55 protein-coding genes, 1 pseudogene and 1 riboswitch (2 of these 57 running past the window's edge) are annotated in these 55,595 nt (G+C 72.8%); of the genes and pseudogenes, 25 read left to right on the top strand and 31 right to left on the bottom strand.

Going from position 1 to position 55,595, the window contains the following annotated elements; genetic code table 11:
* The 3 genes in view from OHS17_RS01925 to OHS17_RS01915 are tightly spaced (at most 36 nt apart) and all read right to left on the bottom strand, a layout consistent with a single transcriptional unit that may run on beyond the window.
* On the bottom strand, positions 1–741 hold the 5' portion of the coding sequence (locus tag OHS17_RS01925; RefSeq protein WP_330310745.1) for a FecCD family ABC transporter permease. The gene continues 339 nt to the left of window position 1, outside the view; 741 of the gene's 1,080 nt are visible here — the first part of the coding sequence; the start codon lies at positions 739–741; its stop codon lies off the left edge, out of view.
* Positions 738–1,748 (bottom strand): FecCD family ABC transporter permease, encoded by a 1,011-nt coding sequence (locus OHS17_RS01920; protein ID WP_161207372.1) that lies wholly within the window; start codon positions 1,746–1,748, stop codon positions 738–740. The genes OHS17_RS01925 and OHS17_RS01920 overlap by 4 nt, the downstream gene beginning before the upstream one ends.
* Positions 1,749–1,784: 36 nt before the next feature.
* Positions 1,785–2,825, bottom strand: a complete 1,041-nt coding sequence (locus OHS17_RS01915; RefSeq protein WP_330310744.1) for an ABC transporter substrate-binding protein — start codon at positions 2,823–2,825, stop codon at positions 1,785–1,787.
* Positions 2,826–3,011: 186 nt separating this feature from the next.
* On the opposite strand from OHS17_RS01915, the gene OHS17_RS01910 reads away from it, so the two are divergent.
* Complete coding sequence (locus OHS17_RS01910) at positions 3,012–3,803, top strand: hypothetical protein (RefSeq protein WP_330310743.1); 792 nt, start codon at positions 3,012–3,014, stop codon at positions 3,801–3,803.
* 13 nt (positions 3,804–3,816) lie between these two features.
* Here the strand turns inward: OHS17_RS01910 and OHS17_RS01905 are convergent, their stop codons facing one another.
* The 3 genes from OHS17_RS01905 to OHS17_RS01895 all read right to left on the bottom strand — a co-directional run bounded on the left by OHS17_RS01905 (position 3,817) and on the right by OHS17_RS01895 (position 5,146).
* Entirely contained in the window at positions 3,817–4,533 is a 717-nt protein-coding gene (locus tag OHS17_RS01905) for a type 1 glutamine amidotransferase (RefSeq protein ID WP_330310742.1), read from the bottom strand.
* A 24-nt stretch (positions 4,534–4,557) separates the two neighbouring features.
* Positions 4,558–4,827, bottom strand: a complete 270-nt coding sequence (locus tag OHS17_RS01900) for a hypothetical protein (RefSeq protein ID WP_330310741.1) — start codon at positions 4,825–4,827, stop codon at positions 4,558–4,560.
* Positions 4,828–4,936: 109 nt separating this feature from the next.
* A complete protein-coding gene (locus OHS17_RS01895; RefSeq protein ID WP_073865364.1) occupies positions 4,937–5,146 on the bottom strand; it encodes a hypothetical protein in 210 nt (69 codons plus the stop codon).
* Positions 5,147–5,357: 211 nt separating this feature from the next.
* On the opposite strand from OHS17_RS01895, the gene OHS17_RS01890 reads away from it, so the two are divergent.
* The 5 genes from OHS17_RS01890 (at position 5,358) to OHS17_RS01870 (ending at position 12,331) form a co-directional block, all read left to right on the top strand.
* Positions 5,358–7,466, top strand: coding sequence for a cellulose binding domain-containing protein (locus tag OHS17_RS01890; RefSeq protein ID WP_330310740.1), 2,109 nt, complete (start codon positions 5,358–5,360; stop codon positions 7,464–7,466).
* Positions 7,467–7,603: 137 nt separating this feature from the next.
* Complete coding sequence (locus OHS17_RS01885) at positions 7,604–8,854, top strand: NAD(P)/FAD-dependent oxidoreductase (RefSeq protein ID WP_330310739.1); 1,251 nt, start codon at positions 7,604–7,606, stop codon at positions 8,852–8,854.
* Positions 8,851–10,050 carry a lycopene cyclase family protein gene (locus OHS17_RS01880; protein ID WP_330310738.1) on the top strand — a complete coding sequence of 400 codons (1,200 nt, stop codon included), beginning with the start codon at positions 8,851–8,853 and terminating at the stop codon, positions 10,048–10,050. The genes OHS17_RS01885 and OHS17_RS01880 overlap by 4 nt, the downstream gene beginning before the upstream one ends.
* Positions 10,047–10,781, top strand: coding sequence for a class I SAM-dependent methyltransferase (locus tag OHS17_RS01875; protein WP_330310737.1), 735 nt, complete (start codon positions 10,047–10,049; stop codon positions 10,779–10,781). The genes OHS17_RS01880 and OHS17_RS01875 overlap by 4 nt, the downstream gene beginning before the upstream one ends.
* The gene (locus OHS17_RS01870; RefSeq protein WP_330310736.1) at positions 10,778–12,331 is read left to right on the top strand and encodes an FAD-dependent oxidoreductase; all 1,554 of its coding nucleotides are present in this window, start codon (positions 10,778–10,780) and stop codon (positions 12,329–12,331) included. The genes OHS17_RS01875 and OHS17_RS01870 overlap by 4 nt, the downstream gene beginning before the upstream one ends.
* A 6-nt stretch (positions 12,332–12,337) precedes the next feature.
* Here the strand turns inward: OHS17_RS01870 and OHS17_RS01865 are convergent, their stop codons facing one another.
* The 4 genes from OHS17_RS01865 to OHS17_RS01850 all read right to left on the bottom strand — a co-directional run bounded on the left by OHS17_RS01865 (position 12,338) and on the right by OHS17_RS01850 (position 16,333).
* On the bottom strand, positions 12,338–13,345 hold the full coding sequence (locus OHS17_RS01865; RefSeq protein ID WP_330310735.1) for a DUF5914 domain-containing protein: 1,008 nt from the start codon (positions 13,343–13,345) through the stop codon (positions 12,338–12,340).
* Positions 13,342–14,328, bottom strand: coding sequence for a phytoene/squalene synthase family protein (locus tag OHS17_RS01860; RefSeq protein WP_330310734.1), 987 nt, complete (start codon positions 14,326–14,328; stop codon positions 13,342–13,344). Before OHS17_RS01860 ends, OHS17_RS01865 begins: the two co-directional genes overlap by 4 nt.
* Positions 14,315–15,868 (bottom strand): phytoene desaturase family protein, encoded by a 1,554-nt coding sequence (crtI, locus tag OHS17_RS01855; RefSeq protein WP_330310733.1) that lies wholly within the window; start codon positions 15,866–15,868, stop codon positions 14,315–14,317. Before crtI ends, OHS17_RS01860 begins: the two co-directional genes overlap by 14 nt.
* A 141-nt stretch (positions 15,869–16,009) precedes the next feature.
* Complete coding sequence (locus OHS17_RS01850) at positions 16,010–16,333, bottom strand: MarR family winged helix-turn-helix transcriptional regulator (RefSeq protein ID WP_383164278.1); 324 nt, start codon at positions 16,331–16,333, stop codon at positions 16,010–16,012.
* Positions 16,334–16,422: 89 nt separating this feature from the next.
* Here OHS17_RS01850 and OHS17_RS01845 point away from each other — a divergent pair, with 89 nt between their 5' ends.
* Positions 16,423–16,968, top strand: a complete 546-nt coding sequence (locus OHS17_RS01845) for an MBL fold metallo-hydrolase (protein WP_383164275.1) — start codon at positions 16,423–16,425, stop codon at positions 16,966–16,968.
* A 31-nt stretch (positions 16,969–16,999) separates the two neighbouring features.
* On the opposite strand, the gene OHS17_RS01840 is transcribed toward OHS17_RS01845, so the two are convergent.
* From OHS17_RS01840 to OHS17_RS01830, 3 genes are all read right to left on the bottom strand, one after another.
* Entirely contained in the window at positions 17,000–18,016 is a 1,017-nt protein-coding gene (locus OHS17_RS01840; protein WP_330310732.1) for a right-handed parallel beta-helix repeat-containing protein, read from the bottom strand.
* Positions 18,017–18,120: 104 nt separating this feature from the next.
* Positions 18,121–19,233, bottom strand: coding sequence for a PP2C family protein-serine/threonine phosphatase (locus OHS17_RS01835; RefSeq protein WP_330310731.1), 1,113 nt, complete (start codon positions 19,231–19,233; stop codon positions 18,121–18,123).
* Positions 19,234–19,357: 124 nt separating this feature from the next.
* The gene (locus tag OHS17_RS01830) at positions 19,358–19,711 is read right to left on the bottom strand and encodes a hypothetical protein (RefSeq protein ID WP_198957118.1); all 354 of its coding nucleotides are present in this window, start codon (positions 19,709–19,711) and stop codon (positions 19,358–19,360) included.
* A gap of 189 nt (positions 19,712–19,900) precedes the next feature.
* Here OHS17_RS01830 and OHS17_RS01825 point away from each other — a divergent pair, with 189 nt between their 5' ends.
* A complete protein-coding gene (locus OHS17_RS01825) occupies positions 19,901–21,019 on the top strand; it encodes an SMI1/KNR4 family protein (protein WP_330310730.1) in 1,119 nt (372 codons plus the stop codon).
* Here the strand turns inward: OHS17_RS01825 and OHS17_RS01820 are convergent.
* Positions 21,014–21,748, bottom strand: coding sequence for an IclR family transcriptional regulator (locus OHS17_RS01820; protein WP_018103076.1), 735 nt, complete (start codon positions 21,746–21,748; stop codon positions 21,014–21,016). The genes OHS17_RS01825 and OHS17_RS01820 overlap by 6 nt on opposite strands.
* Before the next feature lie 163 nt (positions 21,749–21,911).
* On the opposite strand from OHS17_RS01820, the gene mhpD reads away from it, so the two are divergent.
* The 4 genes from mhpD (at position 21,912) to OHS17_RS01800 (ending at position 25,757) form a co-directional block, all read left to right on the top strand.
* Positions 21,912–22,724, top strand: a complete 813-nt coding sequence (gene mhpD / locus OHS17_RS01815) for a 2-keto-4-pentenoate hydratase (protein WP_164631234.1) — start codon at positions 21,912–21,914, stop codon at positions 22,722–22,724.
* Complete coding sequence (locus tag OHS17_RS01810) at positions 22,721–23,668, top strand: acetaldehyde dehydrogenase (acetylating) (RefSeq protein ID WP_330310729.1); 948 nt, start codon at positions 22,721–22,723, stop codon at positions 23,666–23,668. Before mhpD ends, OHS17_RS01810 begins: the two co-directional genes overlap by 4 nt.
* Complete coding sequence (gene dmpG, locus OHS17_RS01805; protein WP_330310728.1) at positions 23,665–24,681, top strand: 4-hydroxy-2-oxovalerate aldolase; 1,017 nt, start codon at positions 23,665–23,667, stop codon at positions 24,679–24,681. The genes OHS17_RS01810 and dmpG overlap by 4 nt, the downstream gene beginning before the upstream one ends.
* A gap of 95 nt (positions 24,682–24,776) precedes the next feature.
* Positions 24,777–25,757, top strand: coding sequence for a LysR substrate-binding domain-containing protein (locus tag OHS17_RS01800; RefSeq protein ID WP_330310727.1), 981 nt, complete (start codon positions 24,777–24,779; stop codon positions 25,755–25,757).
* A gap of 24 nt (positions 25,758–25,781) precedes the next feature.
* Here the strand turns inward: OHS17_RS01800 and OHS17_RS01795 are convergent, their stop codons facing one another.
* The 5 genes from OHS17_RS01795 to OHS17_RS01775 all read right to left on the bottom strand — a co-directional run bounded on the left by OHS17_RS01795 (position 25,782) and on the right by OHS17_RS01775 (position 30,091).
* Entirely contained in the window at positions 25,782–26,774 is a 993-nt protein-coding gene (locus tag OHS17_RS01795; RefSeq protein ID WP_330310726.1) for an amidohydrolase family protein, read from the bottom strand.
* Between the two features lie 3 nt (positions 26,775–26,777).
* Positions 26,778–27,299 carry a 3-hydroxyanthranilate 3,4-dioxygenase gene (locus OHS17_RS01790; protein ID WP_018103083.1) on the bottom strand — a complete coding sequence of 174 codons (522 nt, stop codon included), beginning with the start codon at positions 27,297–27,299 and terminating at the stop codon, positions 26,778–26,780.
* The gene (locus OHS17_RS01785) at positions 27,296–27,733 is read right to left on the bottom strand and encodes a RidA family protein (RefSeq protein WP_330310725.1); all 438 of its coding nucleotides are present in this window, start codon (positions 27,731–27,733) and stop codon (positions 27,296–27,298) included. The genes OHS17_RS01790 and OHS17_RS01785 overlap by 4 nt, the downstream gene beginning before the upstream one ends.
* On the bottom strand, positions 27,733–28,497 hold the full coding sequence (locus OHS17_RS01780; RefSeq protein WP_330310724.1) for a 2-keto-4-pentenoate hydratase: 765 nt from the start codon (positions 28,495–28,497) through the stop codon (positions 27,733–27,735). The genes OHS17_RS01785 and OHS17_RS01780 overlap by 1 nt, the downstream gene beginning before the upstream one ends.
* Positions 28,498–28,615: 118 nt before the next feature.
* Positions 28,616–30,091, bottom strand: a complete 1,476-nt coding sequence (locus OHS17_RS01775) for a 2-hydroxymuconic semialdehyde dehydrogenase (protein ID WP_330310723.1) — start codon at positions 30,089–30,091, stop codon at positions 28,616–28,618.
* Between the two features lie 253 nt (positions 30,092–30,344).
* Here OHS17_RS01775 and OHS17_RS01770 point away from each other — a divergent pair, with 253 nt between their 5' ends.
* From OHS17_RS01770 to OHS17_RS01760, 3 genes are all read left to right on the top strand, one after another.
* Positions 30,345–31,667, top strand: coding sequence for an MFS transporter (locus tag OHS17_RS01770; protein ID WP_330310722.1), 1,323 nt, complete (start codon positions 30,345–30,347; stop codon positions 31,665–31,667).
* The gene (locus OHS17_RS01765; protein ID WP_330310721.1) at positions 31,664–32,878 is read left to right on the top strand and encodes a carboxylesterase family protein; all 1,215 of its coding nucleotides are present in this window, start codon (positions 31,664–31,666) and stop codon (positions 32,876–32,878) included. Before OHS17_RS01770 ends, OHS17_RS01765 begins: the two co-directional genes overlap by 4 nt.
* Before the next feature lie 379 nt (positions 32,879–33,257).
* Positions 33,258–34,520 (top strand): hypothetical protein, encoded by a 1,263-nt coding sequence (locus tag OHS17_RS01760; protein WP_330310720.1) that lies wholly within the window; start codon positions 33,258–33,260, stop codon positions 34,518–34,520.
* Positions 34,521–34,648: 128 nt separating this feature from the next.
* Here OHS17_RS01760 and OHS17_RS01755 read toward each other — a convergent pair whose 3' ends face one another.
* A complete protein-coding gene (locus tag OHS17_RS01755; RefSeq protein ID WP_330310719.1) occupies positions 34,649–34,960 on the bottom strand; it encodes a DUF6234 family protein in 312 nt (103 codons plus the stop codon).
* A gap of 100 nt (positions 34,961–35,060) precedes the next feature.
* Positions 35,061–36,507, bottom strand: a pseudogene (locus tag OHS17_RS01750) (MFS transporter).
* Positions 36,508–36,565: 58 nt separating this feature from the next.
* Between OHS17_RS01750 and OHS17_RS01745 the strand changes: the two are divergent.
* Complete coding sequence (locus OHS17_RS01745; RefSeq protein WP_330310718.1) at positions 36,566–37,234, top strand: TetR/AcrR family transcriptional regulator; 669 nt, start codon at positions 36,566–36,568, stop codon at positions 37,232–37,234.
* A 15-nt stretch (positions 37,235–37,249) separates the two neighbouring features.
* On the opposite strand, the gene OHS17_RS01740 is transcribed toward OHS17_RS01745, so the two are convergent.
* Positions 37,250–38,419, bottom strand: coding sequence for an aromatic ring-hydroxylating dioxygenase subunit alpha (locus OHS17_RS01740; RefSeq protein ID WP_330310717.1), 1,170 nt, complete (start codon positions 38,417–38,419; stop codon positions 37,250–37,252).
* A 271-nt stretch (positions 38,420–38,690) separates the two neighbouring features.
* On the opposite strand from OHS17_RS01740, the gene OHS17_RS01735 reads away from it, so the two are divergent.
* Positions 38,691–39,224 (top strand): hypothetical protein, encoded by a 534-nt coding sequence (locus OHS17_RS01735; RefSeq protein WP_330310716.1) that lies wholly within the window; start codon positions 38,691–38,693, stop codon positions 39,222–39,224.
* A 7-nt stretch (positions 39,225–39,231) separates the two neighbouring features.
* Here the strand turns inward: OHS17_RS01735 and OHS17_RS01730 are convergent, their stop codons facing one another.
* On the bottom strand, positions 39,232–39,573 hold the full coding sequence (locus OHS17_RS01730; protein WP_330310715.1) for a hypothetical protein: 342 nt from the start codon (positions 39,571–39,573) through the stop codon (positions 39,232–39,234).
* A gap of 109 nt (positions 39,574–39,682) precedes the next feature.
* On the opposite strand from OHS17_RS01730, the gene OHS17_RS01725 reads away from it, so the two are divergent.
* Positions 39,683–40,786 carry an NADAR family protein gene (locus OHS17_RS01725; protein WP_330310714.1) on the top strand — a complete coding sequence of 368 codons (1,104 nt, stop codon included), beginning with the start codon at positions 39,683–39,685 and terminating at the stop codon, positions 40,784–40,786.
* Between the two features lie 23 nt (positions 40,787–40,809).
* Here the strand turns inward: OHS17_RS01725 and OHS17_RS01720 are convergent, their stop codons facing one another.
* The gene (locus OHS17_RS01720) at positions 40,810–41,511 is read right to left on the bottom strand and encodes a bleomycin resistance protein (protein WP_330310713.1); all 702 of its coding nucleotides are present in this window, start codon (positions 41,509–41,511) and stop codon (positions 40,810–40,812) included.
* A 105-nt stretch (positions 41,512–41,616) separates the two neighbouring features.
* Between OHS17_RS01720 and OHS17_RS01715 the strand changes: the two genes are divergently transcribed.
* Both OHS17_RS01715 and OHS17_RS01710 read left to right on the top strand, forming a co-directional pair.
* Positions 41,617–43,197: an amidase family protein gene (locus tag OHS17_RS01715; RefSeq protein ID WP_330310712.1), complete on the top strand. Its 1,581-nt coding sequence runs from the start codon at positions 41,617–41,619 to the stop codon at positions 43,195–43,197.
* A gap of 200 nt (positions 43,198–43,397) precedes the next feature.
* Entirely contained in the window at positions 43,398–43,682 is a 285-nt protein-coding gene (locus tag OHS17_RS01710; protein ID WP_330310711.1) for a hypothetical protein, read from the top strand.
* A 4-nt stretch (positions 43,683–43,686) separates the two neighbouring features.
* Here OHS17_RS01710 and OHS17_RS01705 read toward each other — a convergent pair whose 3' ends face one another.
* On the bottom strand, positions 43,687–44,052 hold the full coding sequence (locus OHS17_RS01705) for a hypothetical protein (RefSeq protein WP_161211554.1): 366 nt from the start codon (positions 44,050–44,052) through the stop codon (positions 43,687–43,689).
* A gap of 169 nt (positions 44,053–44,221) precedes the next feature.
* Between OHS17_RS01705 and OHS17_RS01700 the strand changes: the two genes are divergently transcribed.
* The 3 genes from OHS17_RS01700 to OHS17_RS01690 all read left to right on the top strand — a co-directional run bounded on the left by OHS17_RS01700 (position 44,222) and on the right by OHS17_RS01690 (position 46,775).
* The gene (locus OHS17_RS01700) at positions 44,222–45,058 is read left to right on the top strand and encodes an SDR family oxidoreductase (RefSeq protein ID WP_330310710.1); all 837 of its coding nucleotides are present in this window, start codon (positions 44,222–44,224) and stop codon (positions 45,056–45,058) included.
* Positions 45,059–45,081: 23 nt separating this feature from the next.
* Positions 45,082–46,050, top strand: a complete 969-nt coding sequence (locus tag OHS17_RS01695) for a hypothetical protein (RefSeq protein WP_330315125.1) — start codon at positions 45,082–45,084, stop codon at positions 46,048–46,050.
* 170 nt (positions 46,051–46,220) lie between these two features.
* Complete coding sequence (locus OHS17_RS01690) at positions 46,221–46,775, top strand: hypothetical protein (protein ID WP_330310709.1); 555 nt, start codon at positions 46,221–46,223, stop codon at positions 46,773–46,775.
* Between the two features lie 338 nt (positions 46,776–47,113).
* Here the strand turns inward: OHS17_RS01690 and OHS17_RS01685 are convergent, their stop codons facing one another.
* On the bottom strand, positions 47,114–47,710 hold the full coding sequence (locus OHS17_RS01685; protein ID WP_330310708.1) for a TetR/AcrR family transcriptional regulator: 597 nt from the start codon (positions 47,708–47,710) through the stop codon (positions 47,114–47,116).
* A gap of 63 nt (positions 47,711–47,773) precedes the next feature.
* Between OHS17_RS01685 and OHS17_RS01680 the strand changes: the two genes are divergently transcribed.
* Positions 47,774–48,649, top strand: a complete 876-nt coding sequence (locus OHS17_RS01680) for an NAD(P)H-binding protein (RefSeq protein WP_330310707.1) — start codon at positions 47,774–47,776, stop codon at positions 48,647–48,649.
* On the opposite strand, the gene OHS17_RS01675 is transcribed toward OHS17_RS01680, so the two are convergent.
* Genes OHS17_RS01675 through OHS17_RS01665 form a run of 3 tightly spaced genes read right to left on the bottom strand, consistent with a single transcriptional unit; the run spans position 48,646 to position 50,557 of the window.
* Positions 48,646–49,035 carry a GFA family protein gene (locus tag OHS17_RS01675; protein WP_330310706.1) on the bottom strand — a complete coding sequence of 130 codons (390 nt, stop codon included), beginning with the start codon at positions 49,033–49,035 and terminating at the stop codon, positions 48,646–48,648. The two genes, OHS17_RS01680 and OHS17_RS01675, sit on opposite strands and share 4 nt — an antisense overlap.
* A gap of 29 nt (positions 49,036–49,064) precedes the next feature.
* A complete protein-coding gene (locus OHS17_RS01670) occupies positions 49,065–50,162 on the bottom strand; it encodes an NUDIX hydrolase (protein WP_330310705.1) in 1,098 nt (365 codons plus the stop codon).
* Positions 50,163–50,191: 29 nt separating this feature from the next.
* A complete protein-coding gene (locus tag OHS17_RS01665) occupies positions 50,192–50,557 on the bottom strand; it encodes a hypothetical protein (RefSeq protein WP_330310704.1) in 366 nt (121 codons plus the stop codon).
* Positions 50,558–51,208: 651 nt separating this feature from the next.
* Positions 51,209–51,293: riboswitch (ZMP/ZTP riboswitch) on the top strand.
* A 34-nt stretch (positions 51,294–51,327) separates the two neighbouring features.
* Between OHS17_RS01665 and OHS17_RS01660 the strand changes: the two genes are divergently transcribed.
* Complete coding sequence (locus OHS17_RS01660) at positions 51,328–52,485, top strand: phosphoribosylaminoimidazolecarboxamide formyltransferase (protein WP_330310703.1); 1,158 nt, start codon at positions 51,328–51,330, stop codon at positions 52,483–52,485.
* Between the two features lie 425 nt (positions 52,486–52,910).
* Here OHS17_RS01660 and OHS17_RS01655 read toward each other — a convergent pair whose 3' ends face one another.
* Both OHS17_RS01655 and OHS17_RS01650 read right to left on the bottom strand, forming a co-directional pair.
* Positions 52,911–54,281 carry a phosphotransferase gene (locus tag OHS17_RS01655; protein ID WP_330310702.1) on the bottom strand — a complete coding sequence of 457 codons (1,371 nt, stop codon included), beginning with the start codon at positions 54,279–54,281 and terminating at the stop codon, positions 52,911–52,913.
* On the bottom strand, positions 54,269–55,595 hold the 3' portion of the coding sequence (locus OHS17_RS01650; protein ID WP_330310701.1) for an NUDIX domain-containing protein. It continues 116 nt past the right edge of the window; only the last 1,327 of its 1,443 coding nucleotides appear in the window; its start codon lies off the right edge, out of view; it ends in the stop codon at positions 54,269–54,271. Before OHS17_RS01650 ends, OHS17_RS01655 begins: the two co-directional genes overlap by 13 nt.

Below are 55,595 nucleotides of genomic sequence, written 5' to 3'. Positions count from 1 at the left end.
GGTGTCGTCGTCGAACGACGCGCCGCGCTGGGCCCGCGCCGCCCACAGGGCCGCCGGCAGGCCGACGAGCAGGACGACGACGAGCGGTCCCGCCTCGTCGTAACCGCGGCTGTTGAGCGAGCCCGTGAGCCAGACCTTGGCCTGCTGGGCCACCAGATAGTCGCCCTTGGTCAGCAGCAGCTGGGTCAGCGAGCCGAGCGCGACCGACACCCCGATGCCGACCAGGACGAAGCGGGAGGAGTGCAGCCCGCCCCGCCACGCGCACACGTACACGAGCAGGGCCGCCGCCAGGCCACCGGCCACGGAGACATAGGGCAGCGCGTCGGCGGCCACGGCGTTGAAGCTCAGCGCGGCGACCGTGGCCGCACCCGCCCCATGGGTGACGCCGATGACGTCGGGGCTGGCCAGCGGGTTGCGGGCGACGGTCTGCACCAGCGCCCCCGCGACACCGAACGCCACCCCGGCGAGGAGCCCCACGACCAGACGCGGCAACCGCAGCGTGCCCACCACGAGTTCGTCGGGGCTGGGGCGGCCGAGCAGGACGCGTACGACCTCGGACGGCGCCACGAACGACTCGCCGACGCACAGATACGCCACCACCGCGCACGCCAGCAGCACCGCGAGCACCAGGGCGACGACCGCCGCCCGGCGGTGTACGAGGAAACTCGCCCGCCCGCGCCGCAGCACCTCATGCCCGGCGGGGCGCAGACGCGGGGTGACGGTGGCTTCGAGGTTGCTCACGCCGCCACCACCTTCCGGCGCCGCACCAGCGCGACCAGGAACGGCACACCGATCAGGGCGGTCATGACCGCCACCGGCACCTCCGAAGGCGGGAAGAGAACGCGTCCGAGCACGTCGGAGCCGAGGATCATCACCGGACCCAGCAGGGCCGCCAGCGGCAGCACCCAGCGGTGTGCCGTGCCCACCAGCGCGCGGGCGATGTGCGGAACGGCCAGACCGGTGAAGGCGATCGGGCCCACCGACGCCACGGCCGCCCCGGTGAGCACGAGCGCGCCGAGGGCACCGAGGGCCCGCAGCCGCCCGACGTTGTTGCCGAGGTTCCGCGCGGCGTCGTCGCCCAGCGCGAGCGCGTCCAGACCCCGGGCGATCATCGCGACCAGGACCATCCCGGCCAGGACGAACGGCCATACCTGGCCGATCACTTCGCCGTCGCGCCCCCCGATCGAGCCGACCTGCCAGAACCGGAACTCGTCCAGGGCCCGCGCGTTGGTGGTGGCGATCCCGGACACCAGCGAGGCGAGGAACGCGTTCATCGCGGCCCCCGCCAGGGCGAGTTTGACCGGTGAGGCCCCGCCGCGCCCGCCGCTGGCGACCGCGTACACACCCACCCCGGCCAGCGCCGCTCCGGCGAACGCGAACCACACGTAGCCGTTCAGCGAGTGCACCCCGAAGAAGGCGATCGCGGTCACCACGCCGACCGAAGCGCCCTGGCTCACGCCGAGGATGCCCGGTTCAGCGATGGGGTTGCGGGTGATGCCCTGCATGACCGTTCCCGCGAGAGCGAGCGCGGCGCCCGCGAGCACACCGATCACCGTCCGGGGCACCCGCAGCGCGCGTACCACTTGGGCGTCGTCGCTGCCGCCGTCGTGGAACAGCGCCTGCAGCGCGTCCCCCGGCGCGATCTGGCGGCTGCCGACGGTGAGGCTCAGCAGGACAGCGACCAGCAGCATCGCCGCTCCGGCCAGCAGCCAGCCCGCCCGTCGGCGGGTGAGGTCGGTTGGCGACATGCGCCGTGCTCACTCTCTCTTCTCGGTCCGCGGCCCTCAGGCCGTCAGGTACTTCTCGAGGTCGCCGAGGACCTCGTCGGCGGCGGTCACACCGAGGCCCAGGTACCAGGTCTCGTCCGGCACGTCGAAGGCGTGGCCGTCCTTGACCGCCTTCAGGTTCTTCCAGAGCGGGTTGGCCTGCGCCTTGCTCTTGTCGGTCGCCTTGGCATCGCCGTACACGCCCGTGAAGATGAAGTCGGCGTCGGCCTGGTCGATGTTCTCGGCGCTCACCTCGGCCGCCAGGTCCGCGATGTCCTGGTTCTTGGGGCGCGGGATGCCGACGTCCTTGAGGATGGTGCCGATGAAGGAGTCGTTGGCGTAGAGCCGGATCAGACCGTCGGGCAGGTAGCGGACCATTGACACGGTCGGCTTGTCCGCCCCGAGCTTGTCCCCGAGGGCCCTGGTCTTCTTCTTGTACGCGGCGAGGTTCGCCTCGGCCTGTGCCGTCTTGTCCAGCGCGGCGGCGTTGAGGAGGTAGTTCTCCTTCCAGGTGAACCCGGGCCGGATGGAGAAGACCGTGGGCGCGATCTTCGACAGCTCGTCGTAGGAATTGGCGGCGCGCAGCTGGCTGCCCAGGATCAGGTCGGGCTTGAGCGCGGCGATCGCCTCCAGGTTGAGGCTGTTGATCGTGCCGATGTTCTTCGGGGTGCCCGCGTCCTTCTTGAGATACGAGGGCAGCTCCGGCGACCCCTCGGTCGGCGCGAGACCGACCGGCTTCACGCCGAGCGACACGACGTTGTCGAGCTCACCGACGTCGAGCACGACCACGCGCTTCGGCTGCTCCTTGATCTCGGTGCTGCCCATGGCGTGCTTGACCGTGCGCGGCCACTGACCGGGCTTCGCGTCCGTGCCGAGCGCCGCGGTCTTCGCCGCCGCGTCGCCGAAGTCCTTGCCGCCCTTGGCGACCGACTTCGAGTCCTTGGACCCCTGGGAGGAGGAGCCGCCGTTGCCGGAGGAATCGGCGCCGCACGCGGCCAGCGACAGCGCGGCAGCGACGGCGAGGGCGACTGCGGCTGTTCCACGGCGCCGATATGACATGAACGTGCTCCTCGTTTTGTTCACCATTGAATGATTAGGTGAGGCTCACCTTATGCCAACGTTATCCATGGGTTGTACGCGGGGGTAAGGGCGCCTACGGGCGTCGCGTGGCCGCGGTGTACGAGCGCGATCTCGGGGAACGGCTTTGAGCGGAACTGGGACCGGAGCCGAATCGGGAGAACAGGCGTGACCGACGATCAGGAAGACGCTCAGCAGGTGAGGGACGATCTCGAATCCGCCATCGGTCACTACATGGCGGTCGTGGCGAGCCGACTCCTCGACGAGGGTCTGCCCGTGGCCGCGATCTCGGCGTACGGGGCCTACGACGACGAAAGCCAGGACGACTTCGGCGCGGACGTGGAAGGCAGCGTGGAGTTCACCGGCGGGTTCTGCCGGGCGTCCTTCGGCGGGGGTCGGGACGCGGGGCTGCTGTGGTGCGGTGTGTCGGGCTGGTGCTTCTTCCGCATACCCGAGGGCTCGGGCCAGAGTCTGCACGAGTCCGCCCGCTGGATGGGCGGCGGCCTGACGCCCGAACCCGGCCGGGTCGCCGCGTTCTTCTCCGAGGCCCGACTGGATCCGGACTTCGCGGGCAGCGAGGACCGGCCCTTCTACCGCACGTCGCACACGGAGCCGGAGGAGCTGCTGGAGCGGCTCGCGGTCTTCGACACGTACGAGGGCGCGGAGCGATTCCGGGACCATGAACGCCGGTTCGCGAGCCGACGCGCCGACGCGTACGGGAAGCGTGTGGTGAGCGCTCTGGCTGCGCGGGAGCAGGAGGTCGTCGAGATGGTCTTCCGTAGCGGCGAACTGCACGCGTTGCGCACGCTTCTGGAGTACGCGGAGGGGGCGGCGCCGCAGGGTGACGCCCGGGAGCTCGCGCGGAGACTGGCCTCGGATCTGTCACTGCGGGCCCGGCACGGCCGGAAGGACGTGGACGAGCACTGCGCGGCGTTCGTCTACGCGAACGAGCGGCGCTGAACGTACCCGCCCCCTACGGCCGACGCTCCCGCCCAGGGGAGCGGCACACGGACGCGAACCGTCCGGTGAAGACGGACCACGCCGCGACGGCGGCCTCTTCGTCGGCCACGGCCCGAGCGTGCAGCCGGTCCCGGTCGAGGCCCAGGGCGGCCAGCCGGTCGCGGTCCCACGCGGTGATGTTCCGGGCCTCCGCTTCCGGGTGGAACTGCACGCCCCAGGCCCGGTTCCCCACCCGGAAGGCCTGATACGGGCAGCGGTCGCTGGAGGCGAGCCAGGCCGCCCCCGCCGGGAGCCGGGTGATCGCGTCGACGTGCCGCTCGACCGCGGGCACCGTCTCACCCAGCCCCGAGAACAGCGGGTCGTCCGCGGCTTCGGGCCGCAGCCGGATCGTCGTGCTGCCGTACTCCGGCTCGCCGTGCGCGGCCCGCACCATCCCGCCCGCCACCTGGGCGAGCATCTGCCCGCCCAGGCAGATCCCCAGCATCGGTGTGCCGTCCGCCAGCGCCTGCGCCACCAGGCGGCGGGTGGCGGCGAGCCAGGGCGCGCGTGCGTCGTCGTCGGGGAGGAAGCCGCCGCCGAGCACGACGAGCGGGCGGCCGCCGAGCGCGGAGGGCAGCGCCTCACCGGCGTACGGACGCAGCACCCGCAGCCCGAGCCCCGCCGCACTCAACCAGTCACCGACTCGCCCGGGACCTCCACGCGCGGTGTTCTGCACGACCAGGACGGACACAGGACATCAACCTCCTCGTACGCGTCAAGCTGCCCGGCGACGACGGTAGTACGCGTACGTGAGGGCGAGCACGATCGGGCCCCACAGCATCACCGGGCTGATGCACACGCGGGCCGGCGCCATCCACCAGCCGTTGCTGAAGCCGACCTCGTGAAAGCCGAACAGGCCGAACCAGGCCAGGGGCATGGTGTCCCACAGCGCGATCAGGGCCCGCGCGAACCGGAGCGCCCAAGCCGGAGCAGGGCGTTCGGTGGCGCTCGGCGCGGTGGCGTCAGGAGAGAGGCTGATCGGCATGGATCCACCGTTGCCGAAAGCCGGTGACGGAGCGTCGGCTCCGCGGACGAGCGCCCTCCCCCGCGCGGGGGAGGGCGCATCGGCGGATGGTCGGAGCCGCGCGGACGGGTCAGGGCACCGGAATGCGGATGACCGGGTGGAACGGGCGCTTGACGTAGCCGCTGCGGACATTGCGGCACGTCGGTGCCTCGCACATGAAGAACTCGTCCACCTTCGCGCGTCCCGTCTCACCCCTCAGCCAGGACTTCTCGTCGTCCGTGAGGGGCCGGTGCATCTCGTCGGAATCGCACGTATAGCAGAACAAGGTCTGTGCCTTCATGTGATCTCCCAGTAGTTCCGGATGAGCCGGTCATCGGCACCGGTCATCGACAGTAGAGAAGGCCGAGGCCGCTCCGGAAGCCCCCATTCGGCTCAGTTCCCTTGCCTGCCGCGGCCGTTGACAGGGCGTCACGCCCCTCCCCATCATGGGAGCGCTCCCATGCTCCTGTCCCACTCCATCCGTGCCGCCGAGATCCCAGGAAGGATCACCCATGGCGCCAACGCACAGATCCCCGCAACGCCCCCGCCACCTCGCACGCGCCGCCGCCGTCCTGGCCGCCTCGCTCGCCGTGCTGGCCTCGCTGACCGGCGCGGCCCCCGCCGCACCGCGGGCCGGCGCGGACGTCGACGTACAGGTGAACGCCCAGGCGTCGCTGGGCACGCTGACCGGATCCGCCCGCGGGGTCAACACCGCCATCTGGGACGCGCACATGAACGACCCCGAGGTGGCGGACCTGATGACGGCGGCCGACGTCGGGGTGATGCGCTACCCGGGAGGTTCGTACGCGGACATCTACCACTGGGAGACGCACACGGCACCCGGCGGCTACGTCGCCCCGGGCACCGGCTTCGACGCCTTCATGGGCACCGTCCGCGACGCCGGGGCGCAGCCGATCCTCATCGCCAACTACGGCTCCGGCACCCCGGAGGAGGCGGCCGGCTGGGTCAGGTACGCGAACGTCACCAAGAAGTACGGCGCGAAGTACTGGGAGATCGGCAACGAGATCTACGGCAACGGCCACTACGGCAGCGGCTGGGAGAACGACGAGCACGCGGACAAGAGCCCGCAGGAGTACGCGCGCGAGGTACGCGCCTACGCGGCGGCGATGAAGGCCGTCGACCCCACGGTCAAGATCGGCGCGGTCCTCACCAGCCCGGGGGAGTGGCCGGACGGAGTCGTCGGCGACGGCGACTCCGGCGACTGGAACCACACCGTGCTCCCGGCCGTGGCCGACGTCATCGACTTCGTCAGCGTCCACTGGTACGCGGGCGGCTCGGACACCACCGCCGACGCGGCCCTGTCGAAGCTGGCCAAGCTGCCCGGTGAACTCCGGGAGGTGCGCAACCAGATCGACCGGGTCGCGGGCGCGCACTCACCCGACATCGGGATCGCGCTCACCGAGATCAACACCAACACCGGCGGCGCCCGGCTCACCGCCCGCCCCAACGGCCTGTTCGCCGCCGACGCGTTCATGACGGCGCTGGAGAACGGCGTGTTCAACGTCGACTGGTGGAACACCCACAACGGCGCCGGGGAGATCACCACCGTCGACGGCGAGACCGACTACGGCGACATGGGCATGCTGTCCAGCGGCGCCTGCACCGGCGACGTCTGCGAACCGGCACCGAACACGCCCTTCGCCCCGTACTACGGGATGAAGATGACCGCCCGACTGGGCACCGCGGGCGACACGATGGTCGCCGCCGAGTCCTCCGCGCAGGACGTCTCGGCACACGCCGTGCTCCGCGACGACGGACGGCTGAGCGTCATGCTCGTCAACAAGGACCCGGACACCGCCCGGACCGTCGCTCTCGATTACGACGGCTTCACCCCGTCCGCCGCCGCGCCGGAGGTCAGCCGCTACGCACGCGGCGACAGCGACATCACCGAGGTCACCGACGGCGAAGCGTCCGCGTCCCGGGTCACCGTGCCCCCGTACGCCCTGCTCACCGTGACCCTCGAACCGGAGGCCGGGACCGGGCCCGCCGCTTCGGCCGCGGGCACCCCGGGCACCCCGCGCCTGGACGCGGTCACCGACACCACCGCACGCCTCACCTGGGACGGTGCCACGGGCGCGGCCCGTTACCTGGTCCAGGAGCGCGACGGCGCCCACACCCGCCTGGTCGGTGAGGCCACCGGCACCTCCGTCACCCTGCGGAACCTGCCACCGGGCAGCACCCACACGGTCAACGTGCTGGCCGCCGACCCGGCGGGGCGGCCCTCCGGCCCGTCCGCGCCCCTGACCTTCACCACCGGCACCCCGGCGGACGCGGTCTGCTCGGTGACCTACCACCGGGACTCCAGCTGGGGCAACGGCTTCGTGACCACCGTGACCGTGCGGAATCTGGCTGGCACGCCGATCACGGGCTGGACGGTGGACTGGGACTGGCCGACCACGGGCCAGGCGGTGGACTCCGGCTGGAACGCCACGTTCCACCAGACCGGTTCCCATGTCCGGGTCACCGCTCCCGACGGCGCGGGCCCGCTGGCGCCGGACGGCGGTTCGACCGCCTCCTTCGGGTTCGTCGGCGCCAACGACGGCCCCAACCCCGACCCGGCCGTCTTCCGCCTGAACGGCGCGGTCTGCTCGGGCGGCTGACGCCCGCGTAGAAGGAGCCCCGGTCCACGCGCGGACCGGGGCTCCCCGCGTCACCCGGTCCGCACGTGCGTGGCTCCTCGCATCGGCCCGCCGAACGTGGTCCGCTGGACCGAATGACCGCCGGGGCGAGGAGCAGCATGACCGACGAGCACCGCCGGCCCACGGACGCCGTCGTCGTCGGAGCCGGACTGGCCGGGCTGGCCTGTGCGCTGGACCTCTGCCGCTCCGGGCGGAAGGTGGCCCTCCTGGAGGCGTCCGACGCGGTGGGCGGCCGGATGCGTACGGACCGCCGGGACGGATTCCTGCTCGACCGCGGCTTCCAGGTGTTCAACACCTCGTATCCGCAGGTGAAGCGGCGCCTGGACCTGAGGAGCCTGCGCCTGCGGCCGTTCACCGCAGGCGTCATCGCCCACACCCGGACGGGCGCCGTCCGCCTCGCCGACCCGACGCGGGAGCAGGGCGCGGTGGGCGCCCTGCTGCCGGGCCGGGTCCTCTCCGCCCGCGATCTGGGCGTCCTGGCGGCGCTCACGGCACGCGACGCGATGCTCCCCGCCTCGTCGGTCAGGCGCCGCCGCGACGAGACCACCTCGGCGGCGCTGTTCCGGGCCGGCCTGTCGGACGAGGCGATCACCGGCGTGCTGCGGCCGTTCCTGGCAGGGGTGTTCCTGGAGGACGGCCTGGAGACCTCCGCCCGGTTCTTCCACCTGGTCTGGCGGAGCATGGTGCGCGGGACGCTGTGCCTGCCCGCGCAGGGCATCGGCGCCGTACCCCACCAGCTCGCCCAGGGCCTCCCCGACGGCGTCCTCAGGCTCGGCGCCCCCGTCGCGCAGATCACCGACACGGGGGTCGCCCTGGAGGACGGGAGCGAAGTACCCGCGAGCATCGTCGTGGTGGCGACCGACCCGGCCGCCGCCACCCGCCTGCTGCCGGACCTGACCGTCCCGGACACCCGCACTGTCACGACCTACTACCACGCCACCGACCGCACCCCGCTCGCCGAACCGACCCTGCTCGTGGACAGCACTGGACCGGTCCTGAACACCTGCGTACTCAGCGAGGTCGCCCCCACGTACGCGCCTCCCGGCACCGCGCTGATCTCCACCTCCGTGCTCGGCGCCGAACTCCCGGGCCGCGCGCAGGCGGTGCAGCGGCGCCTGTCCGACCTGTACGCCACCGACACGAGCGGCTGGACGCGGATCGCCGCCTGCACGGTCGAGGGCGCCCTGCCGGCCATGCGCCCGCCCTGGCCGCTGAGCCGCACCACCCGCATCGGCCCGGGCCGTTACGTGTGCGGGGACCACCGGGCCACCGGCTCCGTCCAGGGCGCCCTCGCCTCGGGCACCCGGGCCGCCCGGGAGGTGGCGGCGGACCTGGCGCGCCGGACATGAGCCGCTGCGACGTGGCCGTCGTCGGGGGAGGCGCGGCCGGGCTCAGCCTCGCGCACCGGCTGACCGAGAGCGGCGCCGCCACCGTGACCGTGATCGAACCGCCGGACGGCCCGCTGCGCCCGGCGGAGCGGACCTGGTGCTACTGGCACGCGGAGGCGGACGGCCTCGACGGAGCCGTCAGCGCGTCCTGGTCCGTGCTGCGCGTGCACGGCGCCGACGGCCGCCCGGTCACCGTCGAACCGGCCCCCTTCACCTACCGCATGGTGCGATCCGCCGACTTCGAGAGCCTGGTCCACGACCGCCTGGCCCGGGCGGACGGCGGGCACGTGCTGCGGGCCACGGCGGACGCGGTGCGCGCGGTGCCCGGCGGCGCCGAGGTCCGCTGCACGCTGCCGGACGGCTCCCCGGTGCACGTGCGCGCCCGCCGGGTGTTCGACTCACGGCCGCTGCCCGCCCTGCCGCCCGCGCGCACCCAATTGCTCCAGCACTTCCGGGGCTGGTTCGTCCGCACGGCCACCGGCCGGTTCGAATCCGGGGTCGCCGACCTGATGGACTTCCGCGTCCCCCAGCCCGCCCACGGACTCGCGTTCGGCTATGTGCTGCCGCTGGCCCCGGACCGGGCGCTCGTGGAGTACACCGAGTTCTCCCGCCGCCCGCTGACCACCCGGGCGTACGAGTCGGCGCTCGGCCATTACTGCCGCGACGTCCTCCGGCTCGGCCCGCTCACGGTGGAGCGCACGGAGCAGGGGGCGATCCCGATGACGGACGCCCGGTTCCCGCACCGGGCCGGGCCCTCCGTGTTCCGGATCGGCACCGCGGGCGGCGCCACCCGCCCGGCCACCGGCTACACCTTCGCCGCCGTGCAACGCCAGGCCCGGGCCATCGCCGCCGCCCTGCGCGACGGCCGGGGCGCCGTCCCCGCCCCCCACGGACGGCGCGCGCTCGCCATGGACGCCATCGTGCTCCGCGCGCTGGACACCGGCCGGATCGACGGCCCGGACTTCTTCACCGGCCTGTTCCGCCGCGTCCCGGCCGAGCGGCTGCTGAGGTTCCTCGACGGCACGGCCTCGCTCCGGGAGGAGTGGGGCATCGGGCTGCGCACCCCCGTCCGGCCGATGCTCGCCACCGCCGCCGAACTGCCCTTCCTCCCGCGCCGGACCCGGTCCACCGCCAGAGACGGAGAGAGCCACCGATGACCCTGCTGCGCGACCACGACCTGGCCCGGGCCTTCGACCACGCCTCCCGTACCTACGACGGCCTGACGTCCCTCAACCCCGGCTACCGCACCGACCTCCTGCGCTCGGCCCGCCGCCTCCGCCTCCCCGGCGGCGGTGCCGGACTGCACCTCCTCGACCTCGGATGCGGCACCGGCGCCTCCACCCGGGCCCTGCTCACCGCCGCGCCGCTGGCCAGGATCACGGCCGTGGACGCGTCGACGGGCATACTGCGCCGCGCCCTGGCCAAGCCCTGGCCGGCCCGCGTGCGCTTCCTCCACCTGACGGCCGAGGAGCTGACCACGGCCGGGGAAGGGCCCTTCGACGCGGTGTTCGCCGCCTACCTGTTCCGCAACGTCACCGACCCGGACGCGGTCCTCGGGTCCGTACGGGACCTGCTGGCGCCGGGCGGACGCCTCGCCGTCCACGAATACAGCCTCAGCGGCTCCCGGGCGCACCGGGCGCTGTGGACCGCCGTCTGCCACGGGGTCATCATCCCGGCGGGCACCCTCACCGGCGACCGTGCCCTCTACCGCCACCTCTGGCGCAGCGTCACCTCCTTCGACACCGCACCCGCCTTCGCCGGCCGGCTCGCCAAGGCCGGTCTGACCTCCGTGCGGGCGGTCCCCGTCGCCGGATGGCAGACCGGCATCGTGCACACCTTCCTCGCCCGCAACGGCCACCCGGCCACGACACCGGAGCACGTCGCGTGAACGCCCGACCCCCCGCCGCCCGACGAGGCCGCGACCGCAAGGCCGAAGTCCTGCTGCCCGCACCCGGCGCACCATGCTTCCCACGCGGCGACGAACCGTCCGTCGCCGTCGTCGGGGGCGGAATCGCCGGCCTCTCCGCGGCGACCCTGCTGGCCGAGCGCGGCGCCCGGGTGACCCTGTACGAGAAGGACGACGCACTCGGCGGCCGCCTCTCCGGCCACCGCACCGTGCTGGCCGACGGCTCACCGGTGACGATGACCCGCGGGTTCCACGCGTTCTTCCGCCAGTACTACAACCTGCGCGGCTTGCTCCGGCGTACCGACACCGCCCTCGACCGCCTCGTCCCGCTGCCGGACTACCCGCTGCGGCACAGCGGCGGCCTGACCGACAGCTTCGCCCGCGTCCCGAGGACGCCGCCGCTCAGCGCGCTCGGCTTCGTCGCGCTCAGCCCCACCTTCGGCCTGCGGGACCTGGCCGCCATGGACGCCCGGGCGGCGCTCCCGCTGCTCGACGTCCGCGTCCCCGAGGTGTACGAGCGCTTCGACGGCGTGGGCGCGACCGCCTTCCTGGAGAGCGTGCGCTTCCCGGAGGCCGCCCATCATCTGGCGTTCGAGGTGTTCTCGCGCAGCTTCTTCGCCGACCCGCGCCGGCTGTCCGCCGCCGAACTGCTGCTGATGTTCCACATCTACTTCCTCGGCTCCTCCGAGGGCCTGCTCTTCGACGTACCGGCCGAACCCTTCCCGCAGGCCCTCTGGGAACCCCTCGCCGCATACGTCGAAAGCCTCGGCGCGGACCTCCGGACCGGGACGCCCGTGCACCGGATCGCCCCGCGCGACGGCGGCGGGGCCCACGTGCACACCGGGACCGGCACCCACCACCACGACGCCGTGGTGCTCGCCCTCGACACCGAGGGGCTGCGGCACACCGTCGCCGCGTCACCCGGCCTCGGCACCGCACGCTGGCGCGACGGTGTCGCCGCTCTGCGCACCGCACCGCCCTTCCTCGTCTCCCGGCTCTGGCTCGACCGCCCCGTCCGCGCGGACCGGCCCGGCTTTCTCGGCACCAGCGGCTACGACGGGCTCGACAACATCAGCACCCTGGAACGGTACGAGGGCGAGGCCGCCCGCTGGGCCGCGCGCACCGGGGGCTCCGTCGTGGAACTGCACGCGTACGCCGTTGATCCCGGCGCCGAACACAAGGAGGTCCAGGAACGGCTCGTCGACCGGCTGCACCAGGTGTACCCGGAGACCCGGGACGCCCGCGTGGTCGACTCCCGGCACGAGTGGCGCTCCGACTGCCCGTTCTTCGAGACCGGCACGTACCCCCTGCGCCCCGCCGTGCGCACCCCGCACCCCTGGCTGGTCCTCGCCGGGGACGCGATCCGCTGCGATCTGCCCGTCGCCCTTATGGAACGCGCCGCCACCACCGGCTTCCTGGCGGCGAACGCCCTGCTCGCCGACCGGGGCGTCCGGGGCCAGGTGCTGTGGACGGTGCCCCGGCGGGGCCGCTCCCGCGCACTCCGGGCGCTCGCCTCCGCAGGGCGTGCCTGAGACGCGTCAGCCCGGGAAGCGCCCGGTGCTGCGCAGCGCCCAGCGCCTCTCCGCGTACGCCAGGTCGTCCACCCACAGCCGCCCGGCGGTACGGCGCATCAGCGGCCGCAGCACCGGGGCGGCGGCCCGGGCGAGTGCGAAGCCCGGCCGGTCCGAGGCGGCGACCGTCGCCTCCACGACGGCGGTGCGCGGGCGCTCGTGACCGGGGAGGGTCAGGGGCGTCGCGTGCGTCTCCACGACGGAGGACGCGCCCTCGCCGTCCGTGATGCGCATGACGACGGTACGCGGCCCCGGCGCGGTGAACTCGGCCCGCACCGGGACCACCAGGCGCCCGGCCACCCGGAAGGACACATCGACCACGAAGGCGTCGTCCTCGTCGCCCCCGGGTTCCCGCACCACCGACAGATCGATGAACGAGTACGGGTGGAACCACGAACCGTGCCACGGGTCCAGCCGGTTGGCCACCACGTCCTGCGGCTCGCACCGCCCGACCGCCGTGAACACCGCGTCCACCGAGCCGTCCCGCGCGGGCCGTACGGGCACCGCCGGCCGCCCGGTGGGCTCCTCGCCGCCCACCTCGTCAAGGCGCACCCACACGAGCACGCCGTCGTCGTGCGCCGGGAAGGGCTGCCAGCCCGCGAACGGGGCACCGTCCAGGGCGAGTCCGTGCCAGTGGCACACCAGCGTGCCGCACACCACCCGGCTGTCCCGCAGCGGTGCGCCCAGGTGCGGGCAGACACCGGACCCGGCGCGCAGCGCACCGCCTTCCGCACGCCACAGCACGACCTCGGTCCCGCCGACCGTCCGGCCGTACGGGCGGTCACCGACCCGCACTTCGCGCGAGGCGCCCACCACGTACCAGTTCCCGGACGGGCGTACCGTGGCCCGTTTCAGCGCGTCGGCGATGAGCGCGGGCCGCGCGTCGCGCCAGGTGGGCTCCTGCGCCGCCCAGCCGGGGCCGGAACCGCGCAGCCGCAGTGGCGGCGACCAGCGCTTGCCGTTCCGCCGGCTCACCGCACCGGTTCCTTCCGCCCGGTCTCCGCACCGTCCGCCACCGCCAGGCCGCGTGCCCGCCAGCGGGCCCCGGCCACGCGCAGCACCCCGGCGGCGGCCGTGGCGGCGCGGCGTCGCCGGGAGACGACCGCACGGCGGTGCAGGACGCGGTAGTCCTGCTCGGCGACCGCGTCGAGGATGCCGCCGTACAGGGTGAACGCCGCGCGGATACAGGGGCGCACCCGCGGATCGAGCATGCCGATGCCCGGCTCCGCCGTCCGGTACACCCCGCGCGTCAGCTCCGTCGCGGCCACCAGCGCGGCCCGGATGCGCGCGTCCCCGCGCCCGGTGCGCCGGCTCCACTCCAGCAGCGGCCTGTCCACGCCGTGGGAGGAGAGCAGATCGCCGGGCAGGTAGACGCGGCCCCGGTCGAGATCCTCGCCCACGTCCCGTACGAAGTTGGTGAGCTGGAACGCCACCCCCAGCGCGGCCGCGTGCGGTTCGGCCTCCTGCCGGGGCACGACCGTACCGAGCACCGGCAGCATCTGCAGACCGATCACCGCGGCCGAACCGTGCACATAGGTCTGCAGATCGGCATAGGTGGGGTAGTGGGTGACGGTCAGGTCGGCCCGTATCGAGGCCATGAAATCGGCGAACAGGTCGTGTCCGATGCCGTACCGGGCGGCGGTGTCGGCGACCGCCCGGACCACCGGTTCGTCGCCCGTGCCGGTCCGCAGCCCGTGCGCCAGATCGCGTTCGAGGCGCAGCAGCAGCCGGTCGCGCTCGGTGGGCGTCCGGTGCCGGTCCAGGTCGTCCACGATGTCGTCGGCCCAGCGCGCGAAGCCGTACAGGGCGTGCACGGCGGACCGCCGCTCGGGCGGCAGCAGTCGGGTGGCCAGGAAGTAGGTACGGCCGTGGCGGGCGTTGAGTTCCCGGCAGCGCGCGTACGCGGTGCGCAGCCCGGGATCGGTGATGCCGGCCGCGTCCAGTTCACGCCGGGTCATCGGCACCTGCCCGGACCAGGGGAAAGGGTTCGGTGCGCATCCGGCGGGGGCGGAGTCCGGCGACGCCGGTGATCCGGGCGGCGGCCAGCTTGCCGCTGATGAGCACGGTCGGCACGCCGACGCCCGGGGTGGTGCCGCACCCCGCCAGGACCGCGTTCTCCGTGCCCCGCACGAGGTTGCGCGGCCGGAACGGGCCGGTCTGGGCGAAGGTGTGGGACAGGGAGAACGGGGTGCCGGCGGCGTGGCCCCGGGCCGTCCAGTCGAGCGGGGTCACCAGAAGCTCCTCCTCGATGCTGTCCGCGAAGCCGACCAGGCCCCGGCGTTCGAGTTCGCGGACCAGCGTGTCGCGGTAGCGCGGCCCGAGATCCGCCCACGCGGCGGCCGGGGGACCGGTCGTGGTGTTGGGGCAGGGGGCGAGCACGTAGTGCAGATGGCGGCCCGGGGGGGCCAGCGAGGGGTCGTGCGCCGTGGGGCGCGTGATCAGCAGCGAGGGGTCGCTCATCAGCGCGCCCGTACGGGTCAGCTCCTCGAACGTCCGCTCCCAGGCGGCGCCGAACGAGAGCGTGTGGTGCGCGAGTTGCGGCCAGGTGCGGTCGGTTCCGGCGTGCAGGACCACGGCGGACGGCGCGTGGCGCGGCCGGACCGGGCGCCGGGGGCGGTGCCCGAGCAGCTCGTACGCGGTGGGCAGTTCGCAGCTCAGCACCACCGCGTCGCAGGCGATGCGCTCGCCGGAGGCCAGCCGCACGGCCCGGACCCGCCCCGCCGAACGCTCCAGCGCGCTCACCTCGGCCGCCCACCGCAGATCGGCGCCCGCCTCCGCCGCCGCGTCGGCCATGGCCCGGGGGAGGGCGTGCATGCCGCCCTTCGGGAACCAGACACCGGCCACCGTGTCCATGTAGGCGATCACGCCGTACGCCGCGAGCGCCTTGGCCGGGGCCACACCGGCGTACAGCGACTGGAACGAGAAGACCCGCCGCAGCCGTTCGTCGGAGAGGAAGCGGCCGATCCGGGCGTCGAGGTGCCCGAAGCCGCCCAGCGCCGCGAGCCGGGCCAGGTCCGGGTGCAGCAGTCCGAAGGGCGAGTCGAAGTTCGTGTCGATGAAGCGGTTCATCTGCGCCCGGTACAGCCGCTCCAGCCACCGCCGCAGCTCGCGGTAGCCCGCAGCCTCCGCCGGACCGGCGAAGCGCCGGACCTCGGCCTCCATCGCCGCGCCGTCGGTGTGCACGTCGAGCGAGGACCCGTCCGCGAAGCAGGCCCGGTACGCCGGGTGCAGGGCCGTCAGCTCGACGCGGCGGTACAGGCTGTCGCCCACGGCGGCGAACGCCTCGTCCGCGAGATGGGGCATCGTCAGGACGGTGGGACCGGTGTCCGTCTCGAACCCGCCCAGCCGCATCCGCCCCGCCCGGCCACCGGGACCCGCGTCCCGTTCGACCACGGTGACCCTGCGGCCCGCCCCCAGCAGATGCAGGGCGCAGGCCAGCCCGGACAGCCCCGCGCCCACCACGACGACATGGTCCGTGGGCCCCGGCACGCCCTTCACCCGGCCCCCTCTTCGCTCTCCCGGAACGCGCATCGGGCGATCTCACCCCGTCCGCCGCCGGACGCGCTGCCCGAGACGGCGTGTCGCCCCGCGATTCCTCCGGTTGGAGTACGTCCCGGGTGCCGGCCAGCCGGGCGCGTGCTAGTCGCGTACCGGCAGTCCGTACGCCACCGCCAGGCGGTCGAGTGAGTCACGGAGCGCGGCCCGCTGGGGCGGGGTGAGCCCGGCGTCCAGCCGCGCGTCGATCGCGAGTGCCATGTCCGTGCACCGCCCCAGGAGTTCGCGGCCCTCGTCGGTGAGGCTCAGGACCTGGCGGCGCCGGTCGGCCGGATCGCGCAGCCGCTTGATCGCGCCCTTGGACTCCAGGTGATCGGCGAGGGACACGACGAGGCTGGGCGCCACCCGCATCAGCCTGGCGATCTCCAGCTGCGAGGAGGCAAGCCCCGCGTCGAGGGCGCCCAGCACGCCGACGTGCTTGGGCTTCAGGCCGGCCTCGGGACCTGCGGCGCGAACTCCGCGCCCTGGGCAAGTCCGCCGGTGACATCCGCGGAGTCGTGCTGACCCACGGCGACTCGGACCACATCGGCTTCGCCGAACGGCTGCGCACCACCTATGGCGTACCGGTGTTCGTCCACGCCGACGACGCGCTCCGCGCCCGTACGGGGGAGAGGCCCAAGGTCGCCGTCGGCCCCATGCGCCCGGGCCCCGCCCTCGGCTTCTTCGGGTACTCCCGCCGCAAGAACGGCCTGCGCCCCCGCTACGTCGGGGAGGTCACGGAGATCGCCGACGGCGATGTCCTCGACCTGCCCGGCAGCCCGGTGATCGTGGGCGTGCCGGGGCACTCGCCGGGCAGCGTGGCGGTGCACGTTCCGCTCGCCGACGCGGTCTTCGTGGGGGACGCCCTGACCACGCGGCACGTCCTGACCGGGCGCACCGGTCCCCAGCCGGCGCCCTTCACCGACGACCCCGCCGAGGCGCTCACCTCACTGGACCGGATCGCCGGCCTGCCGGCCTCCTGGGTGCTCCCCGGCCACGGCGCGCCCTGGCGCATCTCTCCGGCCGAGGTGGGCGGGGCGGTCCGGTCGGGGGCCGGGGGCTGACCCGCGCATCGCGTGCCCTCGCCGCGGACGGTCAGGTGACGGGGACGCCCGGGTTGACCAGTCCGGCGCCGCCGGTGACCCGGTTGTCCGAGGTCACCGTGGCGGGGCAGTCCGACGCGGAGTAGTTGGTGATGTCGATGGCGAAGCGGGTGGGGCCCGTGGCGCCGGTCAGGTCGGCGGTGTTGTTGCGGAAGACGGTGCCGCAGCCCCAGCCCGGGTCCTGGGTGTGGGTCTGGAAGCCGTCGTTGGTGGTGCCGGTGCCCCGGTTGTTCTCCACCGTGTAGCCGTTGCCCTTGATGTCGACCCACGAGTCGTCGTAGTTGGCTCCGGTGAGGCCGTCGCCGTCGAAGGTGTTTCCGGAGATCTGGCCGCCCGTGGTGCCTTCCTTGATGTCGATGTTCTCGCCGCCGATGCCGGGGCCGATGACGTTGTCGAGGATGCGGACGTGGTCGCTGGCGTCCGTGAGCGTGTTCGCCGTGCCGACGTACACGCCCTCGCCCATGCCGTTGCCCGACAGGCCGGTGTCGTGGATGACGGAGTTCTGTACGACTCCGTAGCTGCTCGACGTCCGGAAGTGGATGCCCTCCATGGTCGTGTGGTGGATCTCCACCGAGTCCGCCGTGACGTGGTCGGAGGAGTCGATCATGATGCCCTTCTGGCCGCCGGTGACGGTGATGCCCCGGATCACCCAGTACGGCGCGCTCGTGAGCTGGATGCCGTTCCCGCCGCCCGAGGGGGTGGTGAGGACCGCGGCCCGTGAACCGGTCAGGGTGATCGGGGCGCTCTCGGTACCACCCCGCGTGATCTTGAAGTTGCCCGAGTAGGAGCCGTCCGCCAGCTCGATCGTCTGCCCCGGAACGGCGGCCGCCAGTGCGGTCTTGAGCTCCTTGCCGTTCGTCACCCGTACCACCGCCGCGTCGGCGGTCCCGGGCGCGGCCGACGCGGCACCGGGCGTGGCGAGCAGACCGGCGCCGACGAGCGCGGCGGCGACGGCGGTGCGCCGCGCCGGTCGCCCGGACCGGCCGGAAGGGGAAGGGGTACGGAGCATGGCGGGACCTCACCGTCTTGGCAGGGGCACAACAGATCGCGAGGTGCCCCAGATTGGACTGGACCAACGGAGCCGTCAAGGGGGCGCCGGTCCGGCCCGCGACGTCAGGCCCGGGAAGGGGCGCCGTACCCGATCGCGATCATCGCCGCGTCGTCGTCCAGCCGCCCGCCGACGTACCCCAGCAGATCGTCGCGGAAGCGGTCGATGAAGGAGTCCGGGTCGCCCTCGGCCCAGCCGGTGACGCGGTCCGCGAGCGGATAGAAGGCGCGGGAGCCGTCACGGGCCTCGGTGACGCCGTCCGTGTACAGCAGCAGAAGGTCGCCGGGAACGAAGCGGAAGCTGTCGATGTGATAGCGCGGGTGCGACAGACCGCCCAGCCCCAGCGGGGGAGCGGGCGAGGCGGCGTCCATCGTCAGCGGCCGCCCGCCGCGCAGCACGACCGGCGGGGGATGCCCGCAGGAGACCATGTGCACGCGGTCGTGCCGGTCGGGGATGTCCAGCACGGTGGCGGTGATGAACGATTCCCCGGGGCCGTTCCCGTCCGACTCGGGCAGCCCCCAGGACACGCTCTCGTCCAGATAGGCGACCAACTCGTCCAGGCTCGCCCGGTGCCGGGCCGCGGCGTGGAACGCGCCGAGCAGCAGCGCCGCGTCGCTGACCGAGCTCACCCCCTTGCCCCGTACGTCACCGATGATCAGCCGCGTCCCCGTGTCGGTGCGCGCCGCCGCGTAAAGGTCCCCGCCGATCTGCGCCTCCGCCTCCGCCGCGAGATAGAGCGAGGCCGCGCGCAACGGGCCGAGACGCCGGGGCAGCGGGGGCAGCACCACCCGCTGGACCGTCTCGGAGACGTACCGCACCTGCTCCAGCTCCCGGGCGCGACGCTCCCGCAGCACGCAGAAGACCACGAGGCACACCCCGACCAGGGCCAGAGCGAGGATCTGCGCCTGGTGGTTCGCCGAGAGCAGTTCGTCCGGATCGCGCAGCACCCCGACCGCCGTCTGCGCGATCACCGCCAGCGCGGCCACGAACCCGACCGCCCGGGGCCCGCCGATCGAGGGAGTGATCGCGGGCGCCGCGACGAGCAGCGGGCCGAGGTGGATATCGGGCGGTGCGAGTATGTCCACCAGGAAGACCGCGATGATCCAGCCGATGGGGACAGCGAGCAGTGCCCGGCTCGCTCGCACCGGCCGGCGGCGTCTTTCGGCGTGCTGCGCCATGACTTCTCTCTACACCGCACCCGCCCGGCCCGCATCGGCAGCCGGACTCCCCGGGCACTCATCGGCGCGGCGCGCCGAGGGGCTGTGCCCGTGACACCCGGACACAGCCCCTCGGCCGGCCGGCTCAGGAGAAGACGACGGACCTCAGCAGCAGTCGGTCGGAGGCGCCCTTGCCGGGCGGCAGGACGTAGTAGGTGTCGCCCTCGCAGTCCGCGCCGAGGAAGACGATGGCGGTGGCGTCCGTCAGATTCTTCGGCGCCCGGGAAGCGGCCCCCGGCACGGAAGCGGGAGCGTCCAGGTTCACGCACCGGCCGCTCTCGGGGTTGTTCAGGAAGCCGACGGCCTCGTACCCGTCCTCGGTGGTGTAGGAGTACCGGAACTGACCGGTCGCGGCCGACGCCGAACCGGGCACGGCCACGAGCAGCACGGCGGCACCGGCCGCCGCGCCGACGGCCTTGGTGAGAGAGCGAAGAGACACCGGGGATCGTCCTCCTTCTTGTAGCCTGCGGGTCGGTGCCAGGCATGCCCCCGCCGCCGGCGGAGCCAACACGGCCTCCCTCGATCGGGGGCCGCGAATCGATTCTCCAAGGGCGAATGGCCCATCCCTCCGAGGGCGTTGGCCCGCCCCGCCCCGCGACTGCTCGGGGCGTGATGCGAGCGTAGGGACATGACTAGTGACGCACCGGCAGACGCACGGGCCGCCCGGGCCTGGGCCCGGATCCTGGAATGGCTCGCCGAGTACACCCCGCCGTCGTACGCGGCGCTCCGGCCCGGCGCATCCGACGACGAACTGGCCCGGCTGGAAACGGTCTTGGGCGTGGAGGTCCCGGAGGAGCTGAAAGCGGTGTGGCGGCTGTCCGCCGGTGAGGACGGTGTGAACGGCTCGGGGCTCATGCTGGGCGACTGGGCCCTCATGCCGCTCGACGCCGTGGCCGAGGTCCACCGGCGGCAGACGGAGATCCAGGAGGAGGTCGGCGGGGGCGAGGAGATCACGCCCTTCTGGGAGCCCGCGTGGATCCCGTTCTGCTCCCGCAACCCCCACGACACCGTCTCCGGCCTCTACCTCGACGGCCGGACCGGGGAAGTGCGCCGCTGGACCAGGTACGGGGAGCGCGACCGGGAGTACGCGTCGCTGCCCGCCTTCCTCGAACTCATGGCGATCAGCCTGGAAGCCCCCCTGACGGCGGCGGGCCCGGAGAAGCCCGGCATGCTGCACGGCGCCCTCGTCTGGGGACCCCCCGAGGACGAACGCGGCGACGCATGGGTGCGCCACCTCGGCCAGGCCGCGCCCCGCCACCCCGCGAAGACCCCGGGGGCGATCCGGGCCGCCCTGCCCCACGACGAGCGCGACGCGTTCGACCAGCGGCGCGACGCCCTCGACCTGGCCGACCCCGAGGCCGTCGCCGCCTTCCTGGACCAGTGGTGGGGGCGTGCCGTGCACGCCCAGGAGGAGCTGGAGGACGACATCGCCGCCGCGCTGCGCGGCAACATCATGGCCCAGCCCGGCCGCAGGCTGGCACCGGAGCACGAGGCCGCGCTGCCACCCGCGATACGCCACCGGCCGCCGTCCTTCCAGGACATCAGGACCGCCCTGCGCCATGAGAGCGTCCGCGCACGGTTCGACCAGGACCACCTGAACGCGATCCCGCCGCACTTCCCGGCACTGCTGCTGCGCTGGTGGGACATCGCCCGTCTGATGGCCGACCCCCGGGGCGACCGGGCCGTCCGCGCGGTCGTGGCCGGCCGCCACGATGCCCGGAAGCGCCGGCAGCCGCGGCCCTCATGAGCGGTCGCGTGCCGTGCCGCGCATGACCCGGGAGAGCCCGAGGGCGGCCGTGCGCACGGCCGGTGCCAGCTGGGCCGGCCGGAACCGGGCGCGCGGCACGGCCACGGACAGGGCCGCCACCGCCGTCGGGCCGTCGAAGACCGGTGAGGCGATGCAGCTGACGCCGACGGCCGCCTCCTGCTCCTCGTAGGCGAGCCCGGATACCTGGATCTGCTCGACGACCGTGCGCAGCCGGACCGGGTCCGTGATCGAGTGCGGGCTCAGCCGGGGCAGCGGCCGGGCCAGCACCTCCTCGACCAGGGCGCCGTCCGAGAACGCCAGCAGCGCCTTGCCTACCCCCGTGCACGTCAGCGGCAGCCGGCCGCCGATGCGGGACGGCAGGGCCAGCGCGTCATGGCCGTGGATACGTTCCACGTACACCACGTCGAAGCCCTCGCGCACGCCCAGGTGCACGGTCTCGTGCGTCGCCTCGAACAGGTCCTGGAGGAAGGGCAGCGCCGCCTCCCGCAGATCCTGCCGCCTCGGTACCAGGGAGCCCAGCTCGAACAGCTTGCCGCCGAGCCGGTACGTCTCACCCGCACGGTCCAGCAGGCCCAGGCGCACCAGATCGGCGCACAGCCGGAACGCGGTGGTCTTGGCCAGACCCGTACGCGCAGCGATTTCTGTCAGACGGAACGCTCCGCCGTCCGGACGGTAGCAATCCAGGACGGCCGCCGCCTTGTCGAGCATGTTTCCCGACGCGCTGTTCCGTGTCATGGAACATATTTTGCCGCGTCTCCGGCCGCACGCCTATACCTGTCGTGCGGTCGACGGCCGCCCCACCCCCCTTCCTGCCGGAGGTAACGCGCATGTACGTCCCACACCGCCCCGCCGCAACCGAGGGGACGCGGCGGTGAGCGCTCCCGACGCCGTGCACGAGGCGGCGGCCGTCCTGCGCGAGGCCACGCGCACCGGCGTGCCGTGCCCCCCGGTGCGCACGCTCCTGCCCGAGGAGGACGTCGCGGCCGCGTACGCCGTACAGCGGCTGTACGTCGAGCGCTCGCTGGCCGAGGGCCGTCGCCTCGTGGGCCGCAAGATCGGCCTGACCTCGCCCGCCGTGCAGCGCCAGCTCGGGGTGGCGCAGCCCGACTTCGGCGCCCTGTTCGCCGACATGGCCGTGCCGGAGGGCCTGCCGATCGCCCCGGGCCGGCTGCTGCAGCCCAAGGTGGAGGCCGAGGTCGCGCTCGTGCTCGGCACGGACCTGCCGCACCGCGACCCGACCGTCGCCGATCTGCTGCGCGCCACCGCCTTCGCCCTGCCCGCGCTGGAGATCGTGGACAGCCGCATCGCCGGCTGGGACATCGGCATCGTGGACACCGTCGCGGACAACGCCTCCTGCGGCCTGTACGTGCTCGGCGGCACCCCGGTCCCGCTGGACCGGGTCGACCTGCGCGACGCGGCGATGACCCTGACGAAGAACGGCGAGACCGTCTCGCGGGGCAGCGGCCGCGACTGCCTGGGCAGCCCGCTCACCGCGGCGCTCTGGCTGGCTTCCACCCTCGCCGGGCTCGGCGATCCGCTGAAGGCCGGGGACCTCGTCCTGACCGGCGCGCTCGGGCCCATGGCCGCGGCGGCCGAGGGCGACGAGTTCACCGCCCGTATCCAAGGACTGGGCACGGTCTCCGCCGCGTTCGCGTCCGCCACCACGCAAGGAGCGCGCGCATGACCACGAAGGTCGCCGTCATCGGGTCCGGGAACATCGGAACCGACCTGATGATCAAGGTGCTGCGCCTCTCCGACACCTTGGAGATCGCCGCCATGGCGGGCATCGACCCCGCCTCCGACGGCCTCGCCCGGGCCCGCCGCCTCAAGGTGGCCACCACCCACGAGGGCGTCGACGGACTGGTGGAGCTGGACGCGTTCGCGGACGTCGAGATCGTCTTCGACGCCACATCGGCGGGCGCGCACCGCCGCCACGACGAGGTGCTGCGCGCCCTGGGACGCACGGTCGTGGACCTCACCCCGGCCGCCCTCGGCCCGTACGTCGTGCCGCCCGTCAACGGCGACGCGCACCTCGGCGCCGCCAACGTCAACATGGTCACCTGCGGCGGCCAGGCCACCATCCCCGTCGTCGCCGCCGTGAACGCCGTGACCCCGGTGCACTACGGGGAGATCGTCGCCTCGATCTCCTCCCGCTCGGCCGGACCCGGGACGCGGGCCAACATAGACGAGTTCACCGAGACCACCTCCTCGGCCATCGAACAGGTCGGCGGAGCCGCGCGCGGCAAGGCGATCATCGTCCTCAACCCGGCCGAACCCCCGCTGATCATGCGGGACACCGTGCACTGCCTGGTCGGCGACTGCGACGACGCCGTGGTCACCGCCTCGGTCGAGGAGATGGTGGCCCGGGTCCAGACCTACGTACCCGGCTACCGCCTCAAGCAGAAGGTGCAGTTCGACCGCGTCACCGGCGACGACCCGCTGCGCTCGCTCCTCCCGGCCGGCACCCGGTCCGGGGACGCCGCCAGGGTCTCCGTGTTCCTGGAGGTCGAGGGCGCCGCCCACTACCTGCCCGCCTACGCCGGAAACCTCGACATCATGACGTCGGCCGCCCTGCGCACCGCCGAACGCATGGCCGCACACCGCGCCACGGAGGTGGCCCCGCGATGACCGCTCTCTACCTGCAGGACGTGACCCTGCGCGACGGCATGCACGCCGTCCGCCACCGCTACACCGTGGACCAGGCCCGCACCATCGCCGCGGCCCTCGACGCCGCCGGGGTCGCCGCCATCGAGATCGCGCACGGCGACGGCCTGTCCGGCTCCAGCATCACCTACGGCGTCGGCGCCCACACCGACTGGGAGTGGATCGAGGCGGTCTGCGACAGCGTCGAGCACGCCGTCCCCACCACCCTGCTGCTGCCCGGCATCGGCACCCTGCACGACCTCAGGCAGGCACACGCCCTCGGCATCCGGTCCGTCCGCGTCGCCACCCACTGCACCGAGGCCGACATCTCCGCCCAGCACATCGCGGCCGCCCGGGACCTGGGCATGGACGTCGCCGGGTTCCTGATGATGTCCCACATGGCCGAACCCGCCGAACTCGCCCGCCAGGCCCAGCTGATGGAGTCCTACGGCGCCCACTGCGTCTACGTGACCGACTCCGGCGGGCGGCTCACCATGGACGGCGTCCGCGACCGCGTCCGCGCCTACCGCGACGTCCTCGACCCGGACACCGGACTCGGCATCCACGCCCACCACAACCTGGGCCTGGGCGTCGCCAACTCCGTCGTCGCCGTCGAGAACGGCGTCACCCGCGTCGACGCCTCCCTCGCGGGCCAGGGCGCGGGCGCCGGGAACTGCCCGCTGGAGGCGTTCGTCGCCGTCGCCGACCTCATGGGCTGGGACCACGGCTGCGCCCTGTTCCCCCTGATGGACGCCGCCGACGACGTGGTCCGCCCGCTGCAGGACCGCGAGGTGCGCGTCGACCGGGAGACCCTGACCCTCGGCTACGCGGGCGTCTACTCCAGCTTCCTGCGCCATGCCGAGACCGCCGCCCGCCGGTACGGTCTCGACACCCGCGACATCCTCGTGGAGGTGGGGCGGCGCAAGATGGTCGGCGGCCAGGAGGACATGATCACCGACATCGCGCTCGACCTGACGGGGGCGAACGCCTCCGCGTGAGACCGACGGGCGGGCCCGGTCGTGCACCACGGTGACGGCCGGGCCCGCCGCTGCTTCGAAGAGGGAGCCCGTGACGGCTCCGTTAGGGTCGTTACGTGGACATTCCCCGCCTGCTCGACGGCCGGCTGAAGATGCGGCACCTGCTCCTGGTGGACGCCCTCTCGCGGCAGGGATCGGTCGTGGCGGCCGCCGGTGAGCTGCACACCACGCAGCCCGCGGCCACCCGGAGCCTGCACGAGCTGGAGGACATCCTCGGCGTCCCCCTCTTCGAACGGGGCCCCCGGGGCGTCAGCGCGACCGTCTTCGGCGAGGCATTCACCCAGCACGCGCGCGCCGTCCTCGCCCAGCTCGCCCAGGCCGGCCGGCACCTCGTGGAACTCGCCGAGGCGGACCGGGGGACCGCCGTCGTGGGCACCCACCTGGCCGGGTCCAACCTCCTGCTGCCCAGGGCCGTCGCCGCGCTGAAGCGGGCCCACCCCTTCCTCACGGTCGTCGTCCGCGAGGCGTCCCCGGAGGACCTGCTCCTCGACCTGGAGGCCGGGCGCGTCGACCTCATCGTGGGCAGGCTGACCGCCTCGTCCGGCGAGGGCCTGATCCGGCGCCCCCTCTACGACGAGTCCATCCGCCTGGTCGTCCGGGCCGGCCATCCGCTGACCGCCACCCCCGGGGCGGAGCTCGCGGACACCCTCCACTTCCCCTGGATCCTGCCCGGCCAGCAGACCGTGCTGCGCCGCGAGGTGGAGGAGCTGCTCGCGCTCCAGGGCCTCGGCCTGCCGCGCAACCGGGTCGAGGCCACCTCGTTCCTGACCGTGCGCCAACTGCTGCTGGAAACCGAGGTGGTGGCCGTCCTGCCCGGCTCCCTGGTCCGGGACGACGGCAGACTGGCCGAACTCCCCGTGCCGCTGGACCGCATCGGCCACCGCGTGGGGCTGACCCTGTCGGCCGACCGCACCCTCAGCCCGTCGGCCAGGGCGCTGATGGAGAGCCTGGAGGAGGCGGCCGCCGGAATGACGGCAAGGCCCCCGGACCCGCACGAGGCGGACCGGGGGCCGGACGAGCTGTGGGTTCAGAGCTGACCGGGGGCCGGACGAGCTCTGGGATCAGAGCCCCAGGTAGCGCTCCGCGTTCCCGTAAGTGATCTTCTGCCGGGCCGACTCGCTCAGCGAACGGCTCGTGCGTACCACCGCCCCCGCCGGGCGCTCGCCCAGCGGATACGGGTAGTCGCTGCCCACCATGACCCGGTCCTCGCCGACGGTGTCCACGAGCAGCCGCAGCGCCCGGTCGTCGAAGACGACCGAGTCCACGGAGAACCGGCCCAGGTAGTGCGAGGGCGGGTACTGCGACGTACCGATGACGTCGTTGCGCCCGTGCCAGGCGTTCTCCATCCGGCCCAGCCAGAAGGCGAACGACCCGCCGCCGTGCGCGAAGCAGATCTTCAGACGCTCGTCGATACGGTCGAACGCGCCGCCCAGGATCAGCGCCAGAATCGACAGATGGGTCTCCGCCGGCATCGCCGTCAGCCACCGCGCCATCCACCGGTCGAGCCGCGGCGAGGAATCCATGTCCCAGGGGTGGACGAACACCGGCACATCGAGCGACGCGCAGTGCTGGAGGAAGGTGACGACCCCCTCGCTGTCCAGGTCGCGGTCACCGACGTGGTTGCCGATCTCCACACCCCGGTGCCCGGCGGCGACCGCCCGCTCCACCTCCCGGCACGCGGCGTCCGGGTCCTGGAGCGGCACCTGGCAGAACGGGATCAGCCGGTCCGGCGCCGGAGCGGTGATCTCCAGGGCCAGATCGTTGAAGATCCGGGCGATCTTCGCGGCCTCGGCGCCGCTGCGGCCGTAGTGGAAGAACGCCGGGGTCGGGGAGACCACCTGCGCGCGCACCCCGTCCGCGTCCATGTCCCGCAGCCGCACCCCGGCGTCCCAGCAGTCCGCCTGGATCCGGCGGAACTCCGACGAGCCCGTCATGATCATCGCTTCGGTCTCGGACTCGATCCGCAACCACGGGGCGTCCGGGCCGCCCAGCTCCGACAGGTCGGGCCAGCCGCGCGGGACGTAGTGGGTGTGGACGTCGATCAGCTCTGCCACCGGTCAGCCCTTCCCGGGGTGGAGCGCACCGCAGGCGGAGCAGACCCGGGCCCGCTCGTCCCCGTAGAACTGCTCGAAGACCGGGGGGAGATCGGCGACGATGTCGCGTACCTGGAGCTCCACCTCGTACACCGTCGCCGAACAGGAGGGGCAGAACCACAGGAACTTCTCCAGCGTGCCCTCCTCACGCACCCGCTCGATCACCAGGCCGATGGAGTCGGGGTCCGGGCGCTGCGGGGAGTGCGGCACGTTGCCCGGCAGCAGCCACGCCTGGCCCTCCTCGATGTGCACCGTACGCGGGCCCTCGTCGGTCATCAGATTGACGTGCATGTCCCCCTTGACCTGGAAGAACCACTCCTCGTACGGGTCGAGATGGAAGTCCGTGCGCTGGTTGGGGCCGCCGACGATCTGCACGATGAAGTCCTTGCCGAGCGACATGGTGCGGTTGTTCACCGGCGGCTTCAGCAGGTGCGCGTGGGCGTCGATCCAGCCCTGGAAGTCGATGACCTCGGGAATGTCGGTCACTGTGTCTCCTTCGTGGTGGTCGCGGCCGGCAGATGCGCCACGGCCTGGATCTCGATGAGCAGATGCGGGTGGGGGAGCTGGTGTACGGCGACGGTGGTCCTGGCCGGTCCCGTCTCGGTGAAGTACTGGCCGTAGACCTCGTTGTAGCCGCCGAAGTCGTTCATGGACACGAGGTACGCGGTGACCTGGACGACGTCCGCGAGGCCGCCGCCCGCGTCGGCGAGGATGTCCCCGATGTTCTCGATGACCGCGCGGGTCTGCGCGCGGATGTCGAGGTCGGTGGTGCCCAGCTCGTCCGTTGCCACCCCGGCGAAGGAGTTGTCGGGGCGGCGGGAGCTGGTGCCGGAGACGAAGACGAGGTCTCCGGCGCGGCGGGAGTGCGGGAACCGGCCGCGCGGGCGCGCCTTGCCGGGGATGACCCGTCCCTGCTCCATCAGATCCCCCTCACGCCGACGCGGCCGATGCCGTCGACCTCGCAGGTGGTCTCGCCGAGCTCCAGCGGGATCGCCGCGGTGGCCGCCCCGGCCAGCACCACCTGGCCGGCCCGCAGCGGGATGGACCGCCGCCGCGCCAGATCGAGCAGCGCCCGCAGGGCGTGGACCGGACCGCCCAGGATGGCCTCGGTCGAACCCGCCATCTCCCGGCTCGCGCCCGACAGCCGTACGGCACGGTCGGACACGTCCTGTACGGGGGCCCAGGCGCCGATCACATAGGCCGCGGCCGAGGTGTTGTCCGCGACGACGTCCTCGTAGGTGAAGCGGAAGTCCCGGTAACGGGAGTCGATGATCTCCAGCGCGGGGGCGACGGCGTCCACGCAGGAGACGAGGTCGGCGTCCGGATCGTCCAGGTCCACGTCCCGGCCGATCCGGTACGCGACCTCCGGTTCCACCTTCGGATGGATGAAACGGGACAGCTCGATCCCACCGCCGTCGGCGACACCCATGGCGTCGGTCAGCCGGCCGACGATGATCTCGGAGACTCCCATCTGCTCCATCTTGGCCTTGCTGGTGAATCCCAGCTTCACGCCGGTGATCCGCTCACCGCGCCCCTCACGCAGGGCGAGCAGCGCCGCCTGCACGGCGTAGGCGTCGTCCACGGCCAGGGTGTGCGTGTCGGCGAGGCTGAGGGTGTCCGTGACGGTGCGCTGCGCGGTGTCGAGCCGCGCGGCCAGCGTCCGTACCGTTTTTTCGGTGATCAACGGGGGCCTCCTTCGCCGGGGTGCGGGGCGTTGTCGCCCATGGTCATGTCCTTCCGGCCGCCCGGGTCGGGGGCGGCCTGCTCGGTCGGATTCGGGGAAGCCGGAGCGGGCCCGGGCGTCACAGCTGGACGCACACGTTGGTCGGCTCGGTGTAGAAGTGCAGGGACGAGGCGCCTCCCTCGCGGCCAAGACCGGAGAGGCCGACGCCGCCGAAGGGCGAGCGCAGGTCGCGCAGGAACCAGGTGTTGACCCAGGACATGCCGACGTTCATCGCCTGGGCCACGCGGTGCCCGCGACGCAGATCCCGGGTCCACACGGAGGCGGCGAGACCGTACTCCGTGTCGTTGGCCAGACCGACGGCCTCCTCCTCCGTGTCGAACGGGATCAGCGCCGCGACCGGCCCGAAGATCTCCTCGCGCACCGGGCGGTCGGCGTTCGTCAGCCCCGTCCACAGCGTCGGCTCGATCCACGAACCGCCGTCCAGCTCCGCCCCGAGGCCGGGCGTGCCGCCCCCGGTGAGGGCCTTCGCGCCCAGCTGTCCGGCCAGGTCCAGGTAGCCGCGCACCTTCTCCCGGTGCGCCTGCGAGATCAGCGGCCCCGTCGTGGTCGCCGGGTCCAGCGGGCTGCCCAGGCGCAGCGAACGGGCCCGCTCGACCAGGCCGTCGGCGATGTCCGCGAAGACCGAGCGGTGCACGTAGACCCGCTCGGTGCACAGGCACACCTGGCCGGTGTTGGCGAACACCGACCGGGTCAGGCCGTCCAGGGTCTCCTCGATGTCCGCGTCCGCGAAGACCAGCGCCGCGTTCTTGCCGCCCAGCTCGAAGGAGACGGGGCGCACGCGCGGTGCCACGGTCCTCATCACGTGCGCGCCGGTCGCCGTGGACCCGGTGAAGGTGACGCCGTCGATCCCGGGGTGCGTGGTGACGTACTCGCCGGCCGAGCCGCCGCCGAAGCCGTGCACCACGTTGTAGGCACCGGCCGGGAGACCCGCCTCGGCGAGCACCTCCGCCAGCAGGGTCGCGGTGCCGGGCGTCTCCTCGCTGGGCTTGACCACGACGGTGTTGCCGCAGGCGAGGGCCGGGGCGACCTTCCAGGTGAGCAGCAGCAGCGGCAGGTTCCAGGGAACGATGACCGCGACCACCCCGAGGGGCTTGCGCACCGCGTAGTTGAGGGCCTGCCGGCCGCCCGGCAGATCGGTCAGGAAGGACTCCTGCCCGGCGGCCGCGACGACATCGGCGAACGTACGGAAGTTGGACACGGCCCTGGCCACGTCTAGGTCGCGGGCGAGGGTGACGGGCTTGCCGGTGTCGGCCACCTCGGCGGCGACGAACTCCTCGAACCGTGCCTCGATCAGGGCGGCCGCCCGGCGCAGCACCTCGGTGCGCTCCCGTACGGGCGTCGCCGACCAGGGGCCGAGCGCCTTCCGTGCCGCCGCGACGGCCCGGTCGACCAGGGGAGCACCGGCCTCGTGGACGAGGGAGTGCACGCGGCCGGTGGCCGGGTCCGTCGCCTCGAAGCTCTTGCCGCCGTCATCCGGGTCGATGAAACGCCCGTCCACGAAGTTGCGGATCCACCGCGAAGTCTGTGCCGTCATGACTCACACCCTGGGATCAGGCGGCCATGACCACAAATGACGATTCGGGGCTCAGCTATGCCGACTTCGGTATGTCACCGGCGACCAGGCGATTCCCCGGGGGCGGGCGGCGGCGAGGACGGGTTCGGTCGCCCGGTATACCCGTCCCGCTATACCGGCGGGACGAAACGGCATTTGTTCCCCTCTGCCCGGGGACCCAGGATCCACCGAAAGCGCGGGGCTTCCCCGCCTTCCCCAGCAGACGAGGTGTTCCATGAGCGACGCGGACCGTCCCAAGGGCGCGAGCAGGACTGCGCTTGCCACCCTTCTCGGAACCACATTGGAGTGGTACGACTTCTTCCTCTACGGCACGGCCGCCGCACTCATCTTCGACAAGCAGTTCTTCCCGTCCCTGAGCCCCGCGGCCGGCACCCTCGCGGCCTTCTCCACGCTCGCGGTCGGCTTCGTCGCCAGGCCCCTCGGCGGCCTTGTCTTCGGCCACTTCGGCGACCGCCTCGGACGCCGCTCCACGCTGGTGGTCTCCCTGGTGATGATGGGTCTCGGCTCCACCCTCATCGGCGCCGTCCCGAGCTACGGCACCATCGGCCTGTGGGCCCCGGTCCTCCTGGTCCTCCTCCGCGTCGTCCAGGGCATCGGCCTCGGCGGCGAGGGCGCCGGCGCCACCCTGATGTCGATGGAGCACGCCCCCGAGGGACGGCGCAACCTGTACGCGGGCTTCCCGCAGATGGGCACACCCGCGGGCCTGGTGCTGGCGAACCTCATCTTCCTGGCCACCAGCTCCCTCGCCGGACACGCCACGTTCACCGCCTGGGCCTGGCGCATCCCGTTCCTGCTGAGCTTCGTCCTGGTCGGCGTCGGACTGGTCGTACGGCTGCGCGTCACCGAATCGCCGTCCTTCGACCGGGCCCGCCGGGAGGACGAGGTGGTCCGCTTCCCGCTGGCCGACGCGCTGAAGGCCGGACTGCCCCGACTGGCCGTCACCCTGCTCGCCATGGTGGCGAACTCCGCGGTCGCGTACGTCTTCATGGTCTTCACGCTGTCCTACGGCACCCGACACCTCGGCTTCGACCAGCAGTTCCTCGTCCTCGGGGTGAGCGGCGCCGCCGTGCTGTGGTTCGTGTCCATCCCGGTGTGGACGAGGATCGCCGACCGCAAGGGGCGCCGCACGCTCTTCATCGGCGGCTCCGTCGCCATCCTGCTGTGGTGCGCGGTGTTCTTCCCCCTGCTCGACACCGGCAACCGGGCGTCCGCCCTGCTCGCGCTCGCCGGCATGGGCCTGATCATCCCGGTGACCCACTGCGTCCAGGGTGCCATCATCGCCGACACCTTCCCTGTCCGGGTGCGGTACTCCGGCACCTCACTGGTCCTCCAGATCGGCGCGGTCCTCGGCGGCGGCCTGGCCCCCATGATCTCCAGCGCGCTCCTCGGCGGCGGCAGCTCCTCGACCGGTGTGACCTGGTATCTCGTGGGCATGTGCGCCCTCAGCCTCGTCGGTGCGGTGGCGCTGTTCCGGATGGTTCCCGAGACTCCTGTGGAACGGGCCCCACTCGTCCCCGAAACGGCAGGCAAGGTATGAACACCCCCCGGACGGTCCGTACCGGCCCCATCCGTTACGCCAAAGCGCCCCGCTTCTCCCGGCCGCGCCCCGTGACGGCCGAGGACCCCGCCCCGCGGTCCGGCGCGGTCTGCCCCCAGCCGCCCTCCCGCCTGGAAGCGCTGATGGGCCCGCCGCCCGGCAGACATCCCCAGAGCGAGGACTGCCTCCACCTCACCGTCACCGCACCCACCGCCCCGACGACCACGGGCCGCCCCGTCCTCGTCTGGTTCCACGGCGGCGGCTTCAACAGCGGCGCCGGCATCCTCGACTGGTACGACGGCACAGCCCTCGCCGCCGAGCAGGACGTCGTCGTGGTCGGTGCGAACTACCGGCTCGGCGCCCTCGGCTACCTCCTCCAGGACGGGGTCAGCGAGGGCAACCTCGGCCTGTACGACCAGATCGAGGCGCTGCGCTGGGTCCGGGCGCACATCGCGGACCACGGCGGCGACCCCCGTAACGTCACCGTCTTCGGGCAGTCCGCCGGAGCCCTGTCCGCCCTGCTGCTCCTCCGCGTCCCCGAGGCCCGCGTGCTCTTCGGCCGGGTGATCCTCCAGAGCCCGCCCCTGTCCATCGCCACCCGCACTCCGGCCGAGGCCCGCGAGACCGGAAGGCTCTTCGCCGCCGCGCTCGGCGCCGACCCCCGCACCGCCCCGGTGGCGGACCTGCTCGCCGCCCAGGCGCGCACCGCGGCCGGCCACCAGCGGCGGACCGGCAGCTTCCTGGCCCCGCCCTTTGGCCCGGTCGACGGCGTCGCACCCCTTCCCACCGGGACCGGGGACGCGCCCTTCACCGGCCCCGCCCCGGACGTGCTGTACGGGTGGAACGCCGACGACATGTCCGCCTTCCCCGAGGGCCCGTCCGACACGGGCAGCGTCGCCGAACGCACCCGGCGCCTCTACGAGGAGCCCCTGCGGGACCTGCACGCGCGGCTGGAAGCCCACGGCGCCCGCGGCCACGGCTACCGGCTGGACTGGCGGCCCGCCGGTTCGCCCCACGGCGCCACGCACTGCGTGGAGATCCCGCTGCTCCTGGGGACGGCCCACGTCTGGCGGCACGCCCCGATGCTCGGCGGCCTCGGCCGGGCGGAGGTCGACGCGGTGGGCCGGGGGATGCGCGCGGCCTGGGCCGCTTTCGCGCGCACCGGCGACCCGGGCCCACTGCCCGCACCGCTCGCCGCGCCGTCGCGCTGACGGAGCTCAGGCATCGGCCAGCATGCCCCGGATCTCCGCCGCCACGTCCCGCAGATGCCGGTCAGGATCGACGTGCACTCCACCCGGTCCTCGGGCAGCGGCAGGCTCCACGGGTAGTCCAACGGGCCGGCCGGCCCTGCGCCGGCTGCGCCCCGCGCTGTCGGACGCGTTGAGCCGGCCCACCGTCAGGTCGACCTGGCCGGCGGTGGAGTCCGCGCCGGTTCGCACGCCCGAGCCCCAGAGCGAGGAGGGGGTCTGACCCCGGGGGTTCCGGCCGCTCAGGGCGTGTCTCTGGCCAGTTACGCCCTCACACCGCAACTCCCGTGGCCGTTACATTCACCCCGACCTGACCCGTACACCTGAGGGGGAACACGTAACGATGCGAGCCATACGCTTACGCTCCGGCAGCCGCGCCGCCGGTGTGCTCATCGCGGTGACCGCCACGGCGACGACCCTGGCGGTCACCGCGATCGGCCCCGCGGCCGCCGCACCGGCCGTCGCGGCACCCGCCGGAGCTACCTCGCCGCAGCCCGGCGACGCCTGTACGGCGGCCGACCTCGGCACCCGTCACCCGTACATCAAGAGCACCGAAGTCTCCCCGACGATCACCCACTTCAAGGGCTGGTACGTCACCGAGGGGACCACCGGCGAACAAGCCGTCACCACCACCACGGAGACCACCATCACGGTCTCCGTCGGCCTCGACGACAAGATCGAGGCGAGCTTCGCCGCCGACGCCCTCAGCAAGGTGGGCGTCACCGTGGACCTGACCGTGAAGATGGAGTCCGCCACCACGAGCACCGAGTCGAACGCGGTGACCTGGAGCTTCAACCAGCCCGGCTACTACGGCGTGTACAAGGGCACCAAGAAGGTCACCGGCATCTACGGAAGCCTCAACTGCAACCGGGCCCAGCAGTCCGACGGCAGCTGGGCGCTGCGGTGGGCCGAGGGCCCCGGCAGCGGTGCCTTCACCACGTACACCACCCTCGAAGAGGGCGCCGTGCGCTGCCAGGACCAGGTTCCCGCGGGGAGCGTCATGGCCAAGGCGCAGAGCCTCCTCGACTGCGGCTCGCCCACCGCGAAGGCCGCGCACCCGGCGGGCGCGGTCGCACCGACGGGGGAGCAGCGCCAGGACCGCGCCGCGCAGCCCGCGGCTCCGGCCGAGCGTCCCGTGGCCGCCGCGCAGGCCGCGCTCGACTGCCAGTCACCCGTGTACAAGATCGAGGTACCCGGAAAGCCCCTGTCCTGGGGCGCGCCGCTCCTCGCGGACGACGGCGTGCGGCTGCGGCCCTCCTCCATCTTCAGCGCCCACCTGGACAACTGGCGCCTGTGCAACGTGACGGAGACCGACGGCGTCCTCGAAGCGACGCTGTGGAACTGGGGCAACGGCGGCTGCGCGACCATCGCCGAACCGGACGCCGCCACCGAACGCGTTGTCCTGACGACGGCCTCCTGCACGGAGGACGACCTCCAGCGCTTCTACATCTACCGTGACGTACCCGGCAGCTCCGCGATCGGCGTGCAGAACAAGTACACCGGCTCCATGATGGGCCACGACCGCTACGCGGACGGTGAGTTCATCCGCCAGTACTCCAGCGGCAGGCAGGACGGCACGAGCACGTACAACCTGACGGGAGTCTGAACCCCGGCCACCCGCATACGGCCCCGCAGCGGACCACACGGTCCGGCGCGGGGCCGTTCGCGTCGCCGGACTCCGGTACCGGTCCGCCCTCCGGAGCCGCCCCCGGCGTGCTCGTATGTGTGCCGTCCCTATCGGTGCCCGGCGAGCAAGGCGAACATCCCCGCTGCGGCACCGGTGAGGAGGAGTTGCAGGACTGCGGTGACCCAGTAGCGCCGAAGGAGGAGGAAGCCGCCACTCACGATTGCGGTGCCCAGGACGATCCACGCAGCACGTCGCGCCTCCGCAGGGGCCGCGGGAGCATTGACGGGGTCGTCGTAGCCGTCCGACCACCCCGTCATCCCGTAGCGGAACAGCAGATAGCCGACCAGGGCCACGTCCACGATGAGCCATACGCATCCGGCCGCGGCCTGAAAGCCCTTTGAAGGCTCGCCATGCCGCACGCGCACCACTCCCCACCCGACCCCAGTCCCCTTGTGGACCCCCGGCACATCGTGCCCGTGCGACACCGCATCGCACATGAGTACGGCTACTCAGGAGGCGTCACGAGGGGGTTCCCTCCAGCTGGTTCTCCGTGGTGTCGCCGGACGGCCGGACAGGTGCCTCCGTCCGGCGGCGCGGGAGTACGCCGATGGCCACCGCTGCCGCGAGGGCGAAGATCGCGGCGGCGATGGACAGGCCCAGGGCGTAGCCGTCGTTGAGCGCGGCGGCATCGGCGGCCGGGCCGGTGGTGCGCGGCCGCGGTGGCCAGCGCGGCCAGGCCGATGCAGCCGCCGAGTTGGCGGGAGCTGTTCATCAGGCCGGAGGCCATCCCGGCCTCGTGCGGGGCGACGCCCGTCGTCGCGGCGGCGGCGACCGGGGCCAGGACCAGACCGGCGCCGAGGCTGGTGACGAGGGACGGACCGAGCACGTCCGCCAGGAAGCTGCCTCCCGGGCTGATGAGGGCGAACCAGGCCAGGCCCGCAGCGGCCAGCAGGGCGCCGGGTACCAGAGCCACCCGGGGGGTACGGGACGAGGTCAGCCGGGTGGCGACGACGGTTCCCGCGACCAGGCCCAGCGAGAAGGGCAGGAACGCGGCGCCGGTCGCCGCGGCCCCCATGCCGAGCACCTGCTGCATGTACAGGGACACGAAGTAGAACGCGGCGAACTGCCCGGCCGCCGCCAGGAACACCAGCACGTTCGCGCCGGACACCCATCGGCTGCGCAGCAGACCGAGCCGCAGCAGCGGCGCGGCCACCCTCGCCTCGGCGAGGACGAAGGCACCCAGCAGCAGCGCTGCGGCGGCGAGCGTGGCCCAGGTGACAGGCGCGGCCCAGCCCAGGGCGTCGGTGCGGACGACACCCAGCACCAGCAGCCCGATGCCACCCGTCGCCAGGACGGCGCCCAGCGTGTCCAGCCGCTCGCGCCGGGCGGGCGGGACATCGGCCGGAACGCCCGCCGGGACGAGCACGAGAGCCGCCGCGACGATGGGCAGGTTGATCAGCATGACCCAGCGCCAGCCCGCGTACTCGGTCAGCAGCCCTCCCGCCAGCACGCCCAGCGCACCGCCCGCCGCGGTCACCGCGCTCCACACCCCCAACGCCCGCACCCGCTGCGGGCCTTCGGCGAACGTGGTGGTGAGCATCGCCAGCGCGGCCGGTGCTGCCGCGGCGGCCCCCAGGCCCTGACCGGCGCGCGCGGCGATCAACTGCCAGGGCGCCTGTGCCAGTCCGCCGGCCAGCGAGCACACGCCGAAGACGGTCAGCCCCAGCACGAACATCCGGCGCCGGCCGTACAGGTCGGCGGCGCGGCCCCCCAGCAGCAGGAACCCGCCGAAGGTGAGCGCGTACACGTGCACGACCCATGACAGGTCGAGCGGCGTGAATCCCAGCGCCGAGCGGATCGCGGGCAGGGCGACATTGACCACGGACATGTCCAGGGCGACGACGAACTGGGCGACGGCGGCTGCCGCCAGCACCAGACCGGGGCGCCCGCGAGAGTTTCTATACATGTAAGAAAACATAGCGGGGAGGTTCGCCGTTGTCGATGGCTGAGGAATGATGGGGGGCATGCCGCAGCCATCCGCATCACGCAGAACCCCGGGCCGGCCTCCCCGTATCTCGCGCGAGGCGATCATCGGGACGGCCCGCAGGATCGTGGAGGAGGAGGGCGTGAACCGCCTGACCATGCGGCGGCTGGCCACGGAGGTCGGCAGTACGCCCATGGCGCTCTACCACCACGTCCGGGACAAGGAGGAACTGCTCGTCCTGCTGCTGGACGACTACGCCGTCCGCGCCCTGCACCGCCAGGAACTGCCCGACGACCCCCGCGAGCGGGTCGTCGCGGCCGCCACCGCCATCCACGAGGCGCTGGCCGCCTGCCCCTGGATCGTGGAGGTGCTGACCGCCGACGACCTGATGTCGAAGAGCGCGCTGTGGTTCGTGGAACAGATCGTCGGCGGCCTGGTCGAGGGCGGCCTCTCCCTCGACCAGGCCGTGCACGGCTACCGCGCGATCTGGTACTACACCGCCGGGGAGATCGTGGTGCGGAGGACGGCCGCCCGACGGCGTGCCGAGGACGACCGCGCGACGTACCGGGAGGAAGTGTTCTCCGGTCTCGACCCGGAGGAGCTGCCCCGCCTCGCGCAGGCGGCGGACCGCTGGGCCCCGCTGACGGCCGAGGACACCTACCGGGAAGGCCTCAAGGCCCTGGTGGAGGGGCTGTTGGCCAAGCGCTGACCGACCCCGGGGCCCTCAGCGGGCAGGCGCCGCGTCCGGCTGAAGAGGTTCCGGGTCTCCACCGCCGCAGACCCCCGCCGCACCCGCGCACGGCTTCGCGCCACGCGGGCCCGCGGAGACGGACAGCGGGACTCCGTTGGACCGCAGCGCTTCGCGTACGTCCAGGATCAGCGAGAACACCTCGTGGTTGCGGTCCTCGCCCTGCTCGTCCCAGGCCCGCTGCTCCGCCTCGACCGCCATGCGGTCCTGCGCGAAGATGCGCTCGGTGAAGCGCCTGATCAGGGGCGCGGCCACGGTGAGCACGCCGGGCACGCGGGGCTTTTTGATCATGAGCAGCCCATAGACGTGGCAGGCGCGCTGGTCCGCGCCCACGGGCACGTACGCCGCCCAGAGACTGAAGACCGGCTCGTCGGCGCCCTCCGGCACCAGGTCGAGCGTCTGGTACGGGTACTCGGTGCGGATGGTCATCACGTCGCGGGAGCCACCGGAGATCCCCTCGGCCGCCAGCACGCTCGCGCCGGCGTTCCGCTTGCCTCCGGCGTGCGTGAACAGATACCTGGCCTCCACCGACCGGGCGTCGCTGTGCCGGCCGATGAGCTCGGGACGGAGCCGGCCGACGACACCCTGGTGCAGGAACTGGTGGTTCATGTCCAGCAGGTTCTCGTGCATGAACGAGTAGTGGCAGCGCACGAGCCGCGAGTACGTCAGCGTCTTGTACTGCGACGAGCTGAAGGCGGGCAGCTCCGGCAGCGCGGCGGCCTGCGCCTTGTCCGGATCGCCGGGAAAGACGAAGACCAGCCCGTACGCCTCGCGCACGGGGAAGCCGCGCACACCCCGGGGCGGCCTGCGGTCCTCCTTCGTCAGGTACGGGATCTGCGAGATGCGCCCGTCCCCGCGGTAGGCCCAGGCGTGATACCGGCACCGCAGCACATCACCCTCCACGACGCCCATGCTCAGCGGAACCTGCCGGTGCGCACACCGGTCCTCGAGCGCGTGGACGGCCCCGCTCTTCCCCCGGTACAGCGCGAGACGCTCACCGGCGAACACGGCCGCGACCACCTTCCCGACACGCACCTCCCGGGTCAGCGCCACCGGGTACCAGTAGTCCGGATCAGCACCGACGCGCCGCAGATCCACCGCTCCGGAGAGCTCGGCCCGCACCACGCCCGCGTCGGTCTCCTTCATGCCTCTCCCTCACAGATGGGGACACACCGCCCACCTCATGATGGCCGCGCCCGCCCCAGCTGCCCCGTCAAGCGCGTCCGGACCAGTGACGGGGCTGCCGGCCGGTGATCGCCCGGCCGGGGGAGGAGCGCCGCGCCCACGGTCTGACGCCGTCCTCGGAGTGGGTGCGCCGGACGGCGGACCCACTCCGCCCCCGGGACGGATGTGGGCGGGCGGGGGTGGGTGACAGCCTCCGGATGTCGCCCATCGGCCGCCCAAGAGGAGCCTTCGCATGACCAGCAGCGCGCCGCCGTCCGCCCCCGCCCGCCCCGTGACCACGGCACCCGTTCCCGCGTGGGCGCGTCGCACGGCCGCCGCCGTCCTGTGGGTGTCCCTGCCCTCCGCGCTGAGGCGGTTCGCCGTGGTGCTCGGCGTCCCGCTGGGGCTTGCCGACTCGGAGTACGACGCGATGCTCATTCCCGGCTGGGGATACCTCGCCGTGCCCTTGCTGTCCGTGGCGCAGGAGGCCCTGGCCTTCCTGACGCTGGGGCTGGTACGGCCGTGGGGCGAGGTGTGGCCGCGGTGGATCCCCGGCCTGCGGGGGCGCCGCATACCCGTACGCGCCGCGGTCGTTCCGGCGGCGGTGGGGGCTCTCGCCTGCACGGTCTACGGTGTGCTGTTCGTATGGACGACGCTGCACTCCGACATGGCGATCACCCCGTGGGGAGAGTGGGTGATGACGGTCTGCTACGTACCGATGGTGGCGTGGGGACCGCTCCTGGCGGTCGTCACCACGCACTACTACCGCCGCCGCACGCGCCGTTGACCGGCACTCACGGCAGGTGCTCGCGTGCGCCGATCCACGCGCCGAGGAGGTCCTTCGTCGGCCCGGACCGGATGATCCAGGTGCGCAGGGCGAAGCTCTGGCAGTTCTTCCGGGCGTCATTCCAGGGCGTGCCACCCGGAAGCCGGTCGTTGGCGTCCAGGAACAGCCTGGCCCAGCGCAGCCGCGCGCCGTCCGGTTCGCCGGACCCCTGGGCGCGGGACTGCGCGATGACTCTGATGCTCTCCAGCTCCTGACCGTCCCGGGCGGCCGCGAGGACGTCTTCGAGGCGATCGACCGCCCAGGTGCTGAGATCACGTACCGGCTCTTCGGGGGCGGAGTCGTACACCACTTCCTCGTTCCGTACGCCTGGCAGGTCGAGGCCGACCGTATCGCCCGTTCCATGATCGCTCCGAAGGCGATAGCGTGCGCCCATGACATGGCGGGGACCGACATATCGGATGGTGGATGGGGAAAGAATCGACGGGGCCTGGTGCCACATCTGGCGGCGGGACCAGATGGGCCGCGGGTACTACCTCGATGACCTGACCGTTTTCGCGGACGGACTGATCACCTGCGGAGAACGCACGGATCTGGACGGCCTCGCGAAGAAGCTGGAGACGGGCCGTTGGGCGGTGACCGATCCGGAGATTCCGCCGCCGCCCGCGCCGCCGTCGAAGTGGGAGGCCCGCTACAGCGAACCGCTGACAGCGGAGGGCTTCGTGCTGGAAGTCGCCGACCGCATCGAAGCACTCAGCGGGCGGCCGACTGCCGGGCAGCGCTGCTGGGATGCGATCCGGCAGCACGAGCAGCAGCCGACCGAGCCGAACCGGGAACTTCTCCGCGCGGCCTACCTGGCGGTTCCCGCGCACCTCCGGGTCTTTGTCCTCGGCGACATGGACCTCCAGGACCGCCCCTTGCGGATCCTGCTCACGGACATCGGCGAGGCCGTCGGCGGCGACGGCCCGGTGGCGACGGCGGAGATGCACCAGGGCGCCCTGGACTACTTCGCCCGCGTGAGCAAGGCTGTCCGGGACCAGCAGGAACGTCAAGCCGTCCGGTACGCCGACGACCCCGCGGAACGCGGCCGGCCGGCGCTCGTCTCCCACGCAACCGTCTATCCGCAGGGATGGCCGGACGAGCCCGGGCTGTTCATGCTCCGCAACGACTACCCCGCCGCCGTCGAGTTCGCGGGCGACTCCCACGCCTCCGTACAGCACGGGTACTGGGCCCTGTCCGCGGCCGACGCCTCCGACAGGAGCAGGATCCGGGACGCGGCCTCCGGCAGTGAGGCGCACGAACTGGGCGGGCGGGCAGCTCGCCGGAGCGACTGGCCCGACGTGCGGCTCGCGGTCATGGCGGGGCTCCTGCGCGCCAAGTTCACCCAGCACCCCGAACTCGCCCAGGTCCTGCTCTCCACCGGGGACGCCAGGATCAGCTACACCGGCTTCGAGGACTCGCCCTTCTGGCGAGACGTCCCCGACGACCGGGGCCGGAACTGGATGGGCCGGCTGCTGGAGCTGACCCGTTCCGAACTGCTTGCCCAGCAGCTGCTCCTGACCTGATCCACCCCGCGTCGGGCCACGGCTCAGTCGCGTAGCTCGCGAAGACGCGCGAGGTCGTCGTGCGCCGACTCGCGCTCCTGTGCGCTGAGTCGGAGCGCGGCGGCCCGGGCGAGCGCGGACGTCGCGGTCGCGTCGTCACCGAGGCGCCCGGCGACGTCCGCACGCAGCACCAGGAGGCGCAGCAACTGCACGGGAGCGGGCGACTCGTCCGCCAGGCCCAGCACCCGGTCGATTATTTTCGCGGCGCCCGCCGGATCGTCCTTCGAGTCCGCGAAGAGCGACGCGTGATGCAGGGCCCGGGCGGACGTCTCCTCGGGGGCGGGCCGGTGGTGCTGCTCCCGGCTGGTCTGCTGCCCGATGCGCAGGCAGTTGCCGGCCGGATCGGTGACGAGGAACTGCCGCGCGCCGTACGAGGTGTCCTTCAGCGGTCCCATGCGGGGGAGCCCGCGCGTCGGGATCCTGCCGTACGCGGCCTTGAGGCTGCTCCGGAAGGACGCGTGCAACCCGTCGACGTCATCGGTCCGGATGTAGCACGTGCTGTACGACGCGGCCGGTTCGTAGCGCTTCATCCCGAAGAAGTGCAACTGGACGTCGCCCCGTTCCACGACCGCGTACGGGTTGGGGCTCGTCTGCTGGAACGTCGCCTCGAACCCGAGGGCGGCGTAGAAGTCGAGAACGGGCCGGATGGTCCGGCACGGCAGGATCGGGATCGTCTTTTCGCTCATGGATCCAGACTAGCCAAATTTGATTAGCTGGGATGGGGTGTCGCCTACGCGCCCGAAATGAGGGCCTCTTGTGCCGTACCGCCCGCGTGTAGTGGGGTGTCCGCCATGAAGACGAGAAGCATGGCGGCCCTGACCGCGATCCTGGTCGCGGCCCCCTTGATCGCGGTGGTGCCGGGTCCGCAGGCAGCCGCTCAGTCCCGCCCCGGCCGCCCGGCGCGATCCGCCGAATCCACGCTGGTCGGCGGCATCGACCTCGACACGGTCACCATCCCCGAGCTCCAGACCCGCATGGACCGCGGATCGCTGTCCTCGGTCCGGCTCACCCTCGCCTACCTGCGGCGGATCAAGGTCGTCGACCCGAAGATCAACGCGGTCCTGCGCACCAGCCCCACGGCCCTCGCCCAGGCGGCCGCCAGTGACATCAGGCACCGCCTCGGCCGGACACGCGGTCCGCTCGACGGCATCCCCGTCCTGCTCAAGGACAACGTGAACACCCGTGACATGCCGACGACCGCAGGCTCCCTAGCCCTCGCCGGGAAGTCACCGGCGACCGACGCGGAACTGGTCGCGAAGCTGCGGGCGGGCGGCGCGGTGATCCTCGGCAAGGCCAACCTGTCCGAGTGGGCCAACTTCCGTGCGGCCAAGCCGACATCGGGCTGGTCGGCGGTGGGCGGTCAGACCCGCAACCCGTACGTCCTGGACCGCAACCCCTGCGGCTCGTCCGCCGGATCGGCCGCCGCGCTCGCCGCGTCGCTGGCGCAGGTGGCGATCGGCACCGAGACGGACGGCTCCATTGTCTGCCCCGCCGGGATGAACGCCGTCGTCGGTCTCAAGCCGAGCCTCGGCGTGGTCAGCCAGTCGGGCGTCGTCCCGATCTCCGCCGAACAGGACACCGCCGGCCCCATGGCCCGGAACGTGATCGACACCGCGCTCACCCTGTCGGTCCTCGGCGGCGGCAACCCCGCCCCCGGCCTCACGGAAGCCGCGGCTCGCCCCGGTGCGCTGCGCGGCAAGCGGATCGGCCTGTGGCGGCTGCCGGTGCTCGGTGCCGAGGTGGACGCCCTCATGACGCGCACCGCCGAGCGGCTCCGGGCCGCGGGCGCCGAGGTCGTGGAGGTGGACCTCCCGTACCAGGACCGCCTGGCCGCACTCGAATTCCCGGCCCTGCTGAGCGAGTTCCATCGGGACATCGACGCGTACCTCGCGACCAGGAAGGGGCCGCGCGACCTGGCCGGGCTCATCGAGTTCAACCGGGCCCACCCGCAGGAGCGGACCTGCTTCGCCGGACAGGAGCTCTTCGAACAGGCCCTCGCCGCGCCGCCGACCACCGACCCGGAATACCGGGCGATGCGCGCCGAGTTGGCGGACCTGTCCCGCCGCTCCATCGACGAGGTCATGACCGAGCACGGCCTGGACGCGATCGCCTCCCCGGCGAACCCGCCCGCGTGGACCACCGACTGCGGCCGGGGCGACAACGACGTGATCCCGTCGTCGACGCCCGCGGCCGTCGCCGGCTACCCCTCGCTGTCGGTGCCCGCCGGATTCGTGGGCGAACTGCCGGTCGGACTGCTCCTCATGGCCGGCAACCACCAGGACGCCGACCTGCTGTCCCTGGGCGCGGCGGTGGAACACCGGCTGGACGGCCGGCGCGCGCCCCGGTACCTGCCGACGGTGCCGACCGGTTGAACCCACCGGGGGCGGGGGCGGGGGCGCGAGGGGCGGGACGGGTCTGAGTACGTTAGTGCGTTCGAGTGAGTAGCGACGCTCATGAGGGGCCCGGCGGCTGCGGGAGACCATCGCCTCATGAACACACGACCCCAAGCAACGCCCCCCCCGCCCTGTGGGCACCCGTCCAGTCGGCTTCCGCCGCGCGACCCGGAGTTGCCGTGGCCACCGCCCTGCTGGGCGCTGCCACGGCCGTGTCGGTGACGTGGCTGACCTTCATGGTCCTGATGATCTCCGTCTGGGGCGCGGCCCCGGGGGCTGCGGTCGGCGGGTTCCTCGGGGGGTACGCGGCATGCGTGGCCGGCGGAGCCGCGCTGCTCGTCGCACTCGCCTTCCTGCCGCCGGTACGCCGCATGGCCCCGCCCCGGCGCTGGCTGCTGCTGGCGGCTGTGGCGTGCCCCGTTCCGCTGACGCTGGCCGTCGTGACCTGGGTGAGCGCCGGCTGACCGGTCAGCCCATGGGGCGGACCCGGTAACTCACCGCCTGATACGGGAAGTCAGCCGTGTGCAGGCTGCCCAGGGCAAAGCTCAGGTCGCTGTCGGTCCCGGGGGCGCCGGTACGGCAGTCGGCGTTGAAGAACACATCGACGTCCACGGCCGCGTAGTTGAGCGCGGAGGCCGAGGGTGCGGCCAGGTTGTGGCACCCGGTGCTGGTGAGGTCCACGGGCGTCGCCGCGCCCGTCTGGTGCGCGCCGGTGTAGAAAACGACGCCCGGGGACTGCGCGACGGCGGGCTGGGCGAGGCCCGCGCCGACCGCGAGGACCGCTCCACAGACCGCGGCAGCGGCCCCGGTGTACCTGCGATGGTTACGGCTCATCGTGTCTGCCACCTTTGCGTTCGAGGGGGATCGAGCGAGCGGACTCGATTATTTGCGTCTTCAACCAGATGCGGAAGATCGCTTTCCAGCCATCGGGCCGGGAAGGGCCGGGGTAGGTGCACGGACGTGGGCGACGGCCGCGCACGGGCTGCCCGTAGCGTAGGGCGGCATGACTGTGCTGATCATCGGCGGCAGCGGCCTGCTGGGCACCGAGCTGGTACACCGGGCCCCCTCCTCGGACGGACCCCCGGCTGTCACGTACCATTCCCGCCCCGGCGACCCGGCCCGGGCGGCCTGGCATCACCTCGACCTCCGCGCCCCGCTTCGCCTCGAACAGCTTCTCGACGCGGTGGTCCCGACCGCCTTGATCAACGCGACGAGCGGTGGGGCGGACTGGGCGGTCACGGCCGAAGGCGGCGTCCGGCTCGCCCTGGCGGCGGCCGAGCGCGGCATCCGCCTGGTGCACGTCTCCAGCGACGCGGTCTTCTCCGGCGCGGGCCGCACCCACTACGACGAGTCCTGCCTGCCGGACCCGCTCACTCCGTACGGGGCCGCCAAAGCCGCCGCCGAGACGGCCGTACGCCTCATCAGCCCCGGCGCGGTCGTCGCCCGGACCTCGCTGATCATCGGCAACGGCCGTTCCGAGCACGAGCAGTTGGTGCACGCCCTGGCCGACGGGACCCGCGAGGGCGCCCTCTTCACCGATGACGTCCGGTGCCCCGTGCACGTGAGCGACCTGGCCGCCGCCCTGTGGGAGATCACCCGCTCCGACGCCGCCGGGGTCTTCCACCTCGCCGGCCCGGACGCCCTCAGCCGCCACCGGCTGGGCGAGCTCATCGCGCGCCGCGACGGCCTCGATCCCGCGCGGTTGCCCTCCGCGCGCCGCCGCGATACGGGACTGCCCGACGGGATCGACGTACGACTGGACTGCCGTGCCACGCAGCGGAGGCTCACCACCCGGCTCCGGGGCGCCCGCGCATTCCTGAGCGCGGCGGACCCGGCATGACGAGGACCACGCCGGCCAGACCGGTGTCCGTGGAGGCCGTGTTCCCCGAGCTGGCCCCCTACCGGGCCCGGACGACGCGGCTGCACCCCAGGCCGGGGCGGCCCGGGGTGCGCGACAGCCATGTCGGCGGGCCCATGCTGTGGCCGGCGGACGAGCCCTGGCCCCTCTGTCACGAGCCGCACCGGAGTGAGACCGAGGGGTATGCACCGGAGGAGATCCGCAGCGCCCGCGCCGCAGGCGGGTGGCCGCAGAGCAGGCCGTGGCCCCGCGCGGAACCGTCCGGGGATGACGGCCCGGCGCCCTTCGTGGGGCTGGCCCAGCTGTTCCGCCGCGACATCCCCGGCCTCGCCTGCGGGCCCGACGGCGCGGACCTGGTGCAGCTCTTCCGCTGCCCGTTCACCCACGGCCCGCACCTGGAACGCCGCTACCACCTGCGGTGGAGGCGGGCCGCCCGGACCGAACAGGTGGAACGTCTCCTCGCGGAGCAGCCCCGGGTGCGCCTGATGCGGTGGGAGCACGAACTCCCCGAACCATGCGTCCTGCACCCGGAAGAGGTGGACACGTACCCCTGGGCGGAGGACGACACGCTGCCCCTCGCCCTGATCGCACGCATCGACGCCTGGGACGACGCCCAGGTGGCCGAACACGGGTCCGACGCCCCGAGCTACCAGTACGACCTGTCCATCCCTCCCGGCTGGCGTGTCGGCGGCTACCCCAGCTGGGCGTCGACGGGCCCCATGACCATCGACTGCGCGTCCTGCGCCACCCCGATGGAGTTGCTGCTGACGGCTGAGGGCTACGAGATGGACGGCGGCTCGCACAGCTGGGCACCACTGGAGGACCGCGACCCGCTGCTGAGGGGAAAGGCGTCGATCCGGGGCGGCGTCCCGGTCGCGCGGCCCACGCGGCTCCGCTTCGGCCGGGACCACGATCTGCACGTCTTCGTCTGCCCGGCGGACCCCCGGCACGCGCCGCGATGGGTGCTCGCGTAGACCTCCGGCGGGGATTGACACTGACGCGCGGTGGATTCCTGCGCGTGCGAAAAAAGGCATCTGCACCACTTAACGGTGAACCTCGCCGCTATGTCCCTTGAAACGGGGCCCAGTTGGAAAGGTTGGCCATGCACCTCAAAGAGGCGCACGGCCAACCCGAGGAGAACACCTTGAATCGTGTCCCGTTCCGCCGTACCGCCGGACTGATGGCCGCCGCCGCGGCCCTGATCGCCGGTCCCACCCTGTCCGCTCACGCCATGACCCCCGCCGCCCCGACCGGACAGCAGACCTACGCCGCGCAGACGCGGGCCGCCGGCCTCACCGACGAGCAGGCCGGAGAGCTCCAGCGACAGGTCGACGCGGTACGCGCCCAGGAACCCCGGGCCCGCCAGACCTCCGCGAACACCCTCGACATCCCCGGCGGCACCGTCACGCTCCCGGCCCCCGGACAGTCCGAAACCCGCGACCTGGCATCGCCCCGCACGGCCCTGGCCTGCGGCAACGGGCACCTGTGCATCACGGACGGGCGCGGCGTCAACTACGACTACTACCGCTGCGGTTACTACGACTTCAACGGCATCGGTGACGGCACCTTCAACAACAACCAGACCTCGGGGACCCGCGCCCGCTTCTACAACAGCGACGGCAGTGAGCGCTGGTCCCACGTCGCCAAGGGCACCGGCACCGCGTCCTGGACTCCTGTCTTCCACATCCGCCCCTGCTGAGCCCGGCCCCGGCCCCCGCACCGGAAGCCGGGGCGGGGGCCCACCATCGAGCCGTAGCCTGGCCTCAACGGTGGCGGCGAACGCAGGGGTGGGTCGCGTGGGCAGGAGCGAAGAATCCGAGCGCTTGGCGAAAGCGCTCGTGGAGCTGCGGGAAGCCGAGGGCTTGTCCGTGGGAGAGCTGGCACGGCGCACCCAGTTGAGCCAGGCGACCATCAGGCTTCATGAGAGTGACCGAGGGGATGCTCCCCTTCCCTTCGCGGCCCGCCGCTTCGAAGAAGTGCTCGGCTGGGCGCCGGGCTCCATCCCCACCACTGAGAGCGAACCTCCGCCGGGGTCGGTCACCAGAGGTGGTTGAACGCCTCGTCGGCGTCGGCGACCGCCTCGGGGTGGACGGCGTGGGCGGTCCGGCCGTCGGCGATCTTCTGCCAGTTGGCGCGGGCGAGCACCCGTTGGACCGCGAGCACCTGGGCTGCCCGCAGGTGCGCCCGGATGTCTTGGCCGAGGGCGTCGGCCAGTGCCTCTTCGTCCTCCAGCTGGTACTGCGTCAGCCGTCCCGCCAGGCTCGGCGTGGTGAACACCAGGCGGTGGAAGGCCACCACCTCGGGGTGATCGTTGAGGCCGGTGACGGGGTCGTACCGGTCGAGGCCGGTCCGGAAGTGCCGGTGCAGCGCCGTCACCGGCTCGATGCCGGGGCCGCGGTCGCGCACGACGCGTGCGGCCTCGCCCTGGTGGTCCGCGAACCGGTGCAGCACCAGGTCTTCCTTGGTGGGGAAGTACCGGAAGAGGGTCGGCTTGGAGACCTCGGCTGCCGCGGCGATGTCGTTGACCGAGACGCGGTCGAAGCCGCGGTCCAGGAACAGCGAGACCGCCGCGTCGCCGATGGCGTCACGCGTCCGCTCCTTCTTGCGGGCCCGCAGCCCCGTCGGCTCGCTCACGTGACCACCGTAACACTTGTTACTCGGTTGCGTTTTTAACCGGGTAACGTTTTCATGGGCGGCATGAATCAGACAGACATTCCTCCCGTGCTCGTCACCGGAGCGACGGGCCGGGTCGGCCGCGTCGTCATCCATGAACTCCTCGACGCGGGCGCGCCGGTCCGTGCCCTCGTCCGTCGCCCCGAGGCGGCGGCGACGCTCCCGGCGAAGGTCGAGGTCTTCGCCGGTGACCTCACCGTGCCCGAGTCACTGGACCCTGCGCTGAAGGGCGTCGGTGCGGTCTTCCTCGTCTGGACCGCCCCGCCCCGGACAGCGGAGGCAGTCATCGAGCGGCTGGCAGCCCACGTAAGGCGGATCGTCTTCCTCTCCTCCCCGCACCGAACCCCGCACCCCTTTTTCCAGCAGCCCAATCCCATGGCGGTGCTGCACGCCGAGATCGAACGGCTCATCGCCGCCACCGGACTCGATACGACGATCCTCCGGCCGGGGATGTTCGCGTCGAACGCGCTGGCCTGGTGGGCGCCCGCGATCCGGGCCGGGCAGGTCGTCCGGTGGCCTTACGCCGCTGCCGAGTCGGCACCGGTCGACGACCGCGACATCGCAGCCGTCGCGGCGCGGACGCTCCATCAGGACGGTTACGCCGGAGGCGACTACGTGCTCACGGGCCCCGAATCGCTGACCCAAGCCGCTCAGCTGGACGTCATCGGTGACGCACTGGGCCGCCGGATCGCATGCGAGGAGATGACGCCGGACGCGTTCCGAAGCCTGTGCGAGGGCACGGTGCCCGACTCGGCCGTCGACATGCTGCTCGGCGCGTGGAGCGCGGCGGTCGGGCAGCCCGCGTACCTCACCACGGCGGTCGCCGACATCCTCGGGAGGCCACCGCGGACGTTGCGTCAGTGGGCCGCGGACCACGCCTCCGCGTTCACGGAAGGCTAAGCAAGGGCGATGGTCATCCAAGGAGCGGCCTCCTGTCGGTAGGAGTGCCCGACGGGGTCGGTGCCGCTGCTGTCGGCGAGGCTGAATCCGGTGACCATGACCGCGTCGGAGTCGTCGGCGACGGAGACGAGATGCGTACCGCAGCGCGGGCAGAAGCCCCGGCGCAGCGTGGGCCAGGTCGCGTACCAGGTCGGCTCGCCGCCCGGGCCGGTCCACGTCAGCCCGTTCCTTTCGAAGCCCACCCACAGGACCGCGGGCGCGCCGGAGATACGCGTGTCGTGCGGGCAGGAACACAGGTGTGGGTCGATCGGGTCGCCCAGGACCCGGTACGTGATGTGGCGGCACTGGCAGTGCCCGGTCCGGGCGGGCACGGGGGCGGCGGTCATGAGGTCCTCGATTCGGTACGGGTGAAGCGCTACCAGGCGGTGGGGCGCACGATTTCGGTGACGGGTTGGGGGTGAACGGCCCTGGGGATGCCGAGCACGGCGCGGCCCCGGTGGGCGGCGGCAAGTTGCTCCGGCGCCTCGGACGGTCCCCAGTCGAAGAACTCCAGAGCCTGCTCCGGGGTGGCCAGAACGCGTACGTACGTCCTACCGGTGGCCGGATCGACGGCGGCCGCGCCCAGGCTCGCCAGCACGGCGGCGTAACGGACCCTCGCGCACGGCCTGGCGTCGGACAGGTACCCGAGGTAGCGGAGGTCGCCGAGCTCGGCGGTGGCCTCCTCGCGGCATTCCCGGACGGCGGTCACCCAGGGATCGCCGCCGTCCTCCGGCTCCGTCGTGCCGCCGGGCAGACAGGCCGCGCCGGTGTCCGGTTCGAGGAGGAGCAGGACCCGTCCGTCCGGGGCGAAGGCCCAGACCCAGGACTGGCGGACCGCGAGCCCGGCGGGCACGGGCCCCGCGTGGAAGGGCAGGTGGTGACGGGCCCGGGCGGTGCGCAGGACACCGACCCGGTCGAGGACGGTGGGGGCGATCGGGCGGCCGTCCTCCAGGAGCACGGGACCGGCGCCGTTGACGCGGGCGCGGAGCGCGGAGAGGGTGCGGCGGGCGTCGCCGGGGGACATCAGCGAGGGGAGGTCGGCCGGTTCGGCGAACTCGATGCCGTCGATCTCGCCCGGGGCGGGCCGGACGGCCGCGATCCGGTCGTCGTCCCAGACGCCCCCGTCGAAGACGTGCAACAGCTCGCCCGGGAACCGCAGGGCCGGGGGCGCGGCCCGGCCGGTGGGGGAGACCCAGTCGACGGCGAGCCCCTGGGTGACGGTGGCCTTGACGCCCAGCTCCTCCTCCAGCTCGCGGGCGGCGCCCCGGGCCGGTGACTCGCCCTTGTCGACGGCTCCGCCGGGCAGCAGGCGGGTGGGCCGGTAGCTGACACGCTGGAGCAGGACCTGCCCGCGCTGGTTGGTGATCAGCACACTGGTGCCGGCCCACAGCGCGGCCGAGGCGCGCAGCTCGCCGTACGCCTCGTCCTTCTTCGTCACGCCGGGAGTCTCGTCGGGTGCGGATGTGGTGGTCATCTCTCTCCGTTCCAGGAGGACTTGGACGGTCACGATTCTGCCGTGGCCGTGGCCGTGGCCGTGGCCGTGGCCGCCGCCACCGCGTCCGCCGCGCGCCGGGCCGGGCCCGGCAGACGCCCGTCCCGGCCCGGCCACCGGAACACCAGCGGGGAGGACGCCTTGTCCAGGACGTCCCCGGCGGGCAGCAGAAGGTCCGGCGTGCCCGCCGGGTGGACGGTCAGGACGGGATCGGCGTGCCGGTCGTCGTCGGCGGCGCGGATGTGGCGGTCCCACGCCCGTACCGTGGCCGCGACCAGCTCGGCCAGCCGCGGACCCTCCGCGCCGAAGGCGTGGACCACCGTGTCCTCGTGGACGCCCAGCCGGCAGAAGCCCGGCAGCGTGGTGGCCGCGTACAACTGCAGCGAGCCGAGCCCCCATCATGACGCCGGTCGCGACCTCGTGACGCGGCCCGCGCAGCGCCTCCTCCACACCGTCCGCACCGGCGGCCGCACTCTCGTCGAAGCGGAGCGTCAGCGCACCGCCGAGCAGCGGCACGACGGGTACGGAACGCGCCTGACGGCCCTGGTCGCGGACGAAACCGCAGTACGTGAAACGCCGGGCGTGAAGCACGTCACCGCGCCGCTCGAACGCGACCGTCCGGCCGCAGCCGCCCATCTCCCACGGCAGGACGAGGCGCCCGCCTTCGGCCAGTTGCTCGCGCCAGGCGGGTGCGATGTCCCAGCGGCTGTACGTGATCATGCCGGCGTCGAAGCCGCCACGCGGGACGAGACCGGCCGGGGCGCCGCGCGCGGCGTCGGCTTCGACGGCGGTGACCCGTCCGCTGCCGGCCTCGGGCTCGGACGGGGCCCACCCGCCCGCGATCACCGTCTCGGCCATCGCACCGCGCAGCCGGACGGCCTCGGCCGGCACGACCGGACGACCGGCGGTGACCGGGTAGAGGGTCACAGTGGGCGGTCATGGGCCCTGGACGGGCGAGTCTGTGGCTACCTACTGCCCGCCGGCGGGACGACCGGCGGAACCACGTGCGCGATCCTGCGGGTAGCATCGTGTCCGGTCGCAACTGGCGAAGGTGGAAAACCACCGGGGAGCGGCCGATTTCCCGCGTGAGCGTCGACCGCCTGGGCGCCTGCGTCAGTGATATCCCGCTGACACAGGAGGCTATGACGTGGATCTGCGCTATGGGATCAACCCGCAGCAGGCGGGGGCGACTACCGCGCCCGTGCAGCTCGGCCGATGGCCGGTGCGGGTGTTGCAGGGCAACCCGTCCTACATCAACATGCTGGACGCACTCGACAGTTGGCAGTTGGTCCTGGAGGCGAGCCGAGCCCTGAACCGGCCGGCCGCTGCTTCCTTCAAGCACGTCTCGCCCGCGGGTGCGGCCGTGGCCGGCCCCGTCGATGACGTCACCGCCGAGCTCTTCGGCCTCGACCGAGACAGCGTCGGCGCGCTGACCAGCTCATATCTGCGAGCTCGCGACGCCGATCCGAAGTCCTCCTACGGTGACTTCGCCGCCGTGTCGCACCCGGTCGACACCGAGCTCGCCGCATTGTTGTCCCGCGTGGTCTGCGACGGCGTCATCGCCCCCGGTTACGCTCCCGGCACCGTCGCGACGCTCAGCAAGAAGAAGAACGGCCGCTTCCTGGTCATGGAAGCGGATCGGGCGTTCACACCTCCGCAGTACGAGACACGGGAGATGTTCGGACTGCGGTTGTCGCAGCGGCGCGACGAGGTGACGTTGTCCACCGCTCTGCTGGACAACGTCGTGTGCGGCACGCTGCCGACCAAGGCGGCCGAGGATCTCCTGCTGGGCCTGGCGGTGCTGCGCTTCACGCAGTCCAACTCCGTGTGCTACCTGCGTGGTGGGGCGACTCTGGCAATCGGTGCCGGTCAGCAGTCCCGGGTGGACTGCACCCGCTTGGCCGGTGCGAAGGCAGACATCTGGTGGCTGAGACGTCACCCGGCTGTCCGTGCGCTCTCCTTTCGACCGGACACGCGGCGCCAGGACCGGATCAATTGGCAGATCCGCTTCATCGAGGGCGACCTCACCCCCGATGAGAGCTCACGCTTGTCGACAGCCCTGTCCGCACCCGTACCCGAGCTGACGGACGAGCAGCGCACGCAGTGGCTCGCGGGCCTGGCAGAGGTGGCATTCGTATCGGACGGCGCGTTGCCATTCCGCGACAACGTCGACCACGCCCACCGGCACGGCGTCGCCTACATCGCCGAACCGGGCGGATCCATCCGGTCGACCGAAGTCGAGGACGCCTGCCGCGAGCACCAGATCGCCCTCGCCCGCACCGGGCTCAGGCTCTTCCACCACTGAGGACCAGGGCTGAGGTCGAGGACGCCAAGCCCGCGATCTGCCATGGATGCAGAAATTGCGGTAGTTTCTCCTGAAACTCAGGAGAACGGCCTGAAATCCGGGATGCCCGCTCGTCGAGCCCAGCGAGCCTCCTGCCGGCCGGGGTGGGACGACGCGCTGCCCAACACTCCCGGGAACCCGCCCGTACTCCAGTTGGCTCCAGCATGCCGCGCCGCGACCGGCCGAGCAGGACCCTGTCGAGGCCTCTTCTCGACGGCCCGGGTGCCGGGCGGGCGGAGTCCGCGCAGGACCAGGAAGGGCCATCCCGTCCGCGTCCAGCCGCTCCACCGACTCCCAGGCGGCGCCGAGGAGGGCGATTTCGCCCCGGCCCCCACCGAAGTGCTCCTCCCACTGATCACGCGTGGTGTACGTCAACGTGTGCCTCCTCATGGGGTGGTGGGGTGGTCGGTACGGAGCCGGGCCAGGGTGCGCAGGCCGCGTTCCACCAGTTCGGGGTCGCCGTGCGCGGTGCCGTACGCGATGCCGGAGACGGCGTCGAGGACGGAGAGCAGCGTGAGTTGGGCCTCCTCCTGCGGGGTGAACGGGCGGCCGTAGCCGTCCATCACGGCTGCCAGGAGGTCGGGACGGCCGTGCCAGCTGTCGGACAGCCGCACGAAGTCCCGTAGGGCGGGCCCCTCTTCGGAGCGCTCGAAGTCGATCACGTACAGCGTGCCGGAGCCCTCGTCCCAGCGCAGATTGCGCAGCTGGAAGTCGCCGTGCGTGGGGACTACCGGCAGGGCGGGCCTGTCGGCGGCACTCTCGACCGTGCTGCGGACGAACTCCTCGTCACCAGCGGCGAGATGGGGCCGGGCCCCGTCCAGGTGCCGTTCCAGTTTCCCCACGGGCAGGACCTCGCCGCCCGGTCGGCCCGGGGCACCGCTGGCGTGAATGGAGGCCGCGAGCTGCCCGATGCGCTGGAACACCGTGCGCTCCTGCTCCGGCGGCAGGACGGCACCGTGCAGGGAGCGGCCTCCCACCGCCGTGAGCACGACGGCCCGCAAGGTGTCGTCGGCGGCCAGCAGCCGGGGCGCGGCTTCTCCGAGGCCGGTGACCCAGCCCCGTAACGCCGTGACCTCGCGCCGGTGGAAACGCTCGTTCTGGTGGACCTTGACGTACCAGGTGCCGCCCTCGGCACCGTCCGCCCGCCAGACGCGGCTCTCCTCCCGCGCCCAGGAGACGTCCGCCCAACGGGTGATCCGCCCCACCGCCCGTTGGGCGAAGGCACGCACCGCGCCCTCCGGGGCGGCGCCGGAAACCAGCAGCAACCGGTCCACGGCCGGGTCGTACGCGATCGGGTCGCCCGGCTCCTGGAAGTGCACGCCCAAATGCGCCCCGGCCCGGTAGGCGTCCAGTCCCGCCCGGCAGTACGCGACCATCGGCTCCGGCAGCGCGTCCAGCGCGAACCACCCCATCGCGTCGCACTTGTCCGGCTCCATGACGCGCGGCGTGCCGCTCCACCGGCGCACCTCGAAGAACACCCCGATCCGCGCCCGGCCGACCGGTGGCCGGTGGTGCACCGTGACGGCCGCGCGCACGTCCGCCGGATCCACGGCGAGACCGGTCTCCTCCAGCGTCTCGCGTACGACGGCGTCGACCACGGTCTCGGCCTCCACATGGCCCGACGGCGCGTGCCACAGACCGCTCGCGTACACGTTTCCGGCCCGCCGGGACAGCAGCACCTCCGGCCCGCGGTCTCCGTCGCGTACGGCCAGCAGGTGCGCGTCCACCGGCGCGTCGACGCGGGTCAACGGGTCCACCCCAGCTCGGTGTAGACGCGTCCGGCCCGGATGCCCTCGATCGCGGCCCGTGCGTAGGGGACCAACGGCTCGGGCAGGTCCTTGGCGTTCCACCACTGCCAGGCGACGCATTTGTCCGGCTCCCTCAGCTCAGGCGTGCCCTCCCAGCGCCGTGCGCGGAAGAACAGGCCGATCCTGGGCCTGCCGCCCGGACGGTTGACCGTGTGCACGGTGTGGACGAGTTCGACATCCGACGGGTCGATCACCAGCCCCGTTTCCTCGTACGCCTCCCTGACCAGGCACGCGGTCGCGGACTCCGCCTCGCAGTGACCCGCCGGTACGTGCCAGGTGTTGCCCGCGTACGCCGAGTCGGGGTGCCGCAGCCCCAGCAGGACCTGGCCGTCCCGCTCCAGGTAGAGGTGGACGCCGACGACGTTGAGGACCGTCCCCGGCGCCGGGGACGAGGGCGCATCGTGCTCGGCGGCGTGCCGTTCCAGGAGCGCCCGGGTCGACGGCAGCATCGTCATGTACGGGAACTTCTCGGGCCGCACCCAGGCGACCATCACGCCCTCGGTGAGCGGCAGGCCGGCCGGGTCACCGTTCCAGCGGCCGCTGAACACCTGGACCGGCACCCGGGTCCCGTCCGTGCCCGTGACGTGCTCGACCGCGTACGGCACCAGGCCGGCGACCGCCAGATCGGCCTCCTCGCGCAACTCCCGGCGGACCGTGTCGAGCAGCGTGCGGTCCTGCGGCTCCCAGCCACCGCCGAGCAGCGACCAGCACCCCGACTCCCAGATCCACGGCTTGTTCGCGTCCCGGAGGTGCAGCAGGTACCGGCCATTGCCGTCGTGGATGATCGCCGAGGCGTTCACGGGCTCGGGCCGCCCGTCCAGGCCCGCCCGGAGAAGCTTCGTACGCAGGGTCGGTGACCCGACCTCCGCCAGGGGCAGCCACTGCGCGCCGGACACCTCCTCGTCCTGGAGAGTGAGCGCAGGTGGCTCCTCGTCGGCGAGGTAGAACACGTAACGGAAGTCGTAGTGCCGGTGGGCGCGTTCGCCCTTCGCGGGGCGCGCGTCGATGTCGTGCACGTCGACGTCGACAGGGGAGCCGAGGAAGTGCCGGGTCAGGGACACGGCGCCCGGAGCGATCCCGGTCTCCTCCGACAGCTCGCGCAACGCGGCGACGAGCAGACTGCGGTCGCCGGGCTCGGTGTGACCGCCGGGGGTGAGCACGAGCCCGTCGGAGGCCCGGTGCCGGATGTGCAGGACCCGGCCCCGGCGGTCGACGACGACAGCGCTGCACGTGACGTGGGCGGGGAGCGTCGCACGGTCGGCC

Origin of the sequence: Streptomyces sp. NBC_00523 (genome assembly GCF_036346615.1) — a bacterium.
Lineage (GTDB): Bacteria > Actinomycetota > Actinomycetes > Streptomycetales > Streptomycetaceae > Streptomyces.
Note: the sequence above shows the minus strand (reverse complement) of the source record. Positions and strands in the feature narration are given on the sequence as shown.

Excerpts from the sequence above, each read along its gene's own strand:
- OHS17_RS01675 (WP_330310706.1), bottom strand. The coding sequence starts at position 49,035 with ATGACCGCCGCCCCCGTGCCCGCCCGGACCGGGCACTGCCAGTGCCGC.
- OHS17_RS01860 (WP_330310734.1), bottom strand. The coding sequence starts at position 14,328 with ATGACCCGGCGTGAACTGGACGCGGCCGGCATCACCGATCCCGGGCTG.
- OHS17_RS01775 (WP_330310723.1), bottom strand. The coding sequence starts at position 30,091 with ATGACGGCACAGACTTCGCGGTGGATCCGCAACTTCGTGGACGGGCGT.
- OHS17_RS01760 (WP_330310720.1), top strand. The coding sequence starts at position 33,258 with ATGCGAGCCATACGCTTACGCTCCGGCAGCCGCGCCGCCGGTGTGCTC.
- OHS17_RS01720 (WP_330310713.1), bottom strand. The coding sequence starts at position 41,511 with ATGAGCGAAAAGACGATCCCGATCCTGCCGTGCCGGACCATCCGGCCC.
- OHS17_RS01820 (WP_018103076.1), bottom strand. The coding sequence starts at position 21,748 with ATGCTCGACAAGGCGGCGGCCGTCCTGGATTGCTACCGTCCGGACGGC.
- OHS17_RS01700 (WP_330310710.1), top strand. The coding sequence starts at position 44,222 with ATGACTGTGCTGATCATCGGCGGCAGCGGCCTGCTGGGCACCGAGCTG.
- OHS17_RS01900 (WP_330310741.1), bottom strand. The coding sequence starts at position 4,827 with ATGCCGATCAGCCTCTCTCCTGACGCCACCGCGCCGAGCGCCACCGAA.
- OHS17_RS01825 (WP_330310730.1), top strand. The coding sequence starts at position 19,901 with ATGACTAGTGACGCACCGGCAGACGCACGGGCCGCCCGGGCCTGGGCC.
- OHS17_RS01740 (WP_330310717.1), bottom strand. The coding sequence starts at position 38,419 with ATGAAGGAGACCGACGCGGGCGTGGTGCGGGCCGAGCTCTCCGGAGCG.
- OHS17_RS01785 (WP_330310725.1), bottom strand. The coding sequence starts at position 27,733 with ATGGAGCAGGGACGGGTCATCCCCGGCAAGGCGCGCCCGCGCGGCCGG.
- OHS17_RS01920 (WP_161207372.1), bottom strand. The coding sequence starts at position 1,748 with ATGTCGCCAACCGACCTCACCCGCCGACGGGCGGGCTGGCTGCTGGCC.
- OHS17_RS01670 (WP_330310705.1), bottom strand. The coding sequence starts at position 50,162 with ATGACCACCACATCCGCACCCGACGAGACTCCCGGCGTGACGAAGAAG.
- OHS17_RS01915 (WP_330310744.1), bottom strand. The coding sequence starts at position 2,825 with ATGTCATATCGGCGCCGTGGAACAGCCGCAGTCGCCCTCGCCGTCGCT.
- OHS17_RS01735 (WP_330310716.1), top strand. The coding sequence starts at position 38,691 with ATGACCAGCAGCGCGCCGCCGTCCGCCCCCGCCCGCCCCGTGACCACG.
- OHS17_RS01880 (WP_330310738.1), top strand. The coding sequence starts at position 8,851 with ATGAGCCGCTGCGACGTGGCCGTCGTCGGGGGAGGCGCGGCCGGGCTC.
- OHS17_RS01835 (WP_330310731.1), bottom strand. The coding sequence starts at position 19,233 with ATGGCGCAGCACGCCGAAAGACGCCGCCGGCCGGTGCGAGCGAGCCGG.
- OHS17_RS01890 (WP_330310740.1), top strand. The coding sequence starts at position 5,358 with ATGGCGCCAACGCACAGATCCCCGCAACGCCCCCGCCACCTCGCACGC.
- OHS17_RS01770 (WP_330310722.1), top strand. The coding sequence starts at position 30,345 with ATGAGCGACGCGGACCGTCCCAAGGGCGCGAGCAGGACTGCGCTTGCC.
- OHS17_RS01875 (WP_330310737.1), top strand. The coding sequence starts at position 10,047 with ATGACCCTGCTGCGCGACCACGACCTGGCCCGGGCCTTCGACCACGCC.
- OHS17_RS01765 (WP_330310721.1), top strand. The coding sequence starts at position 31,664 with ATGAACACCCCCCGGACGGTCCGTACCGGCCCCATCCGTTACGCCAAA.
- OHS17_RS01885 (WP_330310739.1), top strand. The coding sequence starts at position 7,604 with ATGACCGACGAGCACCGCCGGCCCACGGACGCCGTCGTCGTCGGAGCC.
- dmpG (WP_330310728.1), top strand. The coding sequence starts at position 23,665 with ATGACCGCTCTCTACCTGCAGGACGTGACCCTGCGCGACGGCATGCAC.
- OHS17_RS01810 (WP_330310729.1), top strand. The coding sequence starts at position 22,721 with ATGACCACGAAGGTCGCCGTCATCGGGTCCGGGAACATCGGAACCGAC.
- OHS17_RS01840 (WP_330310732.1), bottom strand. The coding sequence starts at position 18,016 with ATGCTCCGTACCCCTTCCCCTTCCGGCCGGTCCGGGCGACCGGCGCGG.
- OHS17_RS01680 (WP_330310707.1), top strand. The coding sequence starts at position 47,774 with ATGAATCAGACAGACATTCCTCCCGTGCTCGTCACCGGAGCGACGGGC.
- OHS17_RS01715 (WP_330310712.1), top strand. The coding sequence starts at position 41,617 with ATGAAGACGAGAAGCATGGCGGCCCTGACCGCGATCCTGGTCGCGGCC.
- OHS17_RS01705 (WP_161211554.1), bottom strand. The coding sequence starts at position 44,052 with ATGAGCCGTAACCATCGCAGGTACACCGGGGCCGCTGCCGCGGTCTGT.
- OHS17_RS01745 (WP_330310718.1), top strand. The coding sequence starts at position 36,566 with ATGCCGCAGCCATCCGCATCACGCAGAACCCCGGGCCGGCCTCCCCGT.
- OHS17_RS01725 (WP_330310714.1), top strand. The coding sequence starts at position 39,683 with ATGGTGGATGGGGAAAGAATCGACGGGGCCTGGTGCCACATCTGGCGG.
- OHS17_RS01895 (WP_073865364.1), bottom strand. The coding sequence starts at position 5,146 with ATGAAGGCACAGACCTTGTTCTGCTATACGTGCGATTCCGACGAGATG.